Below are 42,892 nucleotides of genomic sequence, written 5' to 3' on the forward strand. Positions count from 1 at the left end.
GGCCGCTCCAGCAACGGAAGCTCGGTGAACAGGATCGACAGATTGACGTTGAAGCGCGTGTCCGTGAAACCCATGAGGGCCGGCGCTCCTTCCGGATAGCGGATTTTTGTTTCTGCGTTACGGTATGCCCGTGCTACGGGATGGTGACGAGGCCGGGCGCGCCGGTCAAGAGCGCGCCCGGTTCGCCTCCGGATCCGGCCCGGCGGCGGAACGCCGGGCCGGTCCGGCGTCAGGACTTGAGCGGCTTGATCGCGGTGGGAGCGTGTCCCGGCTCGGTCGCGATCTCTTCCCACTCATTGACGCTGGCGATGTCGCTGCCGCTCATCGAGATGTTGGTGATCCGCTCCAGGATCGCCTCGACGACGACCGGCACCTGGTACTCGGCGGCCAGCTTCTTGGCCTCCTCGAAGGCGGCGCCGAGCTCGTTCGGGTCGGTGACCCGGATGGCCTTGCAGCCCAGGCCCTCGGCGACCTTGACGTGGTCCACGCCGTAGACACCGAGCTCCGGCGAGTTGATGTTCTCGAACTCCAGGTTGACCTGGAAGTTGATGTCCAGGTTGCGCTGTGCCTGCCGGATCAGGCCCAGGTACGCGTTGTTCACCAGGACGTGGACGTAGGGGATCTTGTGCTGGGCGCCGACCGCCAGCTCCTCGATCATGAACTGGAAGTCGTAGTCACCGGAGAGGGCGACCACCGGCGTCTCGGGATCGGCGGTGGCGACGCCCAGCGCGGCCGGGATGGTCCAGCCGAGCGGGCCGGCCTGGCCGCAGTTGATCCAGTGGCGCGGCTTGTAGACGTGCAGCATCTGCGCGCCGGCGATCTGGGACAGGCCGATCGTGGTGACGTAGCGGGTCTCCGGGCCGAAGGCCTTGTTCATCTCCTCGTAGACGCGCTGCGGCTTCATCGGGATGTTGTCGAAGTGCGTACGGCGCTGCAGCTGGGCCTTGCGCTCCTGGGTGGAGGCGGCCCACGCACCGCGGTCGGGCAGCTTGCCCGCGGCCTTGAGCTCCTTGGCCACCTCGACGAACAGCTCCAGCGCGGCCTTGGCGTCCGAGGCGATGCCGTAGTCCGGGGCGAAGATCTTGCCGATCTGGGTGGGCTCGATGTCGACGTGGACGAACTTGCGGCCCTGGGTGTAGACGTCCAGCTTGCCGGTGTGGCGGTTGGCCCAGCGGTTGCCGATGCCCAGGACGAAGTCCGACTCCAGGAAGTTGGCGTTGCCGTAGCGGTGCGAGGTCTGCAGGCCGACCATGCCGGCGTTCAGCTCGTGGTCGTCGGCGAGGATGCCCCAGCCCATCAGGGTCGGGACGACCGGGATGCCGGTCAGCTCGGCGAACTCGACCAGCAGGTCCGAGGCGTCGGCGTTGATGATGCCGCCGCCGGCGACGATCAGCGGGCGCTCCGACTCGTTGAGCAGCGCGATGGCCTTCTCGATCTGCGCGCGGGTCGCGGTCGGCTTGAAGGCCGGCAGCGGCTCGTAGGTCTCCGGGTCGAAGTCGATCTCGGTGAGCTGGACGTCGATCGGCAGGTCGATCAGGACCGGGCCGGGACGGCCGGAGCGCATCAGGTGGAACGCCTGCTGGAAGACGCCGGGGACCTGGGCGGCCTCCATGACGGTGGTCGCGGCCTTGGTGACCGGCTTGGCGATCGAGGCGATGTCGACGGCCTGGAAGTCCTCCTTCTGGATCACCGCGGTCGGCGCCTGGCCGGTGATGCAGAGGATCGGGATGGAGTCGCCGATCGCGGAGTAGAGGCCGGTGATCATGTCCGTGCCGGCCGGGCCGGAGGTGCCGATGCAGACGCCGATGTTGCCCGGGTGGGTCCGGGTGTAGCCCTCGGCCATGTGCGAAGCGCCCTCGACGTGACGGGCCAGCGTGTGGTCGATCCCGCCGGCGCCCTTGAGCGCGGCGTAGAAGGGGTTGATCGCGGCGCCCGGCACTCCGAAGGCGTTGGTCACGCCCTCACGCTTGAGGATCTCCACCGCGGCGCGGGCGGCTGTCATTCGAGGCATCGCGTACTCCTGCGTCGACCTGTCACGAGCGGACCCCGGCAAGAGCCGGGATTCACCTGATTCCGTATCGTGGAATCAATGTTTTGCTTTATGGAAGGAAGTTAGAACGCGCCGATCAGCGCGTCAAGGGGCGCCGGGGCATCGGCGGCGAAAACGCGCAGATGGGGGCGGTGCGGCGGGCCGGTACGGCCGTGGCGAGGTGCAACGTCGAGCGCGGCGGACAGGCGGCCCCGACGACGGACGAGCCGATTCGGCGGGCGGGCAGGCGGCCGCGACAGCGGGCGAGCCGATTCGGCGGCCGGAACCTGCCACCATGGCTCTGTCGGCCCGGACGGACGGCCGGGCCCTCGCTCTCACCTGGAGGAGCAGCCCATGACTCCACAGCAGGCCCGCGACCTCGTCCGCAGCGTCTTCGGCGACGGGATCCACGCCGAGGTAACCGGCTTCCCCGGCGGCAATCTCTCCCTCGCCCTCTGCGGCAGCCGGCACTCCGCCACCGTCGACGGGCACCCCGACACCGGCTGGGCCTACACCGTCGACCCCGGCGAGGACGACGGTTTCACCGGCCACGACCGGGCGGCGGACACCCTGGAGGAGGCCCTGCGGGCCATCCACGGGACGCTGACCGACTGACCCACCCAGTCGATCTCCCGCAATTCTCCCGAGGACGGCCGGGGGCCACTCCCGGACGTCGAAAAAGGCCCCACCCTCAAAGAGAGCGGGGCCTTTGCGGCACCACGCGCCCAAGCGTCCACCGGAGCCCTGTCGGGCGGCGGCTCACCGGATGAGCCGCGCCCTGGGGGATTCGCTACGCTTCGGCCGGATCTTCCTTTCCCACAAGTCGCTTGCGGCTTGTGGCCACGAAGTCGTTGTACGCACTGATCAGTGCGCCCTTCTTCTGCATGAGCGTGGGTTCCAGCTCCTCAGTGCGTAGCGCTCCGTCCACCGCCCTGATCAGTAACCAGTCCTCGATCGCGGCGATGAAATCCGTGTTGGCTTCGGCTATGACCCAGGCGAAGGTCGTGACATCCCGCGGCCCGAAAGAGCTGACGCGGTGGCATACGATCCGGAGGTCACGGCCTCTCGGCGCAATTCATGGAGAACTTCTTGAGCTGCCGCAAGATCCGACGGCCCTTGGCCGGCGACACTGAAAGGCGTTTCAAGTCGGGCGTAAGCGCTGTGCAGTTGGCGACTTCGCGCTCTGCCGGATGCTGCCTTCTGATTGAGGGGCCGGATGGCGCTCGCATGTCCGCGCCATAAGGGCTCAAGGGTCCTACCGGTGCAGGCATTCCAGACCGAACTGCCCTCAGCGTTCTACCCGTTCCACCGATCCCGGCCAAGCATTGGCTCGTTATCCGATTGAACGTGGCCCCACCAATTCGGGTAGGAGGATCACAGCCTCGGGGGAGTCAAGGATGCAGCACATTTTTCCTGCCTCGCACCACTCCCCCACGGGCCGGCGAGCCCCCTAGGCATTTTCGCTTGGATCCGTCGGTCGTTGTCCCGCACGCCCCTTGTTGGCGCCTCTGCGCCCTGCTGAACGCCGCGTTCCACTGGCAGGCTCTCGTCTTCTGACCGAGGGGGAGTTCATGCCGTCTGCGTGCCCGCGCTGCAAGGACCACACCCAGGTGGTGCACTGGCCGGAGTTCTACAAGTCGCTTCCGCGCGAGTCGGAGCTGAGGTCTCAGGCGCCGCAACCGGCGGACTACAAGGCCCAGTTGCTGCTACCTGCCGGCGCGTGCGCGGTCGGGGCGGTGGCGCTCGTATCGGGCGCGGTCGCTGCGGGGCTCCTGCTGGTGGCCGGCGGCATCGGTGTGGGTGTGTGGCTGTGGCGGAAGTCGTCGGCAGCGGATGATGCGCGGGCGAGGTGGGCGCGGACTCTGTACTGCCGGCGGTGCCCGGTGCGGTTCCTGCCGGAGGAAGCCGTGGCCGTTTGATCCGGTAGGCGTGCTTCAGCGAGGAGAGACCCCACCCTCCGCGAAGGGCGGGCACTCTCCTCGCCGGGTCGATCCATACACGTCCTGCGGCAGCGGTGCCCTACCGGATCGGCATCCCCGACAGCGTCCGGGCGATGACCAGGCGCTGGATCTCGCTGGTGCCTTCGAAGATCGTGTAGATGGCGGCGTCGCGGTGCATCCGCTCGACCGGGTATTCGCGGGTGAAGCCGTTGCCGCCGAGGATCTGGATGGCCTGGGCCGTGACCTTCTTGGCGGTCTCACTCGCGAACAGCTTGGACATCGAGCCCTCCGCGGAGGTGAAGGGCTTGCCCGTGGTGGCCATCCAGGAGGCGCGCCAGACGAGGAGGCGGGCCGCGTCGATCTGGGTGCGCATGTCGGCGAGTTGGAAGGCGACGCCCTGGTTGTCGATGATCGGGCGGCCGAACTGCTCGCGGGTGGTGGCGTACTCCAGCGCCTCCTCGTAGGCGGCGCGGGCGGTGCCGACGGCCATGGCGCCGACGGCCGGGCGGGACGCCTCGAACGTCGCCATCGCGGCGTTCTTCACCCTCTCCCCACCCGCCTTGGCCTTCTCGCGGGCCCGGGCGAGGCGCTCGTCGAGCTTGTCCTTGCCGCCGAGCAGGCAGTGGCCGGGCACACGGACGTCCTCCAGGACGACCTCGGCGGTGTGCGAGGCGCGGATGCCGTGCTTCTTGAACTTCTGGCCCTGGCTCAGGCCGGGGGTGTTCGGCGGGATGATGAAGGAGGCGTGCCCCTTGGAGCCCAGCTCGGGGTCGACGACCGCGACGACCACGTGGACGTTGGCGATGCCGCCGTTGGTCGCCCAGGTCTTGGTGCCGTTGAGGACCCACTCGTCCTTGGCCTCGTCGTAGACGGCACGGGTGCGCATCGAGGCGACGTCCGAGCCGGCGTCGGGCTCGGAGGAGCAGAAGGCGGCCACCTTGACGTCGTTGGCGTCGCCGTACATCTGCGGGACCCAGGTGCCGATCTGCTCCTCGGTGCCGTTGGCGAGGACGCCGACGGCGGCCAGGCCGGTGCCGACGATGGACAGCGCGATGCCCGCGTCGCCCCAGAAGAGCTCCTCCATGGCCATCGGGATGCCGAGGCCGGTGGGGTCGAAGAACTGCTGGGCGTAGAAGTCCAGCGAGTACAGGCCGATCTTCGCGGCCTCCTGGATGACGGGCCAGGGGGTTTCCTCGCGCTCGTCCCATTCGGCGGCGGCGGGGCGCACGACGTCCGCGGCGAAGCCGTGAATCCAGTCACGGACTTCCTTCTGCTCGTCGTTGAGCTCCATGGTGAACTCGGCCATGTCCCCTCCAGTGCGGGCATTTCTCGTGTTACTAGCGGTAACGCGAAGTGTGTTACTCGTCAGTAAGCGATGTCAACTCCCCCTGTGCCGGATTACCGGCGAAGATCGGGTGTTACGTTGCGCGAGCGCCACGGAGTCACGAGGGTGGGGAGCACGACCATGGAGAGCACAGACAACAGCGGCCGCCGGCATTCGGCGACCGAGCGCAGACGGCGGGAGTTGCTGGAGGCCGCCGAGCGCATCGTGCTGCGCGACGGCCCGGACGCCTCGATGAACGCCATCGCCGCGGAGGCGGGCATCACCAAGCCGATCCTCTACCGGCACTTCGGCGACAAGGGCGGCCTGTACCGCGCGCTGGCCGTCCGGCACACCGACGCCCTGCTGCTCAACCTGCGCACCGCGCTGGACGCACCGGTCGTGCGCCGCGACCGGGTCGAGGCCACCCTCGACGCCTATCTGCTCGCGATCGAGGCCCGGCCGCAGGTCTACCGCTTCCTGATGCACCCGGCGGACGAGAACACCCCGTCGGAGTCCGGTTTCGACGTGGGGCGGCACGCCGCTCCGCTGCTGCGCCGGCTCGGCGAGGAGCTGGCCACCGTGATCATCGAACGGCTCGACCTCGGCCCCGGCGGCGAGGAGCGGGCCCGGGTCTGGGGCCACGGCATCGTCGGCATGATGCACGGCGCCGGCGACTGGTGGCTGCGCGAACGCCCCTGCTCCCGCGAGCAGTTGGTCCAGCACCTGACCGACCTGCTGTGGGGCCAGCTGGCCGCCCTCAAGGACCGTGAGGACAGCCCCGGGTTCTGAGGACGTACGACGAGGGAGGGGACAGAGGGGACAGGAAGCCAGGGGGTCGGAGGGGGAGCCGGCCGCTCAGGGGCCGGACGTCTCCGGGTCCGCGGCCCACGGCGACCGGGCCGCGGCGCGCAGCACCCGGCGGCGGCGCAGCCCGGTGAGGTGGTCGACGTACAGACCGCCGTCGAGATGGTCGCACTCATGCTGCAGACAGCGGGCGAAGAAGCCGGTGCCGGTCACCGTCCGCGGCTCGCCGGACGCGCTGAAACCGGTCACCACGGCCCGGTCGTGGCGCGGGGTGCCGGCCTCGATGCCGGGGAGCGAGAGGCATCCCTCGGGCCCGCGGATCACCGGCCCGTCGGTCTCGACGAGCCGGGGGTTGACCAGGTGCCCCAGGTGGCGGCGGTCCTCGTCGTCGGGGCAGTCGTAGACGAAGACCCGCAGCGGGACGCCGATCTGGTTGGCGGCGAGCCCGACGCCGTGCGCGGCGTACATCGTCGCGAACATGTCCTCGATGAGCGTGGCCAGCTCCTCGTCGAACGCGGTGACCTCCTGACAGGGCCCGGTCAGGGCCGGATCGCCGAGCAGACGCAGCGGGCGGGGCCGGCCGGAACTGCCGGGGATGGTGCGGAGGCGCATGGGACAAGCGTACGGTCCTGCGCACCGCCGGATGTCGCCGGACGGGTGGCGGGGTTCGGGGCCGCCGCCGGATCTCGATAGGCTGATCCCCGACCGAAGCCTCCGGCCGGTCGTCGGCAGCGGAGGAGGCGTTCCACCGGCAGCCGCACGCCGGGCGCCGGATGCAAGGAGGATCTAGGACGATGGCAGGCAACACGGAGCCGCTGTCGCCGCGGGCCAAGCTGGCCGTGACGGCGGGCAAGGCCGCGGCGGCGGTGTCGCGCGCGGCGGGCCGCGGCAGCGGATCGGTGATCGGTGGCCGGGTGGCGCTGAAGCTCGACCCCGACCTGCTGGCACGGCTCGCCGGGCACCTGGACGTCGTCCTGGTGTCGGCGACCAACGGCAAGACCACGACGACGCGGCTGATCGCGGAGGCGCTGCGGGCCAGCGGCCCGGTGGTCTCCAACGCGCTCGGCGCCAACATGCCGGCCGGCATCACCTCCGCCCTGGCCGGCGGCTCGGACGCCAAGTACGGCGTCATCGAGGTCGACGAGAAGTACCTCGCCGGGGTGGCGCGGGACGTCACGCCCAAGGCCATAGCGCTGTTGAACCTCTCGCGCGACCAGCTCGACCGGGCCGCCGAGACCCGGATGCTGGCGGAGAAGTGGCGCGAGGGCCTGGCCGGCTCCAAGGCCCTGATCGTCGCCAACGCCGACGACCCGCTGATCGTGTGGGCGGCCTCGTCCTCCGCGAACGTGGTGTGGGTCGCGGCCGGCCAGGAGTGGAAGGACGACGCCTGGTCCTGCCCGTCGTGCGGTGGGGTGATGCAGCGGCCGGGCGACGACTGGTTCTGCGCCGAGTGCGGTTTCCGCCGCCCCACGCCCAGCTGGGCGCTCTCCGGCGACCACGTCCTCGACCCGCACGGCAGCGCCTGGCCGATCAAGCTCCAGCTTCCGGGGCGGGCCAACAAGGCCAACGCGACCACCTCCGCGGCGGTCGCCGCCGCCTTCGGGGTGCCGCCGCAGGTGGCCCTGGAGCGGATGTTCTCGGTGCAGGCGGTCGCCGGCCGCTACGACGTGGTCACGTTCCAGCAGCGCGAGCTGCGGCTGCTGCTGGCGAAGAACCCGGCCGGCTGGCTGGAGACCTTCTCGCTGATCGACCCGCCGCCGACCCCGGTGATCATGTCGGTGAACGCCCGCGGCGCGGACGGCACGGACACCTCCTGGCTGTGGGACGTCGACTACACCCGGCTGGCCGGGCACCCGATCTTCGTGCTCGGTGACCGCAAGCTGGACCTGGCGGTGCGGCTGGAGGTGGCCGGCCTCGACTTCCAGGTGTGCGAGAGCCTGGACGAGGCGGTGCAGCTGGCACCGCCCGGCCGCATCGAGGTCATCGCCAACTACACGGCCTTCCAGGACCTGCGCCGCCGGGTGGGCAACTGACCGTGATCCACCCACCTTCACGACAAGGACGAGCAAGCATGAGTGACAACAGCCTGCGCCTGGTGTGGATCTACCCGGACCTGCTGAGCACCTACGGCGACCAGGGCAACGCCCTGGTGGTGGAGCGGCGGGCGCGCCAGCGCGGTCTGGACGTCCAGCGCGTGGACGTACGGTCCGACCAGCAGATCCCCACCTCCGGCGACATCTACCTGATCGGCGGCGGTGAGGACCGGCCGCAGCGGCTGGCCTCCGAGCGGCTGATCCGCGACGGCGGTCTGAGCCGCGCGGTCTCCAACGGCGCGATCGTCTTCTCGGTGTGCGCCGGCTACCAGATCCTGGGCCACGAGTTCATCAACGACCTGGGTGAGCGGCAGCAGGGCCTGGGGCTGCTGGACGTGGTGTCCACCCGCGGTGAGGGCGAGCGCTGCGTCGGTGACGTACTCGCCGACATCGACCCGCAGTTGGGGCTGCCGCCGCTGACCGGCTTCGAGAACCACCAGGGCGTGACGCATCTGGGCGCGACCGCCCGGCCGTTCGCCAAGGTCCGGTTCGGCAAGGGCAACGGTGTCGGCGACGGCTACGAGGGCGCGTACAACGACACCGTCTTCGGCACGTACATGCACGGCCCGGTGATGGCCCGCAACCCGCACATCGCCGACCTGCTGATCAAGCTGGCGCTGGACGTCAACGCACTGCCCCCGGTGGACGACCGCTGGTACGAGGCGCTCCGCCAGGAGCGGATCGCCGCCGCGACCCAGCCCGCCTGAGCGACATCTCCCTTTTCACCGCTTTTCGTACGCCCGCAGTCCGCACTGCGGGCGTACGTGTGCCCACGGGCCCCGCGCTTGTAGGGTGAGCGGCATACAACCGGACGACGGGGTCCGGGCCCCCCGGTTACGTTGCAGAGGGTTTTCGAGCAATGCGTATTGGTGTCCTCACCTCCGGCGGCGACTGCCCCGGTCTGAACGCCGTCATCCGCTCCGTCGTCCACCGCGCCACCGCCGACCACGGCGATGAGGTGATCGGCTTCCGCGACGGCTGGAAGGGCCTGCTGGAAGCCGATTACCGCAAGCTCGACCTCGACGCCGTCGGCGGCATCCTGGCCCGCGGCGGCACCATCCTCGGGTCGTCCCGGGTGCAGCCGGCCCATCTGCGCGACGGCGTGGAGCGGGCCCGCGGCCATGTCGCCGAGCTGGGCCTGGACGCGATCATCCCGATCGGCGGCGAGGGCACGCTGAAGGCGGCGCGGCTGCTGTCGGACGCCGGGCTGCCGATCGTCGGCGTACCGAAGACCATCGACAACGACATCGCGGTCACCGACGTGACGTTCGGGTTCGACACCGCGGTGGGCGTCGCCACGGAGGCGCTGGACCGGCTCAAGACGACCGCCGAGTCCCACCAGCGGGTCATGATCGTCGAGGTGATGGGGCGGCACACCGGCTGGATCGCGCTGCACTCCGGCATGGCGGCCGGTGCGCACGCGATCGTGGTGCCGGAGCGTCCCTTCGACATCGACGAGCTCACCGCCCGGGTGTCGGCCCGCTTCGAGGCCGGCAAGAAGTTCGCCATCGTGGTGGTCGCCGAGGGCGCCAAGCCGCGCGAGGGCACCATGTCGTTCGACGTCGGCGGCAAGGACATGTACGGGCACGAGCGGTTCGCGGGTGTGGCCCGGCAGCTCTCCGTCGAGCTGGAGAACCGCCTCGGCAAGGAGGCCCGGCCGGTCATCCTCGGCCACGTCCAGCGCGGCGGCACCCCGACCGCCTACGACCGGGTGCTCGCCACCCGCTTCGGCTGGCACGCCGTCGAGGCCGCGCACCGCGGGGAGTTCGGCATGATGACCGCGCTGCGCGGCACGGACATCACGCTGGTCCCGCTGGCCGAGGCCGTGGAGACGCTGAAGACGGTGCCGGCCGCGCGCTACGACGAGGCCGAGTGCGTACTGTGACCCCGGCCACCGCGCGCGGCACCACCTTCCGCTCCGCACGGTAGTTCCCCGCTGTACGACCCGCCCCCGGCCACGATCACGGCCGGGGGCGGTTCTACGCTTGTCGCCGGAGCATTGGTACGAATCAGGAGCGAGCGGATGGATCACAGCGGGCACGGCATGGACGGCATGCAGATGGATCTACCGCCGTTCACGCTGGGGCGGGGCCTCGCGTTCGGTGGTGATCCGGTCTTCCTCATCGGCTGCCTGCTGGCCCTCGGGCTGTACGGCTGGGCGGTCGTCCGGCTGCGGCGCCGGGGCGATGCCTGGCCGCTCGGCCGGATCGTCGCCTGGGCCCTGGGCGTGCTCACCGTGGCGCTGTCGATGTGCACCCGGCTGAACGACTACGGCATGGCGATGTTCAGCGTGCACATGGTCCAGCACATGATCGTGAGCATGCTCTCGCCGATCCTGCTGCTGCTCGGTGCGCCGGTGACGCTGGCGCTGCGGGCGCTGCCCACCGCCGGGCGCGGCCGCAAGGGCCCGCGGGAGTTGCTGGTGGCGCTGCTGCACAGCCGCTACATGCGGGTCATCACGCACCCCGCCTTCACCATCCCGCTGTTCATCGCGAGCCTCTACGCGCTCTACTTCTCGCCGCTGTTCGACTTCCTGATGGAGTCCCGGGCCGGGCACATCGCGATGATGGTGCACTTCCTCGCGGTCGGCCTGGTCTTCTTCTGGCCGATCATGGGCGTGGACCCGGGGCCGCACCGGCCCGGTTACGTGATGCGGATGCTGGAGCTCTTCGCGGGCATGCCGTTCCACGCCTTCTTCGGCATCGCGCTGATGATGGCCTCCGAGCCGATGGTCGACACCTTCCTGCACCCACCGGCCTCGCTCGGCATCGAGGCGCTGTCCGACCAGCAGGCCGCCGGCGGCATCGCCTGGGCGTTCAGCGAGATCCCGTCCGTCGTGGTGCTGATCGCGCTGGTCTTCCAGTGGTACAAGTCCGAGGAGCGGCAGTCGCAACGCGCCGACCGGGCCGCCGACCGCAACGGCGACCAGGACCTCGCCGACTACAACGCGTACCTCGCCTCGCTCAACGCACGGGGGCGGTAGGACCGCAAGCGGGTGGGTCGACCATCTGGCGGTACGGGCCGCGGCCGGGGACGATGGTCCCATGGCCGCGGCCCGCTGCGTTGCCGGCTCCGGGCTGCCGTGAGGAGGATGCGGGATGCCCGGATCTGTGAGGACGATGGCCGTGTGCACGGTGACCGGTCTGGTGGCCGCCACCGCCTACACCGTGGCGCTGGGCGCCAATGGCTGGCTCTGGTTCTGCTGGGTGATCCTGGCCGTGGTGACGGTCGGGGTGGTGGCGGCCCGGCCGAACTGAGGTCGCTCAGAAGCGGAAGACCGGCCCGGTGGCGGAGTCCAGCGTGCACGCGTTGGGGAACTCCTTGCGCCAGTTCACCGGACCGCCGCGCCAGGTGCCGGTCGCGCTGACGGTGACCGGGTCGTACTGCCGGGTGCAGGCGTGCGGCTCGCCGGGCAGCGCGTCCAGATCGCCGCGGGCCCAGGTCAGCGCGTCGCAGGCGGCGGCCGCGTGGGGGTGCCTGCCATAGATGTCCGGGCAGGAGAGCCGCACCCCGCGGATCCAGGTGTCGTGGTCCCCGGAGACGGTCAGCAGCAGCCCCTGGCCGGCGGGTGGCGGCGGTTCGGTGGCGCCGGCCGGGGCGGCACAGAACGCACCGGCCAGCACGGCGGACACGGTCGCGGCCACGGCGGCGGGCACGGCGGCACGCGCGGTGCGGCCTCGGTGGTGCACGGGCATCGGTGCCTCCTGGGGAACGCTGGGGGGCTTCAGGCCACCCCGCCGGCCCCCGACACGCAAGCGGCCACGCCGCGAGGTCGCCCGTACGGTCCCGTCCCTGGGCCGTTCCTGAGCAGTTCCGGGCCCCTCGGTCCGCGCCGGGCCCGTCCGGAAGAAGGTGGCCGGTGACGGAGGAGGCGGCTTCCGTCACCGGCCACCGGACCGGAGGGGATCTTCGCGAACGGGCTCTCACGCCGGGGGTTTCCCGCCCGCGCTAGCCCACGCGCTCGATGCGGGCGTGCCGGATCAGGAACTTGCCCTCCTCCCGCACCTGCTCGAACGCGGCGTTGTTGAGCAGCACACAGCTGCCCGACGTCGAGGTGACGGACACCGTCGTCGACTTGTCGTTGTCCAGGTTGGTCACCTTCAGTTTCGTGCCGGCGGGGAACTGGTCGCTGGAGGCGGCCGGTGCGCCGCCCTCGCCGGAGAGGGTGACCGTCGACCCGGGGCAGACCACGTCACCGCCGGCCGCGGGCGGGGCACCGGACGCGGACGGGTCGGCCGAGCCCGGCGGGGCGGCCGAGGAAGTCGGGTCGGCCGAGGAACCCGGTGGGGCCTCGGATGCGGGCGGTGCACTGCTCTGGGGCGGCGCACCGCCCTGGGGTGGCGCACCCGCCTCGGCACCGCCGCCTCCCCCACTGCAGCCGGCGGCCTGCTGCTTGACCTGGATCTCCTTGATCACCGCCTCTCTGTTGGCGATCCGCGCCGCCGACTGGGCGTCGGGGTGGGCCTGTTGATCGGCGATGAACTTCTGGTTGTTGCTCAGGGCGGTGGCCAGTCCGTCGCAGGCCACCGACGCCTGGCTGGTGCCGGTCGTGACGATGGCGATACCACCCACCAGCGCCGCGGCGCTCACCGCGACCACGATCTTCTGTCGCCGGGTGACTCTTCTCTTGCGGGACATACAGGGCTCCTGTCCTCGGCCCGGAAGCTGGTCCCGGGCTCGCTCGCCGGTCAGTACGGAACCCAACTACGGGGTACTCAGGGCGAGTTGAAAGTTGTCCGGGGATGCCAAATCCGCTGCCCTGGCGTCAGCATCGATTCGCGCCAAGGTGGTTACTCCCGGCGGCGGTTGCTCATACACTCACTGCCTCCTCGGCCGCGGAGGGAGCCGCCCGTGTTCTACCAGGTGCTCAAGTACGTCCTGCTGGGACCGCTGTTGCGACTGGTCTTCCGGCCGCGGGTGGAGGGCCTGGAGCACGTCCCCGAGGAGGGCGCCGCGATCATCGCCGGCAACCACCTCTCGTTCGCCGACCACTTCGTGATGCCGGCGATCGTGCCGCGCCGGGTGACGTTCCTCGCCAAGTCCGAGTACTTCACCGGACCAGGGCTGAAGGGGCGGCTGACCGCGGCGTTCTTCCGCGGGGTCGGGCAGATCCCGGTGGACCGGTCCGGGGGCCGCGCCTCCCGGGCGGCGATCGCGTCGGGCCTGGCCGTGCTGCGCAAGGGCCGGCTGCTGGGGATCTATCCGGAGGGCACCCGTTCGCACGACGGCCGGCTCTACAAGGGGCGCACCGGGGTCGCCGCGATGGCCCTGCAGGCGGGGGTGCCGGTGATCCCCTGTGCCGTGATCGGCACGTTCGAGGCACAGCCGACCGGCCGGCGGCTGCCGCGAGCCATGCGGATCACCATCCGTTTCGGCGCACCGCTGAACTTCTCCCGGTACGCCGGCCTGGCCGACGAGCGCACCGCGCTGCGTGCCGTCACCGACCGGATCATGTACGCGATCCTCTCCCTCTCCGGGCAGGAGTACGTCGACCTGTACGCCACCGAGGCCAAGGCCCAGGCCCACCCGCAGGTGCGCCACCGGCGCACGACGCCGCGCACCCCGCCACAAGCGCCCTAGCGTCGCTGCCTGCCGCCCGATATTCGATCGCGCACACCACCCCGGGGCCCTACCGTGATCATCATGTTGACGTGGAGAGAAGGGTGCCGTCGATGAGCGCCCGTTTGCGGGGGATGGCGCAGGAGACCGAGCGGATCGTTGCGCAGGGGAGGTACCGGGCGCCGAGCGGGCGGCCGGTGGAAATCGCGGAGCAGGTGGCGCGGGCCCGGGCGGGGACCCGGTTGTACGGGCCGGAGCCGGTCGCGGTGCCGGAGCCCGGGGACGGCGGCCGGGAGACCGTGTTCGAGGTGACGGGGGAAGGCAGCCTGACGGCGGGGCGGCGGCTGGCGGGCAGCGGCGGCGGGCCGGTCGCGGTGCTGAACTTCGCCTCGGCGCGGAATCCCGGCGGTGGCTATCTCAACGGTGCGCAGGCGCAGGAGGAGGCGCTGTGCCGGGGGTCGGCGCTGTACGTGTGCGTGCGCGAGGCGCCGGAGTTCTACGCGGCGCACCGGCGCGAGCCGACTCCGTTCTACAGTGACCGGGTGATCCTCTCGCCGGGCGTGCCGGTGTTCCGGGACGATCGCGGCTCGCTGCTCGAAGTGCCGTACGAGGCGGGGTTCTTGACGGCGGCGGCGCCGAACGCGGGGGTGATCGCGCGGCAGCGGCCGGTCGAGGCGGGACGGGTGCCGGCGGCGCTGGCCGTACGGGCGGAGCGGGTGCTGGAGGTCGCGGCGGCCGGCGGGTACCGTCAGCTGGTCCTCGGCGCCTGGGGGTGCGGGGTGTTCCGCAACGAACCCGCCGATGTGGCGCGGGCGTTCGCCGGGCAGCTGCTGGATGCCGGCCGGTTCGCCGACCGGTTCGACCGGGTGGTGTTCGCGGTGCTGGACCGCCGTACGGACTCCCCCACCAGGGCCGCCTTCGCCGAGGCGTTCGCGGCGTGAGCACGAGGAAGGGAAACGAGGACGGCGTGAGTGAGCACGAGACGTACACCAAGCTGATCGGGCTGCTGGAGGAGCGTGGGGCACGCTTCCGGATCTACGAGCACGCTCCGGAGGGCGCGACCGAGGCCGTGAGCGCGCTGCGCGGGAACGCCGTCGAGCAGGCCGCCAAGTGCATCGTCGTGATGGTCAAGCTCGGGAAGAAGACCAAGCGTTATGTGCTGGCGGTGGTGCCCGGTGACCGGCGGGTGGATCTCGGGGCGGTGAAGGCGCTGCTGGGCGGGTCGTACGCGGGGTTCGCGACACCGGAGGTCGCGGAGCGGCTGGCGCGCAGTGTCAGCGGGACGATCCTGCCGTTCTCCTTCGACGAGGAGCTGACGCTGGTGGTCGATCCGGCGCTGCTGGAGCAGCCGGAGATCTACTTCAACGCGGCGCGGCTGGACCGCTCGCTGGCGCTGGTGACCGAGGACTACGTGGCGATCGCGGAGCCGCGGGTGGAGCCGATCGCGGGCTGAGCGACGTCCGGAGGCACGGCGAGGGCGGCCGGGAGGATTCCCGGCCGCCCTCTTCTCCTGGTGGTTCCGGTGGGTTACCGGGCTGCCGGGAGGTCGGCCTTGCCCGCGGCCGCCGCGGTGGCCTTGGCCGGCGAGGCGGCCGGCTTCGGCGTGGCGTGCGGGGCGCAGGTCACGTCCTGGGCGTCGGTCCTGCCCTCCAGGAAGTACGCGTCGACCCGGTCGTTGATGCAGGGGTTGACCAGGCCGGTGACGCCGTGCGAACCGGCGTCCCGCTCGGTGATCAGGCGGGAGCCCGCGAACCGCTTGTGCAGCTCGACGGCGCCGTCGTAGGGCGTCGCCGCGTCACGGGTGCTCTGCACGATGAGCACGCTCGGCAGGCCCTTGCCGGTGCGGACCTCGACCGGACGCTGCTGCTTGACCGGCCAGGTGGCGCAGGGCAGGTTCATCCAGGCGTTGGCCCAGGTCATGAACGGGGCCTGCTGGTGGATGCGGGTGTTGTCGCGGTCCCACTTGCGCCAGCTGGTGGGCCACTTGGTGTCGGTGCACTCGACGGCCGTGTAGACGGCGTTGCCGTTCTCCGCGGCGATGTTGCCCGCGGTGTCCTTGAGGTCAGGACCGGCGTTCTCGATCAGGGGCTTCGGGTCGCCGGCGCGGTAGGCGCTCCAGACCTGCGCGACGGTGGCCCACATCGAGTCGTAGTAGGGCGCGTTCTGGAAGAAGCCGGTGAGCTCGGCCGGGCCGACCACGCCGCCGATGGCGTCCTTCTTGGCGGTGGCGCGCAGCTGCTCCCACGCCGCCTGGACCTTCTCGGGGGTGTCGCCGATGTGGTAGGTGGCGTCGTTCTTGGCGACCCACTTCTTCCAGTCGCCCCAGCGGGTCTCGAAGGCGATGTCCTGGTCGAGGTTGGCCTGGTACCAGACGCTCTCGCGGGACGGGTTGACGACGCTGTCGACGAGCATCCGGCGCACGTGGCCCGGGAAGAGCGTCGCGTAGACGGCGCCGAGGTACGTGCCGTACGAGACGCCCAGGTAGTTGAGCTTCTTCTCGTGCAGCGCGGCGCGGAGCACGTCGATGTCACGGGCGGTGTTCGCGGTGGTCATGTACGGCAACAGGGCGCCGCTGCGCTCCTTGCAGCCGTCCGCGTACTCCTTGGCGAGCTTGCGCTGGGCGCGCTTGTCCGCCTCGCTGTCCGGCACCGGGTCGGCCTTGGGTGCCTTGACGAACTCCTGCGGGTCGATGCAGGAGATCGGGGCGGAGTGGCCGACGCCGCGGGGGTCGAAACCGACGAAGTCGTACGCCTTGGCGGTCTTGGCCCACAGCGGGTTCTTGGTGGTGATGCGGGTCGGGAAGCGCATGCCCGAACCGCCCGGTCCACCGGGGTTGTAGAGGAGCGAGCCCTGGCGCTCCTGCTTGCCGCCGGTGCTGACCGCACGGTCGACGGCGATCTTGATGGTACGGCCGTCGGGCCGGGCGTAGTCGACCGGGACGGTGACGAAGCCGCACTGGACGGGCGACTTCAGGCCCCAGTCGGCCGGGCAGTCCTGCCAGTCGATGCCCTTCTTGGCCGCACGTGCGGCGGCGATCTGGACCCCGCGGGCCTCGGCCCGGCCCTTCTTGTGGTGTTCGCCCGCGCTGGCGGGTGTGGCTATCGCGGTGGCGAGGAGAGCCCCGGTCACCAGGGTGCCGGCGGCGCCGAGCACTGCTGATTTTCTCACGTGGTGTGTTCCCCCTGCATGGTGCGCCACTTGTGGCGGCGTTGATCACAGGCCTACGGGGGGATCCTGTCGTCTGCGTGCCCCTCCTGAACAGGTTTGACCCCCAATTCTTTACCAAGCTGTAGGTTTCCGGCCGTTAGCGGACCGGGGGTTGGCGGGAGGGGTGTCGGCCGGACGTCGCGACGGAACCCTGTCTTTCCGGCCAAGTGACGGAAGGGCTGGGCGGGCGGTGTTGCGTCCGGCGCGCGAGTCGGCCCACTGGAGGCAACTTGGCCTGGCGGACGGCCATTTGACGAGACGACAGGAGCCGGTGCCGGGGGTGCCGTAGCGAGTCCCGGACGCCCGCTCGGCCGGCCGCCGCAGCACGTCGAGGGGCGAGAACGCGTCAATTGCCTTGAACCTGCCCACGAGGCATGTGCCACGCGCACACCTTCAGTAACCTTCCGTGAAGTCTCTCCCACGCAGCGCCACCCGGGAGGGCTTCGGCGTTTCCGCCCCTCCGGAGTGCCGTCCCGTCGTCCGAGCCGTCGTCCAAGCCTCGCGAAGGAGAGCCGAAGTGCCGGGTATCGATCAGGTGTTGGCCCAGGCGATGGGAATCCCGGGGGTGCTGGGGGCCGGACTGATCGACTGGACCAGCGGGTTGACGCTCGGGACGGCCGGCCAGGCGCCGAACGGGGACCATGAAGCGGCCGCCGCGGACACCGCCGAGGTCGTCCAGGCGGTGGCGCGCAACGCCACCTTCGACACCGCCGGCGCCACCGCCCCCGCCCTGGAGGACCTGATCATCACGGCCGCCGGCAGCTACCACCTGATCCGTTTCGTGCACACGGCCTTCGACAGCCAGACCTATCTGTACCTCTGGCTGGACCGTGCGCAGGCGAATCTCGCCGTGGCCCGGATACGGCTGCGCGAGCTGGCGGCGGGGCTGGTCGCGTCCTGACGTCCCGGCGCTGCCAGTTCGCACGAACGGTGAGGGAACCAGCCATGGGCCTGCCCCCGTCTCCCCCGCCCGGCCCGGCCGGGCTGCTCGACCGGTGTGCCGCCGAACGCGTCACCGGCGCGCTGCGGGGCCCGCACGGCTGCGTCTACCTGCGCGACGGTGCGGTCACCTGGGTCGAGGGGGCCGCGGCGCCCGGGATCGAGGTGCGGCTCAGCGCGGCGGGGAAGGTGCCGCCGCAGGGCTGGCGGTACGCGGTCGAGACCGCGGGGCCGGCGCGGCAGGGCGGCCGGTTCCTGGTCAGCGAGGGCTGGCTGACCCAGGGCGAGCTGGAGATCTGCCATCTCGCCGCCCTGCTCGACGCGGCGTTCTTCGCGCTGCCGCTGCCGCCCGAGACCACGTCCTTCACCCCCGGGACCGGGCACTGGCTGGGGGTCGTACGCCCGATCAGCGCCGGCGACCTCCAGCGGGCGACGGCCCGCCGCCGGGCGCTGCTGGACCGGCTGCGCCCCTGGGCGGCGGTCGACACCCAGCCCGTGGTGCCGGCCGGCCCCGGTGCTCCGGCCGGTACGACACCGCGGCAGCGACGGCTGCTCGCGCATGCCGACGGCCGGCACACCCCCTGCGAACTCGCCCGCGCGCTGGGCCAGTCCGCGTTCCTGACGCTGCTGGACATCCGCCGGCTGGCCGCGGCCGGGCTGGTCCGGATGCCGCCCGGTGGACTCCCCCGCCGCCGGCCGGGCGCCGCACCGGCCGGGCATCCGCCACCCGGCGCCGGCGGATGCCGCACCCCCACCTGGCAACCACCGGTGCCGGAACTCCTCGACACCCGGGACCCGGACGTTGCCCTCCTTGTCCGACTGCGTACGGCGCTGGAGGAAAACCTGTGACCCCTTGCCCACGAAGACCGTGCACCGCATGAGGCGCGCCCTCGGAAGGCGGGCCGCGAAAAGGAGACTGATGACGATCGAACCCCGGATACGGGACGAACTGCTGACGCTGCGCGGTCAGGTGCGGCACTTCCACGGCGGCATGGTCGCGAGCGCGGACGGCATGGTGATCGCGCACGATCTGCCGGACATCGAACCGGACGGGCTGGCCGCGCTGACCGCGGCGGCCATCGGGGTCGCCAAGCGGCTCACCGAGGCGACCGGGCAGGGCGCTTTCGAGGAGTCCCTGACCCGCGGCACGGACGGCTACATCGCCGCCTACTCGGCCGGCCGCCGTGCCGTGCTCACCGCCGTGACCGGCCCGGACACCAATGTGGGCCGGCTGCACCTGCAGGCCAGGCGGGCGGCCGAGCGCATCGGGGCGCTCGTCGACGCGGCGCCGCGCCGGTAGGCAGGCCTGCCGCCCGCCCCCGTATTCCACCGCACACCGCAACACCTCCACCCATTCGAAAGGTCACCATCCCTCATGGCTCAGATGGAATCCGCCCTCTCCGACGCGATGTCCACCATCGAAGGCGCGATAGGCGTCGCGCTGGTCGACTACACCAGCGGCATGGCGCTGGCCACGCTCGGCGACAACCAGGCCCTGGACCTCAATATCGCCGCGGCCGGCAACACCGATGTCGTCCGCGCCAAGATGCGCACGATGGAGATGCTCGAACTCCAGGGCGCCATCGAGGACATGCTCATCACGCTGACCGCGCAGTACCACATCATCCGTCCGGTCACCGGCAAGAGCGGCAGCGGGCTCTTCCTCTACCTGGTGCTGGACCGCAAGCGCGCCAACCTGGCGCTGGCGCGCCACCGCCTGGCCCGGCTGGAGGCCGAACTGGAGGTGTGACCTCAGCCGCCGGGCCCGCGCGCGGCCTCGTCCAGGAGGCGGCGCAGCCGCAGCCCGTCCGGGGCGACGGCCGTGGCCAGCGCGCCGGGGCCGGCCAGCGGTGCCAGGACGCCCTGGGCGTCGGGCCGTTGGTCACCGGACGGCCGGCCACGGTGCGGCTGGTCAGCGGCCGCGCCGAGCAGCCGGACCTCGGCCGGTGCGTCCTCGAACTCCGGTGTCACGACGAGGAGTTGGCCGACGGCCCGGTGGCCGCCCAGGACGGCAGAGGTGTCCCAGCCGGGGGCGCCGGGCCCGTAGGCGGTCTCCTGGTCGAGCAGGGTGCGCCCGGCGCGCCGGACGGTGAGCCGGCTGCGCAGGGCGCCGGTCGGCTCGCCGCTGCGGCCCAGCACCTGTTCCTCGCGGAGCACGAGCCGGGCGGTGGCGGCCAGTTCGACGGTCGTGGTCATCCGCAGGTCGCTGCCGGCGGCCGAGATCAGCGGCTCGGGCAGCCACTCCAGCCGGGCGCCCTCGCCCACCGTGAGGCGTACGTCGTAGTGGGCGGGCTCACCGGTCCGGCCGGGCAGTGCGACGGTGGCCGCGGCGGCCGTGAGGTGCAGGGCGCTGCCGGCCTCGGCGGTGACCTCGATGGCCAGCCGGTCACCGCCGAGCGGGGCGCTCATGGCGCCGACGACGCACACCCGGGCCGGGCCGCCGTGCGCGCGGAGCCGGCGCAGCGCGAACGGGCCGTCGCCGTCCAGGACGGGCAGCCGGGTGGTGCCGTCGGCATCGGCGCGGGCGACGATGCGGGCGGTGGCGCGCAGGCCGGCCGGGGACGGCGCGGTGGTCGCCGGTGCGGTCCGCGGAGGGAGGGCGAGCGTCATGCCGGGCCCGCGGTCCAGTCCGCCAGCCGGGCCCGGACCCAGTCCGACACCGGCCGCACGCCGTTCTCCGTCTTCAACGCCGTGAAGGCGACCGGGAGTTCGCCGCGCTGCGCCTTGGCGTCCCGGGCCATGCCCGCCAGGTCGACGCCGACGTACGGGGCGAGGTCGGTCTTGTTGATGACGAGCAGGTCGGCGGTGGTGACGCCGGGGCCGCCCTTGCGCGGGATGTCGTCACCGCCCGCGACGTCGATGACGAAGATCTGGAAGTCGACCAGGCCCTTGGAGAAGGTCGCGGTGAGGTTGTCGCCGCCGGACTCGACCAGGATGAGGTCGAGCGGGCCGACGGTGTCTTCGAGGTCCTCGACGGCCTCCAGGTTGGCGGAGATGTCGTCGCGGATCGCGGTGTGCGGGCAGGCGCCGGTCTCCACCGCGGAGATCCGCTCGGCCGGCAGCACGGCCTCGCGGAGCAGGAACTCGGCGTCCTCGCGGGTGTAGATGTCGTTGGTGACCACGGCGAGGGACAGCTCGTCGCGCAGGGCGCGGCAGAGCGCGGCGACGGTGGCGGTCTTGCCGGTGCCGACCGGGCCGCCCAGGCCGATGCGCAGCGCCCGGCGGCGCCCGTCCGCCCGTACGGGTGCGGCGGCGCTGTAGGTGTGGCGTTCGGGGAAGGTCTCGTGGTGGTCGAGGTGCATGGTCACTCCGGTGGTTCGTGCGGCCGCCGGGGGCGGCGCGGGTGCCGGCGGGGGCCGGGCGGGGTCAGGAGGCGAAGAGGCGGACCGGCCAGGCGGCGTGTGCTTCCGCGGTGATGTCGAGCAGCGGCGCGGACGCGGCGGGCAGCACGTCGGCTCCTTCGGCGGCGACCCGCTCCCCGGCCGCGGCGCCCTGCTCGGCGACCCGGTCGACGTCGGCGGCCAGGTGGGCGAGCACCGCGGTGGCGTCGAACGGGTCCAGGCTGAGCAGGCGGACGGCGGCGGTGGCCGGGCCGCTGAGGCTCTCGTAGGCCACGGCGTACGCGGCGTCCTGCGGCGACAGTCCGGCGGACCGGGCGGCCAGGCCCAGGACGACGGGCTGATGGGCGCCGCGCGGCCGGGCCGCGGCGAGCGCGTCGAGCGCGGGGTCCGGCCAGGTGGCGCGGGCGGCCCGCATCATCTGCCGGCCGAGCCGCCGGGCCACCTGCCGGAGCGCCGGGACAGGCGTGCGGGCGTCGGCGGCGTCGTCCAGGAGCAGCGGGTCGCAGCCGGCCGCGGCCGCCGCGGCGAGCGCGGCGGCGACCAGGCCCGTGGTGTGCAGCCGGCCCCGGCAGAAGCTCTCCAGGGTGGCGGCGTCCTTGATGCGCCCCGCGGCGACGGCCGGTTCGGCGCCGCCCGAGTGGGCGTGCCCTCCGGCAGGGAACCGGCCGTCGGCGAGGACGAGCAGCGCGGCGCGGCTCATCGGTGGTCCGTGGTGTTCATCGGGATCTTCCTCATGGCCGATCAGAAGAGGAAGTACCGCTGGGCCATGGGGAGTTCGGCGGCCGGGTGGGGTTCGACCACCTCGCCGTCGATGGTGACCGTGAAGGTGTCGGGGTCGACGTGGACCCGCGGCAGGGCGTCGTTGTTGCGCATGTCCGCCTTGGTGACACCGCGGGTGGAGCGGATCGCCTCGTACGCCTTGGCCAGCGGCAGGCGTCCGGGGAGGTCGTCCTCCAGGGCCTGCGGGGAGACGAAGTTGACCGAGTTGCTGCCGGGGGCCTTGCCGGTGGCGCCGAACATCGGGCGGGGCAGGACCGGCTGCGGGGTGGGGATGGAGGCGTTGGCGTCGCCCATCTGCGCGTACGCGATCTGCCCGCCCTTGATGACCAGTTGGGGCTTGACGCCGAAGAACGCCGGGTCCCACAGGACGAGGTCGGCGAGCTTGCCGTCCTCGACGGAGCCGACGAGGTGGTCGATGCCCTGGGCGAGGGCCGCGTTGATGGTGTACTTCGCGACGTAGCGGCGGGCCCGGTGGTTGTCCGCGCCGCCGTCGCCGGCCAAGGCGCCGCGGCGCCGCTTCATCACGTGCGCGGTCTGCCAGGTGCGCATCACGACCTCGCCGATCCGGCCCATGGCCTGGGCGTCGGAGGACATGATCGAGATGGCGCCGAGGTCGTGCAGGATGTCCTCGGCGGCGATGGTGGAGGGCCGGATCCGGGACTCGGCGAACGCCAGGTCCTCGGGGACGGCCGGGTTGAGGTGGTGGCAGACCATCAGCATGTCGAGGTGTTCCTCGACGGTGTTGACGGTGTGCGGCCGCGTGGGGTTGGTGGACGCGGGCAGCACGTTCGGCTCGGAGACCATGGCGATCATGTCGGGGGCGTGGCCGCCGCCGGCGCCCTCGACGTGGAACGCGTGGATGGAGCGGCCGGCGATGGCGGCGAGGGTGTCGCCGAGGAAGCCGGCCTCGTTCAGGGTGTCCGTGTGGATCGCGAGCTGGGCGCCGCTCTCCTCGCAGACGGTCAGGCAGGCGTCGATGACGGCGGGGGTGGCGCCCCAGTCCTCGTGGATCTTGAAGCCGAGGATGCCGGCCCGCAGCTGGTCGCGCATCGAGGCGAGGGAGGTGGTGTTGCCCTTGCCGAGCAGGCCGACGTTGACCGGGAAGGAGTCCATCGACTCCAGCAGCCGGGCGATGTGCCAGGCGCCGGGCGTGATGGTGGTGGCCTTGCTGCCCTCGGCCGGTCCGGTGCCGCCGCCGATGAGCGTGGTCACGCCGGAGGCGAGCGCCTCGTCCGCCTGCTGGGGGCAGATGAAATGGACGTGGGTGTCGATGCCGCCGGCGGTGAGGATCTTGCCGTTGCCGGCGATGATCTCGGTCTCGGGGCCGATGACCAGGTCGGGGTGGACGCCGTCCATGGTGTCGGGGTTGCCGGCCTTGCCGAGGGCGGTGATCCGGCCGTCGCGGATGCCGACGTCGGCCTTGACGACGCCCCAGTGGTCGAGAACCACCGCGCCGGTGATCACGGTGTCCGGGGCACCCTCGGCGCGGGTGGTGCGGGACTGGCCCATCGACTCGCGGATGACCTTGCCGCCGCCGAAGACCGCCTCGTCGCCGGCCCGGCCGGGTCCACCGGAGCGGTCCTCGGTGATCTCGATGACCAGGTCGGTGTCGGCGAGCCGGATCCGGTCGCCGGCGGTGGGGCCGAAGAGATCGGCGTACGCCTCGCGGGTCAGCTCAGCCATCGAGAGTGCCTCCGGTCTCGCCGCGCAGCCCCGGGACGATCCGCTTGCCCGCGAGCGGGACCAGCTCGACCTCGGTGGGGATGCCGGGCTCGAAGCGCACGGCGGAACCGGCCGGGACGTTCAGCCGCTTGCCGTGCGCGGCCGCGCGGTCGAAGTCGAGGCCGGGGTTGGCCTCGGCGAAGTGGTAGTGGGAGCCGACCTGGACGGGGCGGTCGGCGGCGTTGAGGACGGTCATGCGCGTGAGGGGGAAGCCTTCGTTGAGGCGTACCGGCTCGTCGGCGTAGAGGATCTGTCCCGGGATCATCGTCTGCTCTCCCGCGGTCAGTTGATGGGTTCGTGGACGGTGACGAGCTTGGTGCCGTCGGGGAAGGTGGCCTCGACCTGGACGTCGTGGATCATCTCGGGCACGCCCTCCATCACCTCGTCGCGGGTGAGGACCTTGCGGCCGGAGGACATCAGCTCGGCGACGGTACGGCCGTCCCGGGCGCCTTCGAGGATGTGCGCGGTCAGCAGCGCGATCGACTCGGGGTGGTTGAGCCTCAGCCCTCGGGCACGGCGCTTTTCGGCCACGCCTGCCGCCACATGAATCATCAAGCGTTCTTGTTCATGCGGGGTCAGTTGCATACCTTCCACCTCACTGTCTTCCCGCCCGGACACATTTGCCCAGGTCACGGGCGTGGGCACACCCGTATCGGTAGATGTATCACGCAGTTTTTAAAGGGGGAGCAAACCGACTTCCAGCACTTGGCCATCCACAGCCCCATCGGAGCAGGCTAGTTCGGCCGGATTTCATCGGCGTTACGACGAATGACGCGGAGGTATCGCAGCACATCACTGGCGCGTTCCTTACGCCGACGGTCCCCCGCTCACCGATACAGACGAACCCTCGGAAGTGCCGATCACCACGGTTCCGACATACCGGTCAGGTTCCGCTCTGCGAACACCCTTGTCCGATATGCGCTCTTGACGATCTACCAAGTGATCGCAATTCTCATGTGCGCGTCAAAACGCTCCGCACCATCCCCCCACACCTGTATCGGAGCCTTCACTGTGACCCGTTCTGCACGAATACGCCGGGCCGCGCTGGCCACCGGATGCGTCACCGCCCTGGCCGCCACCCTCTTCACCGCGGCCGGCGCCCACGCCGACCCCGCACCGGCGGCCGCCCCGGACATCGACGTCAAGGCCGTCAAGGCCGACCTCGACCAGCTCCAGTCCATCGCCGACGCCAACGGCGGCAACCGCGCCCACGGCAAGCCCGGCCACAAGGCGTCCATCGACTTCCTCAAGGGCAAGCTGGACCAGGCCGGATTCAAGACCCAGGTCCAGGAGTTCGACAACAACGGCGCCACCGGCTACAACCTCGTCGCCGACTGGCCGGGCGGCGACGAGAGCAAGACCGTCATGGCCGGCGCCCACGTGGACTCGGTCGACGCCGGTCCCGGCATCAACGACAACGGTTCCGGTTCGGCCGGCATCCTCGAAGTCGCGCTCGCGGTCTCCAAGTCCGGCCTCAAGCCCGCCAAGCACCTCCGGTTCGCCTGGTTCGGCGACGAGGAGGACGGCATGGTCGGCTCGCAGTCCTACGTCCAGAAGCTCGGCGCCGACACGAAGAAGATCGACGCCTACCTGAACTTCGACATGATCGGGTCGCCGAACCCGGGCTACTTCGTCTACGACGACGACGCGCGCCTGGAGAAGGTCTTCAAGGACTGGTTCGCCACGAAGAACATCGCCACCGAGAAGGAGACCGAGGGCGACGGGCGCTCGGACCACGCCTCCTTCAAGGACGCCGGCGTCGCGGTCGGCGGGCTCTTCTCGGGCGCGGACTACAAGAAGACCGAGGAGCAGGCGAAGAACTGGGGCGGCGAGGCGGGCAAGGCGTTCGACGCCTGCTACCACCAGTCCTGCGACACCTCGAAGAACATCGACGAGAAGGCGCTGGACACCAACACGGACGCCATCGCCTCCGCGATCTGGCAGCTCAGCTCCTGAGCCCTCCGCCTCCTTACCCGGTCAGCCCGCGCTGACCGTCATCTCTCGCGACCCGGTCGCCGGTCCCCGGCGGCCGGGTCGCGGTGTTCCGCGGCGATGCCGAAGCGCCGCCGTTCGCCCGGAGCGGACGTCAGGGGCCGGACGGCGGAGACCGTGCTGATCACCTGCTCGTCCTCCGCGCCCTGCTCACGCCGCCCCAGCTCTTCGAGAAGCTGCAGGTCAGCGGCGGAAACCAGCGCCGCGAGCGGCTTGCCGTGGCGGGTGACGACCACCCGCTCGCCGCCGTAGACGACGCGGTTGATCAGATCCGCCAGCTCCGCCCGGGCTTGCGTCACCGGAATTTCGTAGGCCATGCTCCCATTCTAACGGGATGTACATCCTGTACATTTTTTACAGAGGGAAGGGGCAGACCATGCTGCGACCGACGGCCCGCTACGTGCTTCCGGAGTTCACCGAGCGCACCACGCAGGGGACGGTGACGATGGACCCGTACTCCAAGCTGCTCAGCGAGCGGATCATCTTTCTGGGAACCCCGATCGACGACACCGCCGCCAACGACGTCATGGCGCAGCTGATCCACCTCGAACACGCCGCGCCCGAGCGGGACATCTCGCTCTACATCAACTCCCCCGGCGGCTCGGTCACCGCGATGACCGCGATCTACGACACGATGCGCTTCGTGTCGTGCGACGTGGAGACCGTCTGCCTGGGGCAGGCCGCGTCCTCCGCCGCGGTGCTGCTGGCCGCCGGCGCCCCCGGCAAGCGGCTGGCGCTCCCGGGCGCCCGGGTGCTGATCCACCAGCCGTCGGTGAGCGAACCGTTCGAGGGCCAGGCCACCGACCTCTACATTCAGGCGCAGGAACTGCTGCGCAGCCGCGCCATGCTGGAGGACATGCTGGCACTGCACACCGGTCAGCCCCGCGAGCGGATCGCTGCGGACATCGAGCGCGACAAGATCTTCGACGCCCCCGCCGCGCAGGCGTACGGCCTGATCGACGGGCTCACCCGCAACCGCAAGCAGCCGGCCGACCAGCGCGCCGGGCGGTGAGCCGGATGTGGCCCCCACAGACTCCGCCGCTGCCCGCCCTGACCCGCGCCGAGGGGCAGCTGATCGACTCTTATCTGGAGGCGCTCGACCTGCTGGGCCGGATCAACCCGGCCCGCGGCGGCGGCACCTACCAAGCCCTGCGCGCCGCTCAGGCGCTGGTGAGCAAGTCCGCCGAACTACGGGACGCGCTGACGCTGATGCACAACCGGGGCGAGCACGAGCGGCACGGCGAGACGCTGGCCCGGGCCCTGCGGGTGCTGGACGGGGAACGCCGGGCCGGATACGTGACGGTGCCGCCGGCCCGGGAATCCTGATCCGACACGCGCGCCCGCGCTGCCCGGACGGCGTAGCGTCCGCGCGTGCGGTAAGGGGGCGACGAATTGCGCGGGGCACCGGAATTACTGCGGTTGCCGATGTTTCGCCCCAGGTCCGGGGGGTGCCAGAGGCGACCCTCAAGCCTGCAATGGGGCAATTCCCACCATTCGGCGCAACTGTGGCGCATGTCACATTCGGCATTTTCAACTCGGAATTCGGGTGGTGGGTGCGTGAGGATCCCTTCGACGACAAGACCCCGCCACAGCGACGGGGCGGTCCGGCCGGGCGCCTAATCCCGCCGCCGTGCCGGATGTCCGGTCGATGCGTGTGGATCGGCGGGAGCGGAGGACCCGAGCAGTACGGGGTCCAGGGCCCGCACGGCCCGACGGACTCCTTGGGGTGAAGCCGTGGAAGCGGCCGGGCATCTTCGCCTGCCCGAACCCGACAGGTCTTCCTTCGCAGGCGGCTGACGAAGGGTTTGCGCATGACCGTGCGCACGCATACGCCGCATCTGCTGGCCCGCGCCGGCGCCGTGTCCGCACTGGCACTGGCCACGCTCGGCGGGACCACGCTCGCCCCGGGAACCACCGCCGACGCCGAGGCCGCGACCGTCTCCGCACATGCGCTGCGGATCGCGGCCTCCAAGCGGGGCTCGCCCTACCAGTACGGGGCCATGGGCCCGTACCGCTTCGACTGTTCGGGCCTGACCGTGTACTCGTTCAAACGCGCCGGCCGGGAACTGCCGCGGACCGCCGCGCAGCAGTACGGCCGGACCCGGCACATCCCGGCCGCCGCCCGGAAACGCGGGGACCTGGTCTTCTTCCACTCGGGCAACGGCATCTACCACGTCGGCATCTACGCCGGGCACGGCCGGATGTGGCATGCGCCCAAGGCCGGCAGCGTGGTGCGGCTGGAGAGGATCTGGAGCCGCGCGGTCTCGTACGGAAGAGTCCGCTGAGCTGCGGTGACGGGCGGCCGCCCGGTGAAGTGTCAGTGGCCCCCGGTAACTTGACGGGGTGACCTCGGAACTGAGCAAGGTGCTGACGGCCGCGGCGCGGGGCTGCTTCCCGCCCGCGGACGGTTCGGTGACGGTGCTGCCCCAGCCGTCCCCGCGGGACGTGGGCGTGGTGTCGTTCACCTGCCATGCCGTGGTGTTCGCGGACGTGGAGCCGTCCTGGGTGCACGCCCGGATAGCCCCCGGCGACCTCGCCGGCCCGCTCAGTCCGCCGTTCCTCACCGCGCTGGGTGAGCGGACCGGCCGCGAGGCCAACAACATCGACCTGGCCACGGTCGCCGAGGCGCTGCCCGGGCCGCCGCCGCTGGAGCTGGTGGAGACCACGGACCACGGCCATCCGCGGATCGTGCGGGCGCTGCACCACCGCGACGAGGTGCGGGTCTGGACGACCGGGGACGGCGGGACGCTGGTCCTCGGCCGGGGTGTGGCCGGCCGCTGGGAGCTGGCGGTGGAGGTCGAGGGCGCCGGCCAGGGCCGCGGCCTCGGCCGCCGGCTGGCGCACGCCGCCCGCCATCTCATACCGGCGGACGAACGGCTCTGGGCCCAAGCCGCCCCCGGCAACGCCCGCAGCGTCCGTGCCCTGCTGGCCGCGGGGTTCGTACCGGTGGGCGCGGAGGTGCTGATGGTGCCGGTCGGTGGGCGCGGCTGAGCAGAAGCCGCTGCGTGGGCAGGGCACCGGTGGTGGCCTCCCGCACGCGGGGCAGACTGCGCGCGCTGCTGTGCGGGGCGTTCGGCCGCCCCTCCCCGTACCGTGGCGGCGGATTTCGCGTGAACGGCGGCCTTCCGTGGCGGCCGCGCCGTCAGCCGACCGCGACCCGCCAGGGCAGGCTGATCCAGACGGTCTTGCCGCCCGTGGCGGTCGGGACGACGGAGAGCCGGCCGCCGGCCTCCGCGGCGAGGAAGCGGATGATGACCAGCCCCCGGCCGTTGTCCTGCTGGACCGCGGCGGGCAGCCGGCGCGGGCGGCGCGGGTGACTGTCGGTGACCCCGACGCGCAGCTCCTCGTCACGGTCCAGCCGGAGTTCGAGGGTGAAGGTCGGGGACTGGCCGAAGGTGTGCTGGACCGCGTTGGTGGCGAGTTCGGAGACGATCAGGCGGACCGCGTCGGCGGTGGCGGAACCTGCGGGCAGACCCCATTCGGTGAGCACCGCGAGGGCGTGTCCGCGGGCGAGGCGGACCGATTCCGGGACGCTCGGCAGGGTGAGTGCGGATTCCTGGTGGTCTGCCATCGCGACGCCGTCCCTTTCCCACCGAGGCCGGCTCCGGTCCGCTGACCGGGGAGCCGGTGTGCCGCTCGGGTCAACGATGCGGCCTCGGGCTTCTGCTGGAGCGCCAGACTGCCACCCGTGCCCCCGGTGTGGTGCTCGATCCAGCAACATATACAGATATCTATCGCTCGATGCGGTGAACTCTGCGACGGAAGACCGGATAGGGGAGGCCGTGCCGGTCACCCACCGTCACCGGGGTTCAGTTCATCGGCGGCGCGGTGGCGACGATCGTGCCCACCGCCCGGTCGAGCTGGCTGTCCGTCAGGTCCGCGCGGGCGGTGAGCCGCAGCCGGGAGATCCCGTCCGGAACGGACGGCGGGCGGAAGCAGCCGACCGCGAGGCCGGCCGTGCGGCAGTCGGTGGCCCAGCGGACCGCGGCCTCCGGCGAGGGGGCGCGGACGGACACCACCGCGGCGTCCGGCCGTACCGCCGTCAGGCCGGCCGCGGTGAGCCGGCGGTGCAGTTCACGGGCGACCTCGCCGGCCCGGGCGGCGCGCTCGGGTTCGCGGCCGATCAGCCGCAGCGCGGCCAGCGCGCCGCCGGCCGCGGCGGGGGCCAGCCCGGTGTCGAAGATGAACGTCCGGGCGGTGTTGACCAGGTGCTCGATGACCCGGGCCGGGCCGAGCACCGCGCCGCCCTGGGAGCCGAGCGACTTGGAGAGCGTCACGGTGGCGACCACGTCGGCGTCCCCGGCCAGTCCGGCCGCCGCGAGCGCCCCCCGGCCGCCGTCGCCGAGGACACCCAGGCCATGGGCGTCGTCGACGAGCAGCGCGGCGCCGTGCGACCGGCAGGCGGCGGCCAGTGCGGGCAGCGGTGCGGCGTCGCCGTCGACCGAGAACACCGAGTCGGTGACCACCAGCGCCCGCCCGTCGTGGCCGGCCAGAGTGCCGCCTACGGCCTCGGGGTCGGCGTGCGGGGCGACCTCGGTGCGGGCCCGGGAGAGCCGGCAGCCGTCGATGAGGGAGGCGTGGTTGCCGGCGTCGGAGACGACCAGGGTGCCGGGTGCGGTCAGCGCGGTGACCGCGGCCAGATTCGCGGCATATCCGGACGACAGCACCAGAGCCGCCTCGAAGCCGCAGAACGCGGCGAGCTCCGCCTCCAGCCGGGCATGGAGTTCGGTGCTGCCGGAGACCAGCCGGGAGCCGGTGGCGCCGGCGCCCCAGAGCTGCGCGGCCTCGGCCGCGGCGTGGGTGACCTCCGGGTGCCGGGAGAGTCCGAGATAGTCGTTTCCGGCCAGGTCGAGCAGCGGGCAGTCGGCCGGGCGGGGGCGCAGCGCGCGGACCAGGCCGGCACGTTGGCGTTCGGCGCGGGCGGTGTCGAGCCAGTCGAAGGCCGAGCCGGGGGCCGGTCCGGCGGCGGGCGGGGGCGCGGTGTCGCTCAGCGGCGGCGCGACGGAGTCCTGCGGCATCGGCGTCCTTCGTCGAGGGCTCGATTGTGGGCTGTCGATAGACGTTAGCGGTCGTTCCGCCCGGTCACGGTGTGGCGATACACACACCCCGATCGACGCGCGTTGTGGGAATCCTCCTTGGCCGGGGGCGGGGGCGTAGGACAGGATCATCGCCATGGACCTGCTGAACACACTGGTGGACAAGGGACTGCGGCGCGAGTTGCCGACCCGTGAAGAGGCGCTGGCCGTGCTGGCGACTTCCGATGACGAACTGCTCGACGTCGTGGCCGCGGCCGGAAAGGTGCGCCGCCAGTGGTTCGGGCGGCGGGTCAAGCTCAACTACCTCGTCAACCTCAAGTCGGGCCTGTGCCCGGAGGACTGCTCGTACTGCTCGCAGCGGCTGGGGTCGAAGGCCGAGATCCTCAAGTACACCTGGCTGAAGCCCGATGACGCCTCCAAGGCGGCCGCCGCCGGGGTGGCCGGCGGTGCCAAGCGGGTGTGCCTGGTGGCCAGCGGCCGCGGCCCGACGGACAAGGACGTGGACCGGGTCTCGGAGACCATCTCCGCGATCAAGGAGCAGAACGAGGGCGTGGAGGTGTGCGCCTGTCTGGGCCTGCTCTCCGACGGCCAGGCCGAGCGGCTGCGCGCGGCGGGTGCCGATGCCTACAACCACAACCTCAACACCTCGGAAGCCACCTACGGCGACATCTGCACCACGCATGACTTCTCCGACCGGGTCTCCACCGTCCAGCAGGCCCAGGCCGCGGGCATGTCCGCCTGCTCCGGGCTGATCGCCGGTATGGGCGAGAGCGACGCCGACCTCGTCGACGTGGTGTTCGCGCTGCGCGAGCTGGACCCGGACTCGGTGCCGGTCAACTTCCTGATCCCGTTCGAGGGCACCCCGCTCGCCAAGGAGTGGAACCTCACCCCGCAGCGTGCGCTGCGCATCCTGGCGATGGTGCGGTTCGTCTGCCCGGACATCGAGGTGCGGCTGGCCGGCGGCCGCGAGGTGCATCTGCGCAGTCTGCAGCCGCTGGCCCTGCACCTGGTCAACTCCATCTTCCTGGGCGACTACCTGACCAGCGAGGGCCAGGCCGGAAAGGACGACCTGGCGATGATCGAGGACGCCGGCTTCGAGGTGGAGGGCACGGACACCACCACGCTGCCCGAGCACCGCCGGCCGTGCGGCGAGCAGGTGGCCGCGGCCCCGGAGACGGACGCCGAGGCGCCCGCCGCCACCGTCCCCGCCCCGTCCGACGAGGCCCGCCGCGATCTGGTGTCGGTGCGCCGCCGCGGCGCCGGTACCGACCTCCCGCCCAATGCCTGAGCCGCTCGGCCCCCGCGAACTGCTCGCCCTGGACCGGCAGCACGTCTGGCACCCGTACGGGCCGATGCCCGGCACCGCCGCGCCGCTGCTGGTCGAGTCGGCCTCCGGCGTCCGGCTGCGGCTGGCCGAACCGGCCGAGGGGCAGGACGAGTTGGTGGACGGGATGTCCTCCTGGTGGTCGGCGGTGCACGGCTACAACCACCCGGTGCTCAACGACGCCGCCCGCGGCCAGCTGGAGCGGATGAGCCATGTGATGTTCGGCGGGCTCACCCACGAGCCCGCGGTGCGGCTGGTCAAGCGGCTGGTCGACATCACGCCGGAGCCGCTGCAGCACGTCTTCCTCGCCGACTCCGGTTCGGTGTCGGTCGAGGTCGCCGTGAAGATGTGCCTGCAGTACTGGCGTTCCCTGGGAAAGCCCCGCAAACAGCGGTTGCTGACCTGGCGCGGCGGCTACCACGGCGACACCTGGCAGCCGATGTCGGTGTGCGATCCGGACGGCGGGATGCACGAGCTGTGGCAGGGGGTGCTGCCGCGGCAGATCTTCGCGGACACCCCGCCGCCCGGTTTCGACGCCCCGGCCGACCCGGCGTACGCGGACCAGCTGCGCGAGCTGATCGGCCGGCACGCCGACGAGCTGGCGGCGGTGATCGTCGAGCCGGTGGTGCAGGGCGCGGGCGGGATGTCGTTCCACTCCCCCGAGTACCTCCGGGTGCTGCGGGAGGCCTGCGACGCGCACGACGTGCTGCTGGTGTTCGACGAGATCGCCACCGGCTTCGGCCGTACCGGTGCGCTGTTCGCCGCCGGGCACGCGGGTGTGGCGCCCGATGTGATGTGCCTCGGCAAGGCGCTGACCGGCGGTTATCTGACGCTGGCCGCGACGCTGTGCACCACGGCGGTGGCGGACGGGATCTCGCGCGGCGAACTGCCGGTGCTGGCGCACGGTCCCACGTTCATGGGCAATCCGCTGGCCACCGCGGTCGCCGACGCCTCGATCGAGCTGCTGCTGTCGCAGGACTGGGCGCAGGAGGTCAAGCGCATCGAGGCCGGACTGCGGGCCGGGCTGGCGCCCGCCGCGGAGATCCCCGGAGTGCGCGACGTCCGGGTGCTCGGCGCGATCGGCGTGGTGCAGCTCGACCATGCGGTGGACATGACGGCCGCGACCCGGGCGGCCGTGGCTGCGGGTGTGTGGCTGCGGCCGTTCCGGGATCTGATCTACACGATGCCGCCGTACATCACCGGTGACGCCGAGGTGGCGCGGATCTGCGCCGCGGTGTGCGCCGCGGCGCGCGAGGGCTGAGGACCGGGGACCCGGGACCATCCGAACGACACGGCCTTCGGCCGATGAGGAGTGACGAAGAGATGTCGGTGCTGTTCGTGACGGGCACGGGCACGGAGATCGGCAAGACGGTGACCACGGCCGCGATCGCGGCGGCCGCGCTCGCCCGGGGCCGTTCGGTGGCGGTGCTCAAGCCGGCCCAGACCGGGGTCACCGCGGACGAGACGGGCGATGCCGCGGAGGTCGAGCGGCTGGCCGGCCCGGTCACCACCGTGGAACTCGCCCGCTATCCCGACCCGTTGGCGCCCGCGACGGCCGCCCTGCGGGCCGGTCTGCCGCCGGTGGGGCCGCAGGAGATCGCCGAGGCCGCCGCCAAGCTGGCCGTCTCGCACGACCTGGTGCTGGTCGAGGGCGCGGGCGGGCTGCTCGTCCGGCTGGACGCGGAGGGCCACACCCTCGCCGACGCGGCCCGGCTGGCGGACGCCCCCGTGCTGGTGGTCGTCCAGGCCGGGCTGGGCACCCTCAACTCCACCGCGCTGACCGCGCTGGCGCTGCGCCACTACGCTCTCGACTCCCCCGGCATCGTCGTCGGCAGTTGGCCGGCCGACCCCGATCTGGCGTCCCGCTGCAATCTGACGGACCTTCCGGAGGCCGCCGGGGCCCCGCTGCTGGGCGTGATCCCGGAAGGCTCCGGGGCACTGCCGCCGAGCGCCTTCCGGGCCGCGGCCCCGACGTGGCTGGCCCCGACGCTCGGCGGCAGCAAGGCGCCTTAGAGGACCGCGACGGTCTCCGTGTTCGCGTAGCTGAACCCGTCCTCGTCGAAGTAGAAGACGCTCAGCTTCACCTTGTCGCCCTTGGCGAAGTGCGAGCCGACGGCCGGGCGCAGGGTGATCCGCGCGGTGTGGTCGGCGTAGTCGCAGACGAGCTGGGCCTTCTTGATGGTGCCGGCCGCGATCGACTCCTCGTGGCCGGTGGTGTTGAGCTTGGTGGCGTTGGCGACCAGCTGGTGGTTCATGCCCTCGTCGCAGGAGTACGTGACCTTCGCCTGCAGGCCGGGCTGGTGGAGCGTGACCTTGTTGATGGTCAGCAGGTTGGCCTTGGCCGCCGCGGACGGCGCGGCGGCCAGTGCGCCGGCTCCCAGCAGGAGCGTGGCGGCGGCGGTACCGGCGAGCCGGCGCCCGAAACGGGTCGACGTGATCGACTTCATCGTGTTCCTTCCCCCCTGTGCGGTCACCTTGGTCGGGCATGGCAGAGGATTTCCGCATGCGCGGTGACTGCGACAGTTGTTCGGTTTGACGGTTGATCATACGGGATCTTCCCGGCGGAAATCGGCGAGCCGTCGCACCGGTTCGCGGGCACACTGCGGGGATGGTGGATCTCGCGTACGCGGACCGGAGCCTCGCCGAGTGGTACGACCTCCTCAACCCCTGGGGGCCGGGCGACGACTTCTACCTGGACCTGGTGATGTCCGCGGACTCCGTCCTGGACGTCGGCTGCGGTACGGGCACCCTGTTGCACCGCGCCCGGGCGCGCGGCCACCGGGGCCGGCTGTGCGGACTCGATCCGGCGGACGGGATGCTGGAGCGGGCGCGCCGGCGCACCGACATCGAATGGCTCGCGGGCGACGCGCTGTCGCTGGCCGGCAAGAATCGTCCCGGCCCGGTCTTCGACCTGGTCGTGATGACCGGGCACGCCTTCCAAGTCCTCGTCGGGGAAGCGGAGTTGCGGGATTCGCTGGCGGCGGTCCGCGCCACGCTGGCGGAGGGCGGCCGGTTCGCGTTCGAGACCCGTAATCCGCTGGTGCGGCCCTGGGAGCGGTGGACGCCGGACCGGGCGGTCGAGGTGAGGGACGCGGACGGGGTCACGGTGCGCGTCGCCCACCGGGTCGACCTGCCGGTGCGCGGGGACGTCGTCCACTTCACGGAGACCTTCAGCGCACCGGACGGCACCCGGCCGCGGGTGAGCCGGAGCAGCCTGCGGTTCCTCGACGCCCGGACGCTGGGCGAGCGCCTGGCCGGGGCGGGGCTGACCGTCGAGGAGCAGTACGGCGACTGGGACCGCCGCCCGCTCACCCCGGACGCCCCGGAGATCATCACACTCTGCCGGGCCGCGCCGGCCGGGACTCGCCGCGCCTTCCGCTGGGGAGACTGACAGCAGCAGCGGGCATCGGGCAGCGCGGGAACACCGGGAAAAGGGGTCGTCATGAGGCAGCGCAGGGGAGTTCCGCTCGGCACCGTCCACCACCCGGTCTTCGCCCGCTTCTACGCGACCTGCTGCGGGCCGGCCGCGGATGCGCGGGCGGGGGTGGCGCGGCTCCGCAGGGAGCTGCTGACCGGGGCGACCGGCCGGGTCATCGAGGTCGGCGCGGGCACCGGGCTGAACTTCGCGCACTACCCGGGCACGGTCTCGGAGGTGGTGGCGATCGAGCCGGAGCCGACGCTGCGCCAGGTGGCGCGGGCGGCGGCGGCCCGGGCGGAGGTGCCGGTGGACCTGGTGCCGGGGGTGGCGGAGGCGCTGCCGGTGAAGAGTGAGGCGTTCGACACGGCGGTGGCGTCGCTGGTGCTGTGCTCCGTACGGGAGACCCGGCGGGCGCTGGCGGAGCTGCGGCGGGTGCTGCGGCCCGGCGGGGAACTGCGGTTCTTCGAGCACGGGCGGGCCGCGGGTCGCGGCCTGGCGGCGGTGCAGTGGTCGCTGGACCACACGGTGTGGCCGCTGCTGATGGGTGGCTGCCACACCGGCCGGGACCCACTGGGCGAGATCCGGGCGGCCGGTTTCGAGGTGGTGCGGGTGCGGCGGCTGAAGGTCCCGGAGCGCGGTCCTACGCTGCCGACCTCCCCGGCGGTGCTGGGGCTGGCCCGGCGGCCGGCCGACTGACCGCAGCGGGCCGGGCCGGGCGCGCCGGGCCGGGGCGCCGACGGTCACCGGTTCCACCGCGGGACCGGCCGGCGTGTCACAGGATCCAGGTGCGCAGTTCGTCCGCGATGGCGTGGACGTCCGCGGTGCCCTCCTTGATGAGCCGGGCGAGGTCGCGGACCCGCTCGGGCGAGGTGGTGATCTTCAGGCCGCTGGCGACGAGGTAGCCGTAGGCGACGGCGGTCGCGAACATCGCGTTCGAGCGCTCCAACGCCGGGACCTGGAGCAGGAGTTGGAGCAGCGCGGCGGCGCGGTCCGGCGGCTCGGGGTAGACGGGTACGCCGAATATCTCGGCGTCGTGGCGGCTGACCGCGGCCACCAGGGCACCCCAGTCGGTGACCTGGGGGTCCCCGGGGGTGTGCTGTTCGGCGATCAGGAGGAGCCAGGCGAGGTCGATGCGCAGCGTCACGTCGTGCCCGGCAGTCCCTCGCGGTCCGCGGGCGTGGCGGGTCCGGGCGCGCCGCCCGTGTCCCGGCCGAATTCCTCGGCGAAGACCCGCTCGTACTGCTTCATGAAGTCGGAGGCGGCCTCGACGAAGGTCTGGCCCACCTCGCCGGCGTCGCGCAGGACGAGCTCCTCGATATAGCGGTTCATGCTCACTCCCCGCTGCAGGGCGCGCTCCCGCGCCGCTTCGGCGGTGGCTTCGTCCACCCGGACGTTCAGCTGTGTCTTCGCCACTCCTTCACGCTAGCGCGCTGGCGCTAGCACCGGCAAGCGCCGCCGGTGCGCCCGGCCCGCGGTCCGCGTGCCGCTGCCGGGGGCGCCGGGGCCGATGGCGGACGATGTGATCCGTTGTGCGACCGGACCGTCCACGACCGCTCGGCCGTCAGGAGGACCACCGCCGTGTCCGTGCCCGCTCCCGTGCCGCATCTGAAGCGCAGCCTGCGGCGCTTCGACATCATGGCGATCGGTATCGCCGCCGTGATCTCCTTCGACGTGATCGGGCAGATCGCCGCCGGCGGCGGTCAGGCCGTCACGTGGATCGGGGTGATCGTGGTGGCGTTCCTGCTGCCGTACGCGCTGATCTTCGCCGAGACCGGCGCCGCGTTCCCGCAGGAGGGCGGCCCCTACGTGTGGGTGGAGGTGGCGTTCGGCCGGCTGCCGGCCGTGCTCACCACGATGTTCTACTGGGTGACCAACCCGGTCTGGCTCGGCGGTTCGCTGGTGTTCCTGGCCGCCGAGGCCTGGGACGGCTTCGTCTTCCCGCTCGGCACGGGCACGGTGGCCGACTACGCCTTCAAACTGGTCTTCATCTGGATCGCGATCCTCACCGCGGTGATCTCGCTGCGCCGCGGCAAGTGGATCACCACGGCCGGCGCCGGCGCCAAGGTCCTGGCGCTGGCCTTCTTCACCGCGACGGCGGTGGCGTACGGCCTCCAGCACGGCTTCCGCGGCCTGGGGACGGCCGGTTTCGCGCCGTCGGCGGCCGGGTTCCTGGCGCTGGTTCCGGTGCTGCTGTTCGCGTTCGTCGGGTTCGAGGCGCCGAACGCGGCCGGGGACGAGATGCTCGATCCGCGGCGCGACGTACCGGTCGCGATCGCGGTGTCCGCGTCCGTCGCCACCTGCTGCTATCTGCTGCCGGTGCTGGCCATCCTGTCCGCCGCCCCGGCCGGCCGGATCACCGGTGTCGGCGGCTTCATGGAGGCGGCCCGGCTGGTCTTCGGGATCTACGGGAGCTGGCGCGGACCGCTGCTGTCCTTCGTGGCCGTGCTGTTCGCGCTGTCGCTGCTGACACAAGGCAGCGCCTGGATGATCGTCGCCGACCGGATGCAGGCGATGGCGGCCGCCGACGGCGGGTTCTTCACCCGGGCGCTGGGCGCCTTCCATCCGCGGCTGGGCACCCCGGTCCGGATGAACCTGCTGTCCGGCGTCACCGCCACCGTCTTCATGGCGGCGGCGATGAACCTGGCGAACGGCGACGCCTCGGCGATCTTCGGCGTGGTGCTCACCGTCGCCATCACCACCCTGCTGCTGTCGTACCTCGCCGTGATCCCCGCCCTGCTGGCGCTCCGTCTGCACCACCGCGCGGCACCGCGCCCGTACCGCGTCCCGTTCGGCACCCGCGGGTTCACGGTCGCCACCCTGCTCGTCTACGCCTGGATCCTGCTCGGCTGCTGGGTGGCGCTGTTCCCCGGCACGCTGGAGCAGCTCGTCGGCTTCCGCTACGACTTCCGGGCCACCTGGGGCGTCTCCCGGCTCACCTTCGAGGCGTTCACCCTCGGTACGGTCGCGGTGCTGCTGGCGATCGCGGCGGCCGGCTATCTGGTGCAGCGGTGGCGGGCCCCGTCGGCGGACGACCGGACGCCCTGAGACGAACGGGCCGTGCTTGCATGGGAGTTGACCGGTCGCGACCGGCACCGGTCACCGCATCGACGAGGGGGTTCCATGCCACGTCCGTTCCGCTTCGGCGTCAACATGCTCACGCTGGAGGCCGGGGATTCCTGGCGCCGGAAGTGCCGCCGGGCCGAGGAGCTGGGCTATGACGTCCTGCTCGTACCGGACCACCTGGGGATGCCGGCGCCGTTCCCCGCACTGATCGCCGCGGCGGAGGCGACCGAACGGCCGCGGGTGGGCACGTTCGTGCTCAACGCGGGGTTCTGGAACCCGGCGCTGCTGGCCCGCGAGGTGGCGACCACCGACGCACTCACCGGCGGGCGGCTGGAGCTGGGGCTGGGCACCGGTTACGTCCGCGCCGAGCACGAGACCGCCCAACTGCCCTGGGGGTCGCCCCGCGAACGGGTGGACCATCTGGTGCGCACCGTCGAGGAACTGGACCGGCTGCTGGGCGACCCGGACCAGGCGCCGCGGCCGGCGCAGCGGCCCCGGCCGCCGCTGCTGATCGGCGGGAACGGCCCGCGGATGTTGCGGCTGGCGGCCGAACACGCCGAGATCGCGGCGTTCACCGGCGGCCGCCAGGCACCCGGCAGGCCGGAGGGCACCCTGGAGCTGATGCCCGCGGACGAACTGGCGGCGTCCGTGGCCCGCTACGAGGGGTACGCGGCCGGCCGCCCGGAGCCGGCCGAGCGCAACCTCCTCGTCCAGCAGGTGCGGAACACCAACGACCGGCGGGCGGTCGCCCGGGAGGTCGCGGACCGCGGCATCGGGCTGGACGAGGAGCAGGCGCTGGAGGTGCCGACCCTGCTGATCGGCACCCCGCGGCAGATGGCCGAGCAGCTGCGGGAGCACCGCGAGCGGTTCGGCTTCTCGTACCTCACGGTCCTGGATTCCGCGCTGGAGGAGTTCGCTCCGGTGCTGGAGGAGCTGCGCGGCAGCTGACCGTCCCGGGCTACGGAATGGAGTGGCGGGCCGGGGGCAGCGGCTGCTTGGCTCGGCGCATGATCGACATGGACATCCGGCCGGCCGTTCCCTCCGACGCCCAGGCGGTGCTCGGTTTTTGGGAGGCGGCCGCCGAGGGCACGAGCATCAGCGACGACGTGGAGGGGGTGCGGCGCCTCATCGAGCGCGATCCGGAGGCGCTGCTCCTGGCCGAGTCGCAGGGCACGCTGGTCGGCACGGTGATCGCCGGCTGGGACGGCTGGCGGGCCTCGCTGTACCGGCTCGCCGTGCATCCGTCCCACCGCCGGCGCGGCATCTCGAAGGCGCTGCTGGCCGCGGCCGAGGAGCGCTTCGTGAAGCTGGGTGGGCGGCGCGGGGACGCCATGGTGCTGCAGGCGAACGAGCGGGCCCAGCACGCCTGGGCGGCGGCGGGCTACCGCCGCGAGGAGCAGTGGCGCCGCTGGACGAAGCCGCTGGTCTGAGCGCCGCCGGAACCGGAATCCACCCAGCCCCGGAGCCCCGTCCCGACACCCTCGGGGCGGGGCTCTCCCCACACGCCACTTTGCCGATCCTTTACCATGGTCCTTCCCGACCACGAGCGAAAGGTGTGTGAGCGTCCAGCCATGGGCGAGCCTCCCGGTAGTCGAGCATCCCGGCGACGATGCGCGAACCTGCCCGTCCTGTACCAGCATGGGACGGAGGTGACCCGATGACCGACCTGCTCTTCCTGGGCGTGGCGCTCCTCCTGACCCTCGCCTGTGGTGTCTTCGTGGCGGCCGAGTTCTCGCTGACGACCGTCGAGCGCAGCGACCTCGAACGCGCCGCCGAGCGCGGCGAGCGCGGCGCGGACAGCGCGCTGAAGGCGGTCCGCGGCCTGACCTTCCAGCTCTCCGGTGCCCAGCTCGGCATCACCGTCACCGGCCTGGTCATCGGCATGCTGTCCAAGCCGGCCATCGCCACCCTGCTGGCGGGCCCGCTGGGCGCCGTGGGGCTGTCGCACGCCGTGGCGGAGTCGGTGGCACTGGTGCTCGGCACCGCGATCTCCACGGTCGTCCTGATGGTGGTCGGCGAGCTGGTCCCCAAGAACTGGGCCATCTCCCACCCGCTGAGCATCGCCAAGAAGGTCGCGACCGCCCAGCGCGGGTTCAGCGCCGCCTTCAAGCCGTTCATCCGGCACCTCAACAACACCGCCAACCGCACCGTCCGCCGGATGGGCCTGGAACCCGCCGAGGAGCTCGCCTCGGCCCGCGGCCCGCAGGAGCTGGTCGCACTGGCCCGGCACTCGGCCAAGGAAGGCGCACTGGAGGCGGACACCGCCGAGCTGTTCGTCCGGACCCTCAACCTCGCCGACCTGACCGCGGAGAACGTCATGACCCCGCGGGTCCAGGTGGTGGCGCTGGAGGTGCAGTCCACCGCCGAGGACGTCGCCAACGCGACCCGGGCGACCGGGCTGTCCCGCTTCCCGGTCTACCGCGGCAGCCTGGACAGCGTCGTCGGCGTGGCGCACATCAAGGACGTGCTGACCGTCCCGGCCGAACGCCGGCTGCGCCACCCGGTCTCCGAGCTGCTGCGCGAACCGCTGCTGGTGCCGGCGACGCTGACCGTGGACCGGCTGCTGGACCGGCTGTCCGGCCGGCGCACGATGGCCGTGGTCATCGACGAGTACGGCGGCACGGCCGGCGTCGTGACGCTGGAGGACATCGTCGAGGAGGTCGTCGGCGAGGTACGCGACGAACACGACCCGCTGGAAACCCCCGACCTGGCCCCGGCCGGCTCCGACGCCGAGGGCCGCAGCGCCTACCAGGCCGACGGCGGCGCCCGCACCGACCAGCTGGAACGCATCGGCCTGCGCGCCCCGGAGGGCCCGTACGAGACGCTGGCCGGACTGATCGCCACCGAGCTCGGCCGGATACCGGTCGCCGGTGACCACCTGGAAGTGGCCGGCTGGACCATGGACGTCCTGGACGCCTCCGGCCACCGCGCGGCGCGGGTGCTGCTGCACGCCCCCCTGCCGGGCGCCGGCGAGGGGACGGAGGCCGCCCGATGACCGCGCTCCAGCTGCTCGTGGGCCTGCTGACGCTGGTCGTCAACGCCTTCTTCGTCGGCGCCGAGTTCGCCCTGATCTCCGTGCGCCGCAGCCAGATCGAGCCGTACGCCGAACGCGGGGACCGGCGGGCGACCAGTGTGATGTGGGGGCTCTCCCACGTGTCGGCACTGCTGGCCGCCGCCCAGCTCGGGATCACCCTGTGCACCCTGGTCCTGGGCGCGGTCGCCGAACCTGCCATCGCGCACCTGATGGAACCGGTCTTCCACATGGTGGGCATCTCGCACGCACTCGTCCACCCGATCTCGTTCGTGATCGCCCTGGCCCTGGCCACGTACCTGCACATGCTGTTCGGCGAGATGGTGCCGAAGAACGTGGCACTGGCCGAGCCGGTACGCACCGCGCTCGCCCTGGGGCCGCCGCTGGTCGCGCTCACCCGGGCACTGCGTCCGGTGATCTTCACGGTCAACGCGTTCGCCAACGTACTGCTCAAGCTGCTGCGGGTGGAGACCAGGAACGAGGTGGCCGCGACGTTCTCGGACGCCCAACTGGCGCGGATGGTCGAGGACTCCCGGGAGGCCGGACTCCTCGACGAGCGGGCCCAGGAACGCCTCCGGGACGCCCTGGAACTGGGCCGCCGGCCGGTCCGGGACGTGATCCTCCCGGCCGAGAAGGTGGTCTCGGCCCGGATGGGCACCACCGCCGAGGAGCTGGAGCAGCTGGCCGCGGAGTCCGGCTTCTCCCGCTTCCCCGTCCTCGACGACACCCGCCGCATCCTCGGCTACCTCCACGTCAAGGACGCGCTGGACGCCGCCCCGCGCAACGTGCCGTTCCCCGTCTCGGCCCTCCGCCCCATCGCCCGGGTCCGCGCCGCGACCCCGCTGGACGACGTCCTGACCGCCATGCGGGGCTCGCGCACCCACCTCGCGGCCGTCATCGGCGACGACGGCCGCCTGGCCGGCCTGGTCACGATGGAGGACGTCCTGCGGGAGCTGGTCCTTTGACGTTGCGCTTTGCGCTTGGCTTTCCTCCCACGTACCCGTCTGTCCCGCCGTCGGGGTTGCGCATTGCGGCGCCGCCCACGTACTCGGCTGCAGCGCCGTGGTCGTTGCTCGCCGTTGCGCTTTGCGGCGCCGCGTACGTTGCTGGCCGTCCCGCCGCGGGTGTTGTTCGCCGTTGCGCCTGCGGCGGGCTGGGTGGGTGTTGGGTGCGGTGACGGACCTGCGGGGCCGGTGTTTGGGACTGCTGTCGCTTTACGTCCCAAACACCGGCCCCTCCGGCCCGTCCCCTCCCGTTGGGGGAGGGGGAAGAGGTGAGTGGGGGTGGGCG

The 42,892-nt window shown here is 72.0% G+C and carries 48 protein-coding genes and 1 riboswitch; of the genes, 30 read left to right on the plus strand and 18 right to left on the minus strand.

Features of this window, described 5'->3' with window-relative positions:
* Positions 1-229 precede the first annotated feature (229 nt).
* Entirely contained in the window at positions 230-2,011 is a 1,782-nt protein-coding gene (gcl, locus tag IG62_RS0130790; RefSeq protein ID WP_030810679.1) for a glyoxylate carboligase, read from the minus strand.
* Positions 2,012-2,383: 372 nt separating this feature from the next.
* Between gcl and IG62_RS0130795 the strand changes: the two genes are divergently transcribed.
* Positions 2,384-2,644, plus strand: a complete 261-nt coding sequence (locus tag IG62_RS0130795) for a hypothetical protein (protein WP_051798822.1) — start codon at positions 2,384-2,386, stop codon at positions 2,642-2,644.
* A gap of 956 nt (positions 2,645-3,600) precedes the next feature.
* Positions 3,601-3,948: a hypothetical protein gene (locus tag IG62_RS0130800; RefSeq protein ID WP_158795147.1), complete on the plus strand. Its 348-nt coding sequence runs from the start codon at positions 3,601-3,603 to the stop codon at positions 3,946-3,948.
* A 100-nt stretch (positions 3,949-4,048) separates the two neighbouring features.
* Here the strand turns inward: IG62_RS0130800 and IG62_RS0130805 are convergent, their stop codons facing one another.
* Positions 4,049-5,275 (minus strand): acyl-CoA dehydrogenase family protein, encoded by a 1,227-nt coding sequence (locus IG62_RS0130805; protein WP_030810687.1) that lies wholly within the window; start codon positions 5,273-5,275, stop codon positions 4,049-4,051.
* A 159-nt stretch (positions 5,276-5,434) separates the two neighbouring features.
* Between IG62_RS0130805 and IG62_RS0130810 the strand changes: the two genes are divergently transcribed.
* Entirely contained in the window at positions 5,435-6,082 is a 648-nt protein-coding gene (locus IG62_RS0130810) for a TetR family transcriptional regulator (RefSeq protein WP_030810690.1), read from the plus strand.
* Positions 6,083-6,148: 66 nt separating this feature from the next.
* Here the strand turns inward: IG62_RS0130810 and def are convergent, their stop codons facing one another.
* Positions 6,149-6,709, minus strand: a complete 561-nt coding sequence (gene def / locus IG62_RS0130815; RefSeq protein WP_030810693.1) for a peptide deformylase — start codon at positions 6,707-6,709, stop codon at positions 6,149-6,151.
* A 182-nt stretch (positions 6,710-6,891) separates the two neighbouring features.
* Here def and IG62_RS0130820 point away from each other — a divergent pair, with 182 nt between their 5' ends.
* From IG62_RS0130820 to IG62_RS48020, 5 genes are all read left to right on the plus strand, one after another.
* The gene (locus IG62_RS0130820; RefSeq protein ID WP_030414636.1) at positions 6,892-8,130 is read left to right on the plus strand and encodes a Mur ligase family protein; all 1,239 of its coding nucleotides are present in this window, start codon (positions 6,892-6,894) and stop codon (positions 8,128-8,130) included.
* A 38-nt stretch (positions 8,131-8,168) separates the two neighbouring features.
* Positions 8,169-8,897: a type 1 glutamine amidotransferase gene (locus IG62_RS0130825; protein ID WP_030414635.1), complete on the plus strand. Its 729-nt coding sequence runs from the start codon at positions 8,169-8,171 to the stop codon at positions 8,895-8,897.
* A gap of 152 nt (positions 8,898-9,049) precedes the next feature.
* Positions 9,050-10,075 (plus strand): 6-phosphofructokinase, encoded by a 1,026-nt coding sequence (locus tag IG62_RS0130830; RefSeq protein WP_030810696.1) that lies wholly within the window; start codon positions 9,050-9,052, stop codon positions 10,073-10,075.
* Between the two features lie 138 nt (positions 10,076-10,213).
* Positions 10,214-11,173, plus strand: coding sequence for a cytochrome c oxidase assembly protein (locus IG62_RS0130835; RefSeq protein WP_030810700.1), 960 nt, complete (start codon positions 10,214-10,216; stop codon positions 11,171-11,173).
* Positions 11,174-11,288: 115 nt separating this feature from the next.
* Complete coding sequence (locus tag IG62_RS48020; RefSeq protein WP_030414632.1) at positions 11,289-11,447, plus strand: hypothetical protein; 159 nt, start codon at positions 11,289-11,291, stop codon at positions 11,445-11,447.
* 6 nt (positions 11,448-11,453) lie between these two features.
* Here the strand turns inward: IG62_RS48020 and IG62_RS0130845 are convergent, their stop codons facing one another.
* Complete coding sequence (locus IG62_RS0130845) at positions 11,454-11,885, minus strand: SSI family serine proteinase inhibitor (protein ID WP_030810710.1); 432 nt, start codon at positions 11,883-11,885, stop codon at positions 11,454-11,456.
* 253 nt (positions 11,886-12,138) lie between these two features.
* Positions 12,139-12,828: a hypothetical protein gene (locus tag IG62_RS0130850; RefSeq protein ID WP_030810713.1), complete on the minus strand. Its 690-nt coding sequence runs from the start codon at positions 12,826-12,828 to the stop codon at positions 12,139-12,141.
* Positions 12,829-13,041: 213 nt separating this feature from the next.
* Between IG62_RS0130850 and IG62_RS0130855 the strand changes: the two genes are divergently transcribed.
* From IG62_RS0130855 to IG62_RS0130865, 3 genes are all read left to right on the plus strand, one after another.
* Complete coding sequence (locus IG62_RS0130855) at positions 13,042-13,770, plus strand: lysophospholipid acyltransferase family protein (protein WP_030810717.1); 729 nt, start codon at positions 13,042-13,044, stop codon at positions 13,768-13,770.
* A 92-nt stretch (positions 13,771-13,862) separates the two neighbouring features.
* Positions 13,863-14,690 (plus strand): TIGR02452 family protein, encoded by an 828-nt coding sequence (locus IG62_RS0130860; RefSeq protein WP_030810720.1) that lies wholly within the window; start codon positions 13,863-13,865, stop codon positions 14,688-14,690.
* A gap of 26 nt (positions 14,691-14,716) precedes the next feature.
* Positions 14,717-15,202: a YbaK/EbsC family protein gene (locus tag IG62_RS0130865; protein WP_030810723.1), complete on the plus strand. Its 486-nt coding sequence runs from the start codon at positions 14,717-14,719 to the stop codon at positions 15,200-15,202.
* Positions 15,203-15,276: 74 nt separating this feature from the next.
* Here IG62_RS0130865 and IG62_RS0130870 read toward each other — a convergent pair whose 3' ends face one another.
* Positions 15,277-16,917 (minus strand): alpha/beta hydrolase, encoded by a 1,641-nt coding sequence (locus IG62_RS0130870; protein ID WP_051798824.1) that lies wholly within the window; start codon positions 16,915-16,917, stop codon positions 15,277-15,279.
* Positions 16,918-17,473: 556 nt separating this feature from the next.
* On the opposite strand from IG62_RS0130870, the gene IG62_RS0130875 reads away from it, so the two are divergent.
* The 4 genes from IG62_RS0130875 to IG62_RS0130890 all read left to right on the plus strand — a co-directional run bounded on the left by IG62_RS0130875 (position 17,474) and on the right by IG62_RS0130890 (position 19,645).
* On the plus strand, positions 17,474-17,857 hold the full coding sequence (locus IG62_RS0130875; RefSeq protein WP_030810728.1) for a hypothetical protein: 384 nt from the start codon (positions 17,474-17,476) through the stop codon (positions 17,855-17,857).
* Between the two features lie 44 nt (positions 17,858-17,901).
* Entirely contained in the window at positions 17,902-18,744 is an 843-nt protein-coding gene (locus IG62_RS0130880; RefSeq protein WP_030810730.1) for a hypothetical protein, read from the plus strand.
* Positions 18,745-18,814: 70 nt separating this feature from the next.
* Positions 18,815-19,195: a roadblock/LC7 domain-containing protein gene (locus IG62_RS0130885; protein WP_030810731.1), complete on the plus strand. Its 381-nt coding sequence runs from the start codon at positions 18,815-18,817 to the stop codon at positions 19,193-19,195.
* Between the two features lie 75 nt (positions 19,196-19,270).
* Positions 19,271-19,645, plus strand: a complete 375-nt coding sequence (locus tag IG62_RS0130890) for a hypothetical protein (RefSeq protein WP_030810733.1) — start codon at positions 19,271-19,273, stop codon at positions 19,643-19,645.
* Between the two features lie 2 nt (positions 19,646-19,647).
* Here the strand turns inward: IG62_RS0130890 and IG62_RS0130895 are convergent, their stop codons facing one another.
* The 6 genes from IG62_RS0130895 to IG62_RS0130920 all read right to left on the minus strand — a co-directional run bounded on the left by IG62_RS0130895 (position 19,648) and on the right by IG62_RS0130920 (position 24,323).
* Positions 19,648-20,505, minus strand: coding sequence for an urease accessory protein UreD (locus IG62_RS0130895; RefSeq protein WP_030810735.1), 858 nt, complete (start codon positions 20,503-20,505; stop codon positions 19,648-19,650).
* Entirely contained in the window at positions 20,502-21,197 is a 696-nt protein-coding gene (gene ureG / locus IG62_RS0130900; RefSeq protein ID WP_030810736.1) for an urease accessory protein UreG, read from the minus strand. Before ureG ends, IG62_RS0130895 begins: the two co-directional genes overlap by 4 nt.
* A gap of 64 nt (positions 21,198-21,261) precedes the next feature.
* Complete coding sequence (locus tag IG62_RS0130905; protein WP_030810739.1) at positions 21,262-21,936, minus strand: urease accessory protein UreF; 675 nt, start codon at positions 21,934-21,936, stop codon at positions 21,262-21,264.
* Positions 21,937-21,977: 41 nt separating this feature from the next.
* Complete coding sequence (locus IG62_RS0130910) at positions 21,978-23,699, minus strand: urease subunit alpha (RefSeq protein ID WP_030810742.1); 1,722 nt, start codon at positions 23,697-23,699, stop codon at positions 21,978-21,980.
* Positions 23,692-24,003, minus strand: coding sequence for an urease subunit beta (locus tag IG62_RS0130915; RefSeq protein ID WP_030810744.1), 312 nt, complete (start codon positions 24,001-24,003; stop codon positions 23,692-23,694). The genes IG62_RS0130910 and IG62_RS0130915 overlap by 8 nt, the downstream gene beginning before the upstream one ends.
* A 17-nt stretch (positions 24,004-24,020) precedes the next feature.
* Complete coding sequence (locus IG62_RS0130920; protein WP_030810746.1) at positions 24,021-24,323, minus strand: urease subunit gamma; 303 nt, start codon at positions 24,321-24,323, stop codon at positions 24,021-24,023.
* Positions 24,324-24,749: 426 nt separating this feature from the next.
* On the opposite strand from IG62_RS0130920, the gene IG62_RS0130925 reads away from it, so the two are divergent.
* Complete coding sequence (locus IG62_RS0130925; RefSeq protein ID WP_030810749.1) at positions 24,750-25,694, plus strand: M28 family metallopeptidase; 945 nt, start codon at positions 24,750-24,752, stop codon at positions 25,692-25,694.
* Between the two features lie 38 nt (positions 25,695-25,732).
* Here IG62_RS0130925 and IG62_RS0130930 read toward each other — a convergent pair whose 3' ends face one another.
* On the minus strand, positions 25,733-26,047 hold the full coding sequence (locus IG62_RS0130930; RefSeq protein ID WP_030810751.1) for a type II toxin-antitoxin system Phd/YefM family antitoxin: 315 nt from the start codon (positions 26,045-26,047) through the stop codon (positions 25,733-25,735).
* Positions 26,048-26,106: 59 nt separating this feature from the next.
* Between IG62_RS0130930 and IG62_RS0130935 the strand changes: the two genes are divergently transcribed.
* The 4 genes from IG62_RS0130935 to IG62_RS0130950 all read left to right on the plus strand — a co-directional run bounded on the left by IG62_RS0130935 (position 26,107) and on the right by IG62_RS0130950 (position 28,721).
* Entirely contained in the window at positions 26,107-26,742 is a 636-nt protein-coding gene (locus IG62_RS0130935) for an ATP-dependent Clp protease proteolytic subunit (protein ID WP_030810755.1), read from the plus strand.
* 5 nt (positions 26,743-26,747) lie between these two features.
* On the plus strand, positions 26,748-27,056 hold the full coding sequence (locus IG62_RS0130940; protein WP_030810758.1) for a hypothetical protein: 309 nt from the start codon (positions 26,748-26,750) through the stop codon (positions 27,054-27,056).
* A 307-nt stretch (positions 27,057-27,363) separates the two neighbouring features.
* A riboswitch (cyclic di-AMP (ydaO/yuaA leader) is annotated at positions 27,364-27,537 on the plus strand.
* A 4-nt stretch (positions 27,538-27,541) separates the two neighbouring features.
* On the plus strand, positions 27,542-28,015 hold the full coding sequence (locus IG62_RS0130945) for a C40 family peptidase (RefSeq protein ID WP_030810760.1): 474 nt from the start codon (positions 27,542-27,544) through the stop codon (positions 28,013-28,015).
* A 58-nt stretch (positions 28,016-28,073) separates the two neighbouring features.
* Positions 28,074-28,721, plus strand: a complete 648-nt coding sequence (locus tag IG62_RS0130950) for a GNAT family N-acetyltransferase (RefSeq protein WP_030810762.1) — start codon at positions 28,074-28,076, stop codon at positions 28,719-28,721.
* A gap of 151 nt (positions 28,722-28,872) precedes the next feature.
* Here the strand turns inward: IG62_RS0130950 and IG62_RS0130955 are convergent, their stop codons facing one another.
* Both IG62_RS0130955 and IG62_RS0130960 read right to left on the minus strand, forming a co-directional pair.
* Complete coding sequence (locus IG62_RS0130955) at positions 28,873-29,301, minus strand: ATP-binding protein (protein WP_030810765.1); 429 nt, start codon at positions 29,299-29,301, stop codon at positions 28,873-28,875.
* A gap of 238 nt (positions 29,302-29,539) precedes the next feature.
* Positions 29,540-30,748, minus strand: coding sequence for an 8-amino-7-oxononanoate synthase (locus tag IG62_RS0130960; protein WP_037839721.1), 1,209 nt, complete (start codon positions 30,746-30,748; stop codon positions 29,540-29,542).
* 154 nt (positions 30,749-30,902) lie between these two features.
* On the opposite strand from IG62_RS0130960, the gene bioB reads away from it, so the two are divergent.
* The 3 genes from bioB to bioD all read left to right on the plus strand — a co-directional run bounded on the left by bioB (position 30,903) and on the right by bioD (position 34,103).
* Positions 30,903-32,054 (plus strand): biotin synthase BioB, encoded by a 1,152-nt coding sequence (bioB, locus tag IG62_RS0130965; RefSeq protein WP_030810769.1) that lies wholly within the window; start codon positions 30,903-30,905, stop codon positions 32,052-32,054.
* Positions 32,047-33,351 carry an adenosylmethionine--8-amino-7-oxononanoate transaminase gene (locus tag IG62_RS0130970; RefSeq protein ID WP_030810771.1) on the plus strand — a complete coding sequence of 435 codons (1,305 nt, stop codon included), beginning with the start codon at positions 32,047-32,049 and terminating at the stop codon, positions 33,349-33,351. Before bioB ends, IG62_RS0130970 begins: the two co-directional genes overlap by 8 nt.
* A gap of 62 nt (positions 33,352-33,413) precedes the next feature.
* Complete coding sequence (gene bioD, locus IG62_RS0130975) at positions 33,414-34,103, plus strand: dethiobiotin synthase (protein ID WP_030810773.1); 690 nt, start codon at positions 33,414-33,416, stop codon at positions 34,101-34,103.
* Here bioD and IG62_RS0130980 read toward each other — a convergent pair.
* On the minus strand, positions 34,100-34,537 hold the full coding sequence (locus IG62_RS0130980; protein ID WP_234326814.1) for a hypothetical protein: 438 nt from the start codon (positions 34,535-34,537) through the stop codon (positions 34,100-34,102). The genes bioD and IG62_RS0130980 overlap by 4 nt on opposite strands.
* Before the next feature lie 161 nt (positions 34,538-34,698).
* On the opposite strand from IG62_RS0130980, the gene IG62_RS0130985 reads away from it, so the two are divergent.
* On the plus strand, positions 34,699-35,481 hold the full coding sequence (locus IG62_RS0130985) for a class I SAM-dependent DNA methyltransferase (protein ID WP_030810777.1): 783 nt from the start codon (positions 34,699-34,701) through the stop codon (positions 35,479-35,481).
* Positions 35,482-35,532: 51 nt separating this feature from the next.
* Entirely contained in the window at positions 35,533-36,204 is a 672-nt protein-coding gene (locus IG62_RS0130990) for a class I SAM-dependent methyltransferase (RefSeq protein ID WP_030810780.1), read from the plus strand.
* A gap of 76 nt (positions 36,205-36,280) precedes the next feature.
* Here the strand turns inward: IG62_RS0130990 and IG62_RS0130995 are convergent, their stop codons facing one another.
* Both IG62_RS0130995 and IG62_RS0131000 read right to left on the minus strand, forming a co-directional pair.
* Entirely contained in the window at positions 36,281-36,652 is a 372-nt protein-coding gene (locus IG62_RS0130995; RefSeq protein ID WP_030810783.1) for a hypothetical protein, read from the minus strand.
* On the minus strand, positions 36,649-36,921 hold the full coding sequence (locus IG62_RS0131000; protein WP_030810786.1) for a toxin-antitoxin system HicB family antitoxin: 273 nt from the start codon (positions 36,919-36,921) through the stop codon (positions 36,649-36,651). The genes IG62_RS0130995 and IG62_RS0131000 overlap by 4 nt, the downstream gene beginning before the upstream one ends.
* Positions 36,922-37,086: 165 nt before the next feature.
* On the opposite strand from IG62_RS0131000, the gene IG62_RS0131005 reads away from it, so the two are divergent.
* From IG62_RS0131005 to IG62_RS0131025, 5 genes are all read left to right on the plus strand, one after another.
* Complete coding sequence (locus IG62_RS0131005) at positions 37,087-38,553, plus strand: APC family permease (RefSeq protein ID WP_037839725.1); 1,467 nt, start codon at positions 37,087-37,089, stop codon at positions 38,551-38,553.
* A 75-nt stretch (positions 38,554-38,628) separates the two neighbouring features.
* Entirely contained in the window at positions 38,629-39,519 is an 891-nt protein-coding gene (locus IG62_RS0131010; RefSeq protein ID WP_030810791.1) for an LLM class F420-dependent oxidoreductase, read from the plus strand.
* A gap of 59 nt (positions 39,520-39,578) precedes the next feature.
* Positions 39,579-40,001 carry a GNAT family N-acetyltransferase gene (locus IG62_RS0131015; protein WP_030810794.1) on the plus strand — a complete coding sequence of 141 codons (423 nt, stop codon included), beginning with the start codon at positions 39,579-39,581 and terminating at the stop codon, positions 39,999-40,001.
* Between the two features lie 227 nt (positions 40,002-40,228).
* Complete coding sequence (locus IG62_RS0131020; protein ID WP_030810797.1) at positions 40,229-41,566, plus strand: hemolysin family protein; 1,338 nt, start codon at positions 40,229-40,231, stop codon at positions 41,564-41,566.
* Positions 41,563-42,567, plus strand: coding sequence for a hemolysin family protein (locus IG62_RS0131025; RefSeq protein WP_030810800.1), 1,005 nt, complete (start codon positions 41,563-41,565; stop codon positions 42,565-42,567). The genes IG62_RS0131020 and IG62_RS0131025 overlap by 4 nt, the downstream gene beginning before the upstream one ends.
* Positions 42,568-42,892: the final 325 nt, after the last annotated feature.

The sequence above is a fragment of the Streptomyces sp. NRRL S-337 genome, assembly GCF_000720175.1.
Lineage (GTDB): Bacteria > Actinomycetota > Actinomycetes > Streptomycetales > Streptomycetaceae > Streptomyces > Streptomyces siderophoricus.

Bases quoted from the DNA above. Each gene is read 5' to 3' on its own strand.
- IG62_RS0130905 (WP_030810739.1), bottom strand. From the start codon at position 21,936: ATGAGCCGCGCCGCGCTGCTCGTCCTCGCCGACGGCCGGTTCCCTGCC.
- IG62_RS0130820 (WP_030414636.1), top strand. From the start codon at position 6,892: ATGGCAGGCAACACGGAGCCGCTGTCGCCGCGGGCCAAGCTGGCCGTG.
- IG62_RS0131010 (WP_030810791.1), top strand. From the start codon at position 38,629: ATGCCACGTCCGTTCCGCTTCGGCGTCAACATGCTCACGCTGGAGGCC.
- IG62_RS0131020 (WP_030810797.1), top strand. From the start codon at position 40,229: ATGACCGACCTGCTCTTCCTGGGCGTGGCGCTCCTCCTGACCCTCGCC.
- IG62_RS0130990 (WP_030810780.1), top strand. From the start codon at position 35,533: ATGAGGCAGCGCAGGGGAGTTCCGCTCGGCACCGTCCACCACCCGGTC.
- IG62_RS0130835 (WP_030810700.1), top strand. From the start codon at position 10,214: ATGGATCACAGCGGGCACGGCATGGACGGCATGCAGATGGATCTACCG.
- IG62_RS0130915 (WP_030810744.1), bottom strand. From the start codon at position 24,003: ATGATCCCGGGACAGATCCTCTACGCCGACGAGCCGGTACGCCTCAAC.
- IG62_RS0130970 (WP_030810771.1), top strand. From the start codon at position 32,047: ATGCCTGAGCCGCTCGGCCCCCGCGAACTGCTCGCCCTGGACCGGCAG.
- gcl (WP_030810679.1), bottom strand. From the start codon at position 2,011: ATGCCTCGAATGACAGCCGCCCGCGCCGCGGTGGAGATCCTCAAGCGT.
- ureG (WP_030810736.1), bottom strand. From the start codon at position 21,197: ATGCACCTCGACCACCACGAGACCTTCCCCGAACGCCACACCTACAGC.
- IG62_RS0130860 (WP_030810720.1), top strand. From the start codon at position 13,863: ATGAGCGCCCGTTTGCGGGGGATGGCGCAGGAGACCGAGCGGATCGTT.
- IG62_RS0130795 (WP_051798822.1), top strand. From the start codon at position 2,384: ATGACTCCACAGCAGGCCCGCGACCTCGTCCGCAGCGTCTTCGGCGAC.
- IG62_RS0130850 (WP_030810713.1), bottom strand. From the start codon at position 12,828: ATGTCCCGCAAGAGAAGAGTCACCCGGCGACAGAAGATCGTGGTCGCG.
- IG62_RS0130830 (WP_030810696.1), top strand. From the start codon at position 9,050: ATGCGTATTGGTGTCCTCACCTCCGGCGGCGACTGCCCCGGTCTGAAC.
- IG62_RS0130980 (WP_234326814.1), bottom strand. From the start codon at position 34,537: ATGAAGTCGATCACGTCGACCCGTTTCGGGCGCCGGCTCGCCGGTACC.
- IG62_RS0130945 (WP_030810760.1), top strand. From the start codon at position 27,542: ATGACCGTGCGCACGCATACGCCGCATCTGCTGGCCCGCGCCGGCGCC.
- IG62_RS0130885 (WP_030810731.1), top strand. From the start codon at position 18,815: ATGACGATCGAACCCCGGATACGGGACGAACTGCTGACGCTGCGCGGT.
- IG62_RS0131025 (WP_030810800.1), top strand. From the start codon at position 41,563: ATGACCGCGCTCCAGCTGCTCGTGGGCCTGCTGACGCTGGTCGTCAAC.
- IG62_RS0130935 (WP_030810755.1), top strand. From the start codon at position 26,107: ATGCTGCGACCGACGGCCCGCTACGTGCTTCCGGAGTTCACCGAGCGC.
- IG62_RS0130825 (WP_030414635.1), top strand. From the start codon at position 8,169: ATGAGTGACAACAGCCTGCGCCTGGTGTGGATCTACCCGGACCTGCTG.
- IG62_RS48020 (WP_030414632.1), top strand. From the start codon at position 11,289: ATGCCCGGATCTGTGAGGACGATGGCCGTGTGCACGGTGACCGGTCTG.
- IG62_RS0130955 (WP_030810765.1), bottom strand. From the start codon at position 29,301: ATGGCAGACCACCAGGAATCCGCACTCACCCTGCCGAGCGTCCCGGAA.
- bioB (WP_030810769.1), top strand. From the start codon at position 30,903: ATGGACCTGCTGAACACACTGGTGGACAAGGGACTGCGGCGCGAGTTG.
- IG62_RS0130940 (WP_030810758.1), top strand. From the start codon at position 26,748: ATGTGGCCCCCACAGACTCCGCCGCTGCCCGCCCTGACCCGCGCCGAG.
- IG62_RS0130810 (WP_030810690.1), top strand. From the start codon at position 5,435: ATGGAGAGCACAGACAACAGCGGCCGCCGGCATTCGGCGACCGAGCGC.
- IG62_RS0131015 (WP_030810794.1), top strand. From the start codon at position 39,579: ATGATCGACATGGACATCCGGCCGGCCGTTCCCTCCGACGCCCAGGCG.
- IG62_RS0130800 (WP_158795147.1), top strand. From the start codon at position 3,601: ATGCCGTCTGCGTGCCCGCGCTGCAAGGACCACACCCAGGTGGTGCAC.
- IG62_RS0130805 (WP_030810687.1), bottom strand. From the start codon at position 5,275: ATGGCCGAGTTCACCATGGAGCTCAACGACGAGCAGAAGGAAGTCCGT.
- IG62_RS0130895 (WP_030810735.1), bottom strand. From the start codon at position 20,505: ATGACGCTCGCCCTCCCTCCGCGGACCGCACCGGCGACCACCGCGCCG.
- IG62_RS0130930 (WP_030810751.1), bottom strand. From the start codon at position 26,047: ATGGCCTACGAAATTCCGGTGACGCAAGCCCGGGCGGAGCTGGCGGAT.
- bioD (WP_030810773.1), top strand. From the start codon at position 33,414: ATGTCGGTGCTGTTCGTGACGGGCACGGGCACGGAGATCGGCAAGACG.
- IG62_RS0130960 (WP_037839721.1), bottom strand. From the start codon at position 30,748: ATGCCGCAGGACTCCGTCGCGCCGCCGCTGAGCGACACCGCGCCCCCG.
- IG62_RS0130920 (WP_030810746.1), bottom strand. From the start codon at position 24,323: ATGCAACTGACCCCGCATGAACAAGAACGCTTGATGATTCATGTGGCG.
- IG62_RS0130985 (WP_030810777.1), top strand. From the start codon at position 34,699: ATGGTGGATCTCGCGTACGCGGACCGGAGCCTCGCCGAGTGGTACGAC.
- IG62_RS0130880 (WP_030810730.1), top strand. From the start codon at position 17,902: ATGGGCCTGCCCCCGTCTCCCCCGCCCGGCCCGGCCGGGCTGCTCGAC.
- IG62_RS0130845 (WP_030810710.1), bottom strand. From the start codon at position 11,885: ATGCCCGTGCACCACCGAGGCCGCACCGCGCGTGCCGCCGTGCCCGCC.
- IG62_RS0130910 (WP_030810742.1), bottom strand. From the start codon at position 23,699: ATGGCTGAGCTGACCCGCGAGGCGTACGCCGATCTCTTCGGCCCCACC.
- IG62_RS0130890 (WP_030810733.1), top strand. From the start codon at position 19,271: ATGGCTCAGATGGAATCCGCCCTCTCCGACGCGATGTCCACCATCGAA.
- def (WP_030810693.1), bottom strand. From the start codon at position 6,709: ATGCGCCTCCGCACCATCCCCGGCAGTTCCGGCCGGCCCCGCCCGCTG.